Here is a 55,754-nt window from a genome sequence, read left to right as displayed (position 1 = left end):
ACAAGCGCGTACCAATATAGCTAAGGTAGGCTTTACCCTCCAGAGGCAAGTGCCAACGGACGACATTCAGGAGTTGAAGCTTTAGTTGCTAGAGGTTTTATAGTAACGGGGATGAAAAAACTTAACGAGGTTAATATATGGGACATCATCATGATCATCCCCACATTGATCCTGCCTCGGGCGACCGGCGTGTCAGTATTTCCATTTGGGCAAATGGCTTATTAACCATCGCCCAAATCGTCGGCGGTATTATGGCGGGAAGCCTCTCGCTGATCGCTGATGCGCTGCATAATTTTTCTGATATGGCGGCGCTTGTTATTGCCTTTGCGGCGCGCAAGATCACAAGACGGCCCGCCGATGCGCAAATGACCTTCGGCTATGGCCGAATCGAGATAGTGGCAGCACTGATTAACTACACCACGCTCATTCTCGTTGGCCTCTACCTTATTTATGAAGGCGCCATGCGCATGATTGACCCGCCGGAGATCCAGGGTTGGTTGGTCGTCATCATTGGTGGCGTCGCTCTTGTTATCGATGCCCTCACCGCCATGCTTACTTGGTCAATGCAAAAAGGTAGCGTCAATATTCGCGCCCTTTTTCTGCATAACCTGTCTGATGCGTTCGCCTCCATCGCCGTGATTATCGGCGGCTCATTAATCTTGCTCTACGACATGCGCTGGGTAGACCCTGCGATTACGATAGGTATTGCGCTGTATATCCTTTACCTCGCCTTTTCGGAGATTGGGGGGCCTATCCGCACACTGATGCTGGGCTCTCCCCCAGATATTAACGGTCAACTCGTCATTGAAGCCGTGCGTGGTGTCGAAAGTGTCCACGATATTCATCATGTGCACCTATGGCAGATGCAGGAAAACATGGCCGCCCTTGACTGCCACGTGGTCATTACGGAAGCAGGCTGGCAGCAACTTGAGTCGATTAAGACAGAGATCAAAGAGCAGTTAAAAACGCGCTTCAACATTGTCCATTCCAGCTTAGAGTTTGAGCATATTGATCACGCACATCAGGATGCCAACCTCTATGGGCATGAGTAATACACGCTCACGCTGGTCTACACAGGCAGTCATTTAGCTTGGTTTGTGCAATAAAATCTTGGCCTAAATTGCCAAATAATCACTGAAATCGAGAGAGAAAAATGTTCAAAAAAGCGACTTTTATGCTTGCGGGTACGTTGATGCTTACGGCTGCCATCGTGGTGGTTTCGAAACCTGCACTATTGGGCATGCAAGCTGAGGCGGCTGCACAGGCCGAGAGCTCCTTGGTGCGTTCACACTCTCCGATCCTGGGGCCGGAAGAGGCACCTGTCACCATTGTGGAATTTTTCGACCCGGCCTGCGAAGCCTGCCGTGCTTTCTATCCTCTCACCAAAAGTCTTCTGGAGACCTATCCTGAGCAAGTGCAGCTAATCGTGCGCTACACCCCTTTCCACGGTGAGGTTTCTGATACGGCCATACGCGTGCTGGAAGTTGCTCGACACCAGGACGTATTCGAACCGGTACTCGAAGCTCTGCTCTCTCGCCAGGAACAGTGGGCATCTCATGGCCGTTTCGATGAATCAGCTATCTTGGAGATTGCCAGCCAAGCCGGGCTTGACCGAGCTGCCGCTGAGGAGCAACTCAACTCAGATGAGGTGCAAGCAGTGATTGATCAAGACATGGCCGACGTCAAAACGAATCAGATTCGCCAGACGCCCACCTTTTTTGTCAACGGTGAGCTGCTAGAACCCTTTGGTATGCAGGCGTTGATTGATGTCGTAAAGCGTGAAGTAGAGGAGGTATCTGAAGAGGAAGAAGCCCAATGAATCAGCGCTGGTTGCTGATAGGGCTTATGAGTTTAAGCCCCGCGTTGGTCAAGGCCAGTTGGCAAGAGCATCTCTTGCTCTCGCCGTCAGAGCCGACATTAAACGGGTTGCAAACAGCTACCGAACAAGGGCGCTCAACGACTCAGCCTCGTCTTGATACCTTGACCTTTGGGCGTGATGTGATGGTTGAAACCTCGCTTTATGATGCCTTGTCGGCGGAGGGGATTCCCGCACGTTTCGCCACTAAGCTGGAAACGCTGTTGGGCGAGTTCATGGCGGCGTCTTTTGAGTTTTCAGGCCAGCTATTGTGGGAAGAAGATCGACGTCAGGATGGCTCCCGCGTGGGGCCTCCACGTCTAAGTTATGCGGGATTGTTTGATCAGGCAGAACGACTAGAGGTGGTATGGCCGGTAGCTAAAAAAGGCAGCGTACTGCTCTTCCAGAATGAAACGCTTTTAGACACTTTGCAGCTGCCGGTTCTTGGCGCTCGGCTGACTTCTCGCTTTGGAAATCGACGGCATCCGGTGTACGGAGGCGTTCGTTCTCATAATGGCATTGACCTTGCTGCACCTTATGGCACGCCGGTAATAACCACCGCGCTGGAATATCAAACATCGCTATACGAGCTAAGGCGACGTTTTGAGCAAGTGATTGGAACGTCCTTTGTTTACGACGTGATTGCACTTAACGAGCAATGAAACTCAGTGCTTCATTGCTTTGTATCAGTCCTTGGGATCCATCTGCTAGGGAAAAACAACATCATTAGTGAAATGCAAAAAGAGGGCCCATTATGCCGCTGGCCATGGTTTATGGTGGCTGCTTTGTTAACGCCTCTCGATTTACGACTGAACGTGTCTCAAGCAAAAGGCAACACATTAGACAAAAGGGAACATAGCCATGCGCTTATCGATAGGTAACTCAGCGGTACCCAAGAGGGATCATCAATGGCCGCGACGTGTGGGCGTATTGTTGAGTGTGTTGGTAACTTGGCTGTCGATATCCAGCTTCGCCTTAGCTGAGCAAAACTTGCCTGAGCAGAATGAGGAGTGGCCCAAAGGGCATTATCCGTTACCTGAGGAAGGCAATGTAATAGGCAATGCTTATACCGTCACCGTGAAGGATTACGACGATACCCTGATTGATATTGCCAGACGTCACAACCTTGGTTACCTGGAAATTGTACGTGCCAACCCAGAGGTCAGCATTTGGATTCCCGGAGTGGGTACTGAAGTGACCATTCCAGGACGCTTCATTTTGCCTGATGTCGAGCGTACCGGGGTGGTAATTAACATCGCCGAACTGCGGCTCTACTACTATCCAGATGTCAATAACGATGAGGTACCCCGCGTTGAGACCTACCCTATCGGTATTGGGCGCGAAGGGTTTGATACACCGCTTGGTGTGACCGAGACCACCATGAACATTAAAAATCCCGCGTGGTACCCGCCTGAATCAGTGCAACGCGAAGCTGAGGCGCGCGGTGAAACAGCACCTAGCGTGGTGCCTCCGGGCCCCGATAATCCGCTTGGGGATCACGCCATTATTTTAGGCTTCGATGGCTATTTGATTCATGGTACCAACCAGCCAGATGGCATTGGCATGCGCGCAAGCCGTGGCTGTATTCGCATGTTGCCTAACGATATCGAATCAATTTTTGGCCGTTTACCCGCAGGTACCCAGGTTAATATCATCAACCAACCTATTAAGGTAGGTTGGGACAACCGTCAGCCGTTGGTTCAGGTATTCCCTCCCTTAGGGGAAGAAGAGCACAGCATGACCACGCTTTCGGACACTATTACTCGCCTTAACCAACGCAATGCTGAAGGTGTTACTTTCGATTATGAGCAGCTTGGCGACCTGCTGGCATTATCCAGCGGGCTTATCGAACCCTTAAGCCCCAAGCCGGTACCGAGTAACAAAAAAGAAGAAGATGATGATATCAAAGGTGTTTATGAAGAACTGGCACTTAATTAGCCATGAACGCTGATAAGGACTACACATTACTGACGCCCTTCTAAGCGTCAAGTGGCCATATTTGCGTCTGATTGATCTCTCGGTGGCGATGGCGAGCACATAGTATACTTCTCGGGCGATATAGCGCTTCAGGCAGCGCAGCGCTTCCAGCTTGGACTGCCCCTCCGCCACTTGACGGGAGACATAAGTTTGGGTTGTCACATCCAGACGGAGTCGCCCGATGGCGATGATATGTAGATCACTATTGGCGGCTCGGTCGCCGCCCCGATTGAGTCGGTGGCGCTGAGCCTTGCCTGAGGAGGCTGGTGGCGGGCTAGCAGTCCTGCACGTTAGAGCAGCAGCTGGCTGCCTTGCGCTGAAAATCGCATGAGAGAGCTGAGCCAGGTGCGGTTGATTGTTGTTGTTTAGTCGAAGTTGCCCGCATTCGTTGCTGTGGAAGTGATGACCATAGCCAGCCGTAAAAGGTGACACCATGGGCAACGTATTGACTTGGCGTATTCCTTCAGAGAGCAGGAATTACAGGCAAACGCCACCTTATCGGCCGTGGTTGTGCTCTTGGATGTATGTCTTTAGCGCCTGATCGATGCGCCGCTGCCAGCCTTCGCCTTGTGCCTTGAAGTGCTCTATTACTTCCGGCGATAAGCGGATAGAAGTCTTTACCTTGGTGGGTGCCTGCTGGCGCCCACGCTGACCAATGGCACGCTGTAGGTTAGCGGGCAACACCTCAGACATAGGACGCATCTGTTTAACGTCTTGGTCTGTGAGCTCTCTTACTTCGCCGTCTTTATTCGTGAGCCGCTTTTTCATAGCGCCTTACCTCCCGTGTGTTGGCTTTCCTCAGGCTGATAACCCGTATGCCGCCTTCAATGGGCGTAAAGCACACCACGTGCACCCGTTGCCCGATCTTGCCTAACCCGATGAAGCGCCTTTCTGGATAGTCGTAGCGGTCATCTTCATGGAATAGCGCACCTTCCCAATCAAAGCGTTCAACGGAAGTGAAAGGTAGGCCTCGCTCCTCCTCATTGCGAGCGCTCTTGTTCGGGTCAAAGTCGATTATCATACATTTAATTGTATAGACAAAAAGACAAGAAGGGAAGTTCTATTTGTTTGGCGCTGAGGCTAGACACCGCAACGGTGTTTGCTGGGTTAAAGATATATCGTTATTGGTTTTGGAGGTCTAGCCACCGCCTGCAAGTGGGCGCGCTGGGAAGACACAACGCCCATCCACCTTAGTGTGTTACGGGGGTTGGGCGTATGGGGTGTGCTGGGGGCTAGCACCATAGCGGCTAAAAGTGACCCACTATCTGTAACCTCACACCCGCGAGAATGTCATTTTGTCGAATGCTGATATATTGCTGACACACGAAAAGCCAACAAAAGCGGCCACCTGCTTTAAAAGCTAAGTGGCCGTTTTAATAGTATTCTTGGTCGGAATAGCAGGATTCGAACCTACGACCTCTGCCTCCCGAAGGCAGCGCTCTACCAAGCTGAGCTATATTCCGAGGCGTCGTCGGCAGTGCTCGACAACGGAGGGAAATAATACGTAGCTAGGCGGCTCTTTTCAAGCCTTGGCCACTGTAAAGCGGCAATTTATGTTTGCCGGTCGACCGCAAGGCGGGCGAGCTGGGCCATGGTGTCGCGGTAGGGGCTGGGCGGCAAAACGTCTAGCTGCTTCAGAGCTTTGTCGGACATTTCGTCGGCCCGCGCGCGGGTATAGTCAAGCGCGCCGGTGGCGTGAACAATTTCCAGTACGGCGTCGAGCTGCTCAAGCCCACCTTTACGGATCACCTGACGAATCAACTTGGCCTGCTCAGGCGTGCCTTGCTCCATGGCGTGGATCAGCGGCAGCGTCGGCTTGCCCTCGGCCAGGTCGTCGCCGACGTTTTTGCCCATGGCGTCGGCGTCGCCCTGGTAGTCCAGCAGGTCATCAATTAATTGGAATGCCAAACCCAAATAGCGGCCGTAGTATTGCAGCGCGCGTTCTTGCTCGGGAGTGGCTTCCGCAAGCACCGCGCCGCTGTGGGAGGCGGCTTCGAACAGCATGGCGGTTTTGCCCAGAATCGTCTCGAAGTAGTCGTCTTCGGAAATGCTGGGGTTGCCGATATTGGTCAGCTGCATAACTTCGCCTTCGGCGATGACGCAGGTGGCTCCGGAAAGAATCGCCATGATGCGCATCGAGCCCACGTCGACCATCATCTGAAACGAACGCGCGTAGAGAAAGTCGCCGACCAGCACGGAGGGCGCGTTGCCCCAGGCATCGTTGGCGGTTTTCTTGCCCCGGCGCATATGCGACTCGTCGACCACGTCATCGTGCAGCAACGTGGAGGTGTGCATAAACTCGATCAGCGTGGCGAGCGGAATATGTTTGTCGCCGGTGTAGTTCAGCGAGCGTGCCGCCAGCAGCGCGAGTAACGGGCGCAAGCGTTTGCCGCCGCTTTCGGTAATGTATTGGCCGATCGTTTCGACTAACGGCACTTTGGAATTGAGCTGGGCGACGATGGTTCGGTTAACGGCCTCGAAGTCATTCGCTACCACGGCGTGCAGCGGGGAGGGCGTGGAGCTGGCAGGCTGGGCTGATGAGACGTTAGCGGTCATGGAGTGTTCGTCGCGGCAGATGAAGGCGGCAAGTGCCGCGCTAGGTTGAAGTCATGCTATGGGGCTGTCCGTTAGGCGTCAAGACGCTGGCGCGTGGGTTGTCCGTTTGGGCCGTTGATTGGCGCAATAGGTCTTGTGGGATAACGCAATCATCGTTATAATCCGCGACCCACTCATCATGCTCCCTGTCAGATGGCTGCCAAAAGGGGCGCCACTCGCCGCAGGTCGACAAGAGCGATTCCCGATGAGCGCCGTTTCAGGTAACCAAAACGGCAATAGACGTCCGGAGAGAGACATGTACGCAGTTATCAAAAGCGGTGGTAAACAGTACCGCGTTCAGGAAGGCCAGACCCTCAAGCTTGAGAAGATCGAAGTCGCTACCGGCGAAACGATCGAGTTTGACGAAGTGCTGCTGGTGGCTGACGGCGACGACGTTAACGTCGGCGCGCCGATGGTAAGCGGTGCTAAGGTGTCTGCTGAGGTGGTTTCCCATGGCCGCGGCGATAAGGTGACGATTATCAAATTCCGTCGCCGTAAGCACAGCATGAAGCGCCAAGGTCATCGTCAGTGGTTTACTGAAGTCAAAATTACCGGAATTTCCGCTTAAGCGGCCAATTCCCTTCTAGGAGGATTTTGCAATGGCACATAAAAAGGCAGCCGGCTCCACGCGTAACGGTCGCGATTCCGAGTCCAAACGCTTAGGTGTGAAACTCTTTGGCGGCCAGGCAGCGAGCGCAGGTAGCATCATCGTTCGTCAGCGCGGCACGCGTTTCCACGCAGGCGCTGGCGTAGGCCTAGGTCGTGATCACACGCTGTTCGCACTCAGCGACGGCTTTGTGAAGTTTGAGACCAAAGGTCCGCATAATCGCAAGTTCGTTAGCATCGTTTCTGAATAAGCGACTAGCGTTGCGCTCGTGACTGCGAGAAAAAGTCGCGAGAAAAAAAGCCCCGCTATGGCGGGGCTTTTTTGTCGGTTAAATCTATTTTCCAATACGCTTACCATCATACTGGTGGGAATAAAGGATTGGGAAAAAGCAGTGCATATTAGGGCGGCGAAAGCGGCCGGGAGAAACCAATGCAGTTCGTCGATGAAGCCTCGATCATTGTTGAGGCGGGAAAAGGCGGCAATGGCTGTCTGAGCTTTCGCCGCGAAAAGTACGTGCCCAAAGGCGGTCCTGATGGGGGCGACGGGGGGCACGGCGGTAGCGTTTACCTGATTGGTGACGATGCGCTCAATACACTGATCGACTTTAAATATCAGCGCTTCTATAAAGCGGAAAACGGCCAGGGTGGCATGGGTCGTCAGATGAGCGGCAAGGCCGGGGACGACCTGCACGTGAAAGTGCCGGTGGGTACCACGGTGATCGATGAGGACACCCTTGAGGTCATCGCCGATGTGACCGAGATTGGTCAGGTGGTGCTGGTTGCCCAAGGAGGTCGTCGTGGTTTGGGCAATATCCACTTTAAGTCGTCTACCAATCGCGCGCCGCGGCGTACAACGCCGGGTACCGAAGGCGACCGCCGTAACCTACGCTTTGAGATGAAAGTCATGGCCGACGTTGGGTTGCTGGGCATGCCCAACGCGGGTAAGTCGACGTTGATTCGTTCGGTCTCGGCCGCCAAGCCCAAGGTGGCCAACTACCCGTTTACCACCTTGGTGCCCAACCTGGGCGTGGTGAAGCTCGGTATGCACGAGCACTTCGTGATGGCCGACGTGCCGGGGCTGATCGAAGGCGCCTCCGATGGCGCTGGCCTGGGGCTGCGCTTTTTGAAACACCTGACCCGCACGCGGCTGCTGTTTCACGTCGTCGATGTGGCGCCGTTTGACGAGTCGGATCCCGTCCAGGCGGCGAAGGCGATTGTCCACGAGCTGGGCCAATTCTCGCCCGCGCTTTCCGAGCGCCCGCGCTGGCTGGTGCTCAACAAGTTTGACTTGTTGCCCGAAGATGAGCGCGAGGCGCGCGCTCAGGCCATTATCGACGCGCTCAACTGGGAAGGCCCGGTATTTCGTATTTCGGCGATCAGTAATGACGGCACCGATAAGTTGGTACAAGCCGCTTACCGTTGGCTCACCGAACGTCAGCGCCTGGAGCACGAAGACGAAGAAGCCCATGCCCGCGAACAAGAAATGCGTAGGCGCATGGAAGAAGAGTCCGTGGCGCGTACCGAAGCGCGGCTGGGTCGCAAGCGCAAACCCGCCGATGACGATGATGACGACTTCGATGATGATGATTACGACGTGGACGTGGAATACGCGCCTTAAGGTTTAAAGGCAGCGGAAGCGGTAACATTCAAGGGAGAAGGGCGACGTGGTGAGTAATGAGTCGGGGTTGGATAGAACGGCGTTGTGCAACGCTCGCCGCGTGGTCGTCAAACTGGGCAGTGCGCTGCTGACCAACGACGGCCGTGGCCTGGATGACGCGGCGATCGGCGGCTGGGTCGATCAGATTGCCGCCCTGCACCAACGCGGCATTGAGGTGGTGCTGGTCTCGTCAGGGGCCGTGGCGGCGGGCATGGTACGCCTTGGCTGGCAGGTGCGCCCCAGCGCCGTGCATGAACTTCAGGCTGCCGCGGCGGTTGGTCAAAATGGCCTTACCCAGTGCTACGAGCAACACTTTGCCCGCCACGACATGCTCACCGCACAGGTTCTGCTGACCCACGACGACCTCTCCAACCGCAAGCGTTACCTGAATGCGCTTTCCGCGCTACGCACCCTGGTGGAAATGCGCGTGGTGCCGGTAATCAATGAAAACGATACCGTGGTCACCGATGAGATCCGCTTTGGCGACAACGACACCCTGGGCGCGCTGGTCGCCAATCTGCTGGAAGCCGATGCGCTGCTGCTGTTGACCGATCAGGAAGGCCTGTTTGATGCCGACCCACGCCACAACTTGAACGCGCAGTTGATTAGCGAAAGCCGGGCCGATGACCCGCGTTTGGCGGCGATGGCGGGTAGCGGCGGCGCGCTCGGTCGGGGCGGGATGAGCACCAAGGTACGCGCCGCGCAGTTGGCTGCTCGCTCGGGGGCGGTAACGGTGATTGCCAGTGGCCGTCAGCCCGATGTCATCAACCGGGTGATGAAAGGGGAAGCTCTGGGTACGTTGCTGCGCCCCGAACAAGCGCCTATTGCGGCGCGTAAGCGCTGGCTGGCGGGGCAGCTACAGGTACGCGGTACCCTGGTGCTTGACCCTGGGGCGGTGAAGGTTCTGCGCGATAAAGGCTCCAGCCTGCTGGCCGTTGGCGTACGAACCGTACAGGGCAGCTTTAAGCGTGGCGATATGGTGGTGTGTGTCGATGACCTAGGCAACACCGTCGCCAAAGGCTTGGTTAACTACGGTGATGACGAGGCGCGTCAGTTAGCCGGCCAACCCAGCCATCAGATTGAAGCCATCCTCGGCTATGTGGAAGCCCATGAGCTGATTCACCGCGATAATCTTGTGGTGGTGTAACGCACTACGGGGGTAACGGCACTTGTCGTGGCCAGCTATCAGGCACAATGAACAGTCGCTCGGTGCGCATTTCCAGCGGATTATAGAGCATTATTTGCTGCGGTTGCTGGTGAGCCATTGCCAGTAGCGCCGTCAATGATCCAGACGCTGGCACGAAGGCTTCAAGCGGCGGCGGCGCTAACCAGTGCGGTTTTGCCAGCCAGGCAAGCTGGACGATGTCGGGTAGCGTCGCGGCAAGGGCGGGCCAGTCGCCCACATGGCACCAGCGCCCACGCCGGTGCGTGGCCGTGGCTCCTTCTGGCGGCGGCATAGCAACGTGCCAGGGATAAAACAACACGCCCGGCATGGCCAGCCGTTGGGTTAATTGCGCCGCCAAGGGCCTCGCCAAAGGCCCAATATCACGCGGCGCTAACCAATGGGTAAGCACGTCGAGGGCTTCCGGCGTGGTCGAAAGTGGTAGCTGATGGCGCTGTAAATGACGGCATTTGAGCGCCAGACTATCCAGCCCGCCAGGGCCTATCCAGCGGCTGTGGCTGGTCTCCTCTCCCGGCCCGTCGGGCAACCCCAAATAAAATTTGATGGCTACCTCTAAATGCACCGGTGCTGGGTAATCGCACCGGCGATAGAGCATGTCCAGCTCGCCCAAGGTGCTGCGCTTGCGCGTAATACGCACGTTATGCGCCAGTAAGCGCGTGTTGGGCGCGCTATCCAGTAGCCAGTGCCATAGCTGTTCGTGATAGTGGCCCATGCGGCTCGCCCGGCGCCCATTGCGTGCCAGGTCAGGAACCGACAAGCCATCCAGCCAAGCATCCAACCCCTCGTTTAGACCCAATTCGGCAAGGCTGAGGCGGCCTGCTTGGGGAAATGGGGGTGGTAACTCCACCACATCCGGGGTAATCGCCAGCCACGCGAGGTCTCGGGTGATCGCGTTTTTCCGAGACGAGTCCACGCCTTCCAGCCGCTGCGGTGTGATGGCTTGCATGGCATCTCCTGGTTAAAGAGGAACGGCTCGCGCCGCTTGGAAATACGGTATCGTGTTATTACGCTAACCGGTAGCGGTCAACCTGAAATGAGAGGGGGTAGCGCTTGATGAACACAGGCGGTGAGCAAACAAGGCACAATCAATGAGTGATCATGCAGCAGACCTTCCGGATATGCTGGTAGGCCCTTTGCTACGTCGAGTGACGACCACCCACTGGGTGATGTGGTGCGTGACGTCGCGGCCGCTAACCATGACACTGGTGCTGCACCCCGGCAAGCCGGAAGCGCAAACCTATCCGCTGGCAGAGCATCAGCAGTGTCTGCCGGTCGGCCAGCATGCTTTTATGTATTTTATTGATGTGCCGCTGGCGAATCCCTTGCCCTGCGACGAGCGGATTGCGTATGACCTGCAAATTCAGCAGCGCAGCGGTGATTATCGGTCGCTTCCCGAATGGGCGCCATGGCTGTGTTACGACGGTCAAGCGTATCCGAGCTGTGTCATTGCCTCGCGGCATCATCGCTTGATGCACGGCTCCTGCCGCAAGCCCCATCATGATAGCGCGGATGGCCTGGTGCGGGCAGATCAGTGGCTAGCCGAGCACCAGTCGACGCCCAGCGAGTGGCCTGCGTGGCTGTTGATGACGGGCGACCAGGTGTATGTGGATGACGTGGCCGGCCCGATGCTGCGGGCGATTCATGCGTTAACGACGCGTTTGGGGCTGTTTGACGAGCACCTTGAAGGCGCCACGGTCAGCGACAGCCAAGCCCTCTATACCTCTCCCGATAGCTATTACCAGCGTAGCCAACTGCTGCCGGATATCACCAGCAATGCTGCGTTGCGCGAGCGTTTCTTCGGCGGTGTCAAAAAGCCGGTCTTTACGTCGGCCAACGCGCAAAACCATTTAATGACGTTGAGCGAAATGCTGGCGATGTACTGTTTGGTATGGTCGCCCGTGGTGTGGCGGATCATCACACCGAGCCAGCCGTCCTTGGGCGAGCAAGAGGCTGCGCTATATCAACAAGAGCAGGCCGTGATCGATGACTTCGTGGCGGGTTTGCCGCAATGTGCGCGTGTCATGGCGCACTTGCCCAGCCTGATGATTTTTGACGATCACGATGTTACCGACGACTGGAACCTGACCGCCGAGTGGGAGCGCAGTGCCTACGGCCATCCGTTCTCCAAACGAATTATCGGCAATGCGTTAATCGCGTATCTACTTTGCCAGGGGTGGGGGAATGCGCCGGACAAGCTTAATCCGTTGATTGATGAGGCAACGGCCATGCTGCCCTCCACGGGTAGCGCAGGGTATCTCGATGCCGCTGCCCAAGACGCCTTGATTGAACGGTTGCTGCACTTTAAAGGCTGGGCGTTTCAAGTGCCCGGCCCGCCGCCGCTGATGGTGCTCGATACCCGCACGCGGCGCTGGCAAAACGAACGTCGTCCGCAGCGACCGTCTGGGCTAATGGATTGGGAGGCGCTGATTGAAATGCAGCAGGCGCTGATCGGCGCGCCGAGTGCGGTAATCATTTCCCCGGCCCCGATGTTTGGCGTCAAACTGATCGAAGGCATTCAGAAACTCTTCACCTGGATAGGTAAACCCTTGATGGTGGATGCAGAAAACTGGATGGCCCACCGTGGTGCGGCCAACGTGCTGCTGCAAATCTGGCGACATTCCAAAACGCCGGGGAATTACGTGATTCTATCCGGCGATGTGCACTATTCGTTTGCTTACGACATTGTGGTGCGCCATCGACAGCACGCCCCCCGGCTTTGGCAGATTACCTCCAGTGGGGTGAAGAATACTTTTCCGACAAATCTGCTGAACACCTTTGACCGTCTCAATCGCTGGCTCTATGCGCCATGGTCGCCGCTGAACTGGTTTACGAAACGGCGTAAGTTGAGCATTTACCCCCGTGACCCCGACCGCGCCAGCGCTGGCGAGCGGCTATGGAATGCCAGCGGTATGGGGCTAGTGACCCTCGACGAGCAGGGTTGCCCGGTGGATATTCGTCAGCTGGACGCCGCTGGTGGTGAGGCCTGCTTTCCGCCGCCCAACATACCCAAATAGTGGCATTAATAAGTGGTTCCTTAAGTTTGTCATCATCTCGTCACGTTATTGACTCACGCTCGCAGCATTAGGAAGTTGAAAACACTAGGGATATCCGATTGGTATTTAACGTGACGAGCAGGCTATGACCGCACAAGAAGCCCAATGGCTAGACCGTATTATTCGTGCTGAAGATCTACATGTGCTGTTCCAACCGATTGTGGATACCAGCCAGCAAGCGATTTACGGCTACGAGGCGCTGATTCGCGGCCCTAGCTCTTCACCGTTGCATTCGCCGCTGCGTTTATTTGAGGTGGCAACCCAGGCCGGCCAGTTGGTTGAACTGGATCTGCTCTGTCGGCGTTTAGCGATTCGTCGCTTTGCCGAGCTGGCGCTGCCCGGCCTTTTGTTTCTCAACGTGATGCCGCTTACTATCGTTGAACGTGACTTCAAAGAAGGGCTGACGCTAGGCTTTATTCGCGAGAGTGGCTTGCCTGCCGAGCGCGTGGTGATCGAATTGACCGAGCACGTGCCGATTCACGACTACGACCTTATGCGCCAAGCCGTGGCCCACTACCGTGACATGGGCTTTCAGGTCGCGCTTGACGATTTAGGTGCGGGCCATTCCAGCTTGCGACATTGGTCAGAACTGCGCCCGGATTTCGTCAAACTGGATCGCCACTTCATTTCCGGAATTGATCAGGAACCTGCCAAGCGCGAGTTTCTCAGCTCAATTCTGGATGTGGCACGCAGTCTGGACTGCCAATTGATCGCTGAAGGCGTTGAAACCGCCGCTGAGCACCTGTGCCTGTGGGAGTTGGATCGCGGGCTGGCATTGCTTCAGGGATTTTACTTTGCCAGACCCAGCGCTGAACCACCGCTGACGTTGCACTCGCGGCTGCCCGCCGCTAAGCAGGCGGCTAGTCCAGCGGGGCGAACGGCGCGTTTGATTTGCCAGGAGATCGAGACAGTCACCCCCGACTGTGCGATTCCCGCGCTGGCCAAACGCTTTCGCCAACAGACGACGCTGCGCTGCGTGGCCGTTGTGGATAATGGCAAGCCCGTGGCAGTGGTTCGGCGCAGTACCTTCCTTACCTTGTTTACCAATCCTTACAGCCATGCGCTGTACGCCAAACGCCGCGTGTTAGATGTAGCCGATACCAAGCTGCTGATTGCTAACGCCAGTACCCCGCTTGAGATACTGAGCCAGCAGTTGACGAATAGTCACGATATCGAGCAGGAAGACTTCGTCATCGTCGGAGAAGACGGTGAGTATCTGGGCATGGGGAATATTGTCGATCTGCTACGCGAAATTACCGCTATCCAGGTTCGACAAGCGCGCCACGCCAACCCGCTGACGGGGCTTCCAGGCAATATCTTGATCAACGAGACCTTAAGCCGCTATCTAAATGCCGGTGACGGCGTGGCAGCGGCCTATGTGGATTTGGATAACTTTAAAGCCTTTAACGATGCCTACGGCTATGCCCGTGGCGATCATATGATTATTGCGTTTTCGCGTTTGTTACAGGCCCAGGTGGATAGCGTGGGTGGTTTTATCGGCCATATTGGGGGCGACGATTTTATGCTGCTGCTGCCGCTGGCGCACTGGGAGAAAGTCTGCCAGCAGATATTGCGTCATCTGGAGGTCATGGCCCCAGACTTCTATGCCGAGCGCGATCGTCAGCAGGGCGGTATCCGCCTCATGAACCGTCAGGGGGCAGCGAGTTTTTTTCCGTTTGTCAGCGTCTCGATTGCGGTCAAGCCGATCCCTCCGGCCAGCAACTGCAAAGCGCTGGACGTTGCCGCCGAACTTTCGAAACTGAAGCAGCAAGCGAAGAAAATCCCTGGCAATAGCTTATTTGTTGAGCGTCGCAGTCACTCAAGCGTCTGACTGTAAAACAAATGACATTTTAGGTTCGTTAAAACGTCACCAATAGGTCATCTAAGTGCCTCGCCGTTGTCATCTGACGTCGTCAGGATTGACGCTGTCTTTTAACAACACGATAGGTGATTCATGCAGACGTTATCTCTTCCCCGAACTCTCATTAGCGCCGCGGTTGCTAGCGCCTTTGCGCTGGTAGCAGTCAATGCCTCTGCGGATCTGTCAGATCGCTATGTGGATAACGACGGTGATTTGATGGCGGATGTACCCAGCGATGAATCTGAATGGGTCGACCCCGACACGCTGGTGTTTGCCTATACACCGGTAGAAGACCCCGCCGTTTATGCTGACGTATGGTCTGACTTTCTTGATCACCTAAGCGACGCTACCGGCAAAGAGGTACAGTTCTTCCCGGTTCAGTCCAACGCAGCCCAGCAGGAGGCATTGCGCGCAGGTCGCCTTCACGTCGCCGGGTTTAACACCGGTGGCGTACCGGTGGCGGTCAACTGTGGTGGCTTCCGCCCGTTTGCCATGATGGCCGCCGAAGACGGCAGCTTTGGTTATGAAATGGAGATCATTACCTATCCAGGCAGCGGCATTGAGTCCGTTGAAGACCTGGAAGGCAGTCAGTTGGCGTTTACCTCCGAGACCTCTAATTCGGGCTTCCGCGCGCCCTCTGCATTGTTGCGTTCAGAGTATGGCATGGAAGCAGGCGAAGACTTTGAAACAGCCTTTTCTGGTTCTCACGACAACTCCGTTTTAGGGGTGGTCAACGAAGACTACGAGGCGGCTGCCATCGCTAACTCAGTGGCCCGCCGTATGCTGGCGCGTGGCGTCGTGGAAGAGGGCGACTACGAGGTGGTTTACACCTCACAAACGTTCCCGACAACCGCTTATGGGTTAGCGCACAACCTTGACCCGGAACTGGCAGAAGACATCCAGGATGCGTTCTTCAGCTACGACTGGGAGGGCACGGCGCTAGAGGAAGAGTTCGCCAACTCTGGTGAAGCGCAGTTTATTCCGATTACCTACCAGGAAAACTGGGAAGTGATTCGCACTATCGCCGATGCCAACGGCGTGACCTACGACTGCGATTGATCGTTTAGTCAGCAGGCTTTGCACGGCCAGGAAGGCTACCCTTTCTGGCCGTTTCGTTATGTATACGAGGTAGGAAAATGTTGACACTAAGCGGTGTAGGCAAGCGCTACTCCACCGGGGATCGGGCGCTGACGGATATTGAACTCACGCTGCCCAAGGGCCAGGTAATGGCGCTGATTGGTCCCTCCGGGGCTGGCAAAAGCACGCTGATTCGCTGTGTAAACCGGTTGGTAGAGCCGACGCAGGGCAGCATCCGTCTGGAAGACACCGAACTCACCAAGCTATCCGGCCATAAACTGCGTCACGCCCGCCGCTCTATGGGCATGATTTTCCAAGAGTATGCGCTGGTTGACCGTCTGACCGTGATGGAAAACGTACTCTCCGGCCAGCTCGGTTACGTGGGCTTTTGGCGTAGTTTTCTGCGCCGTTACCCCCAGGAGGCGGTTGTTGAAGCGTTCCGGCTGCTGGAGCGGGTCGGGCTTACCCATGCCATCGATAAACGTGCCGATGCCTTGTCTGGCGGACAGCGTCAACGGGTCGGTATTGCTAGGGCATTATTGCAAAGCCCCAAATTGCTGCTGGTAGATGAGCCGACCGCTAGCCTGGATCCGAAGACTTCCCGGCAAATCATGCGCTTGATTCGCGAGCTATGCGCCGAGCGCGAGCTTGGTGCGATCATTAACATTCACGATGTCGCGCTGGCGCAACAGTTTGCCGATCGTATTGTCGGCCTGCGCGCGGGTGAAATCGTGTTTGACGGCCACCCCGGCGAGCTCACCGGGGAGATGCTCACAACGATTTATGGTGAAGAGGACTGGGACACCACGCCCGAGCCAATGGACGACGAAGCGTCCGACGATACGCCCAGTAACGCTTCTTACTTGCGTGAAACAGCCACCATGGCCGCAGGGAGCGCACGATGAGTGAACAGGTTGAGGCCCAAACAGCGCGCCAGCAAGCGGCGCTTCGCGGCCAGTGGCGGCGGCTACCGCTAATTGAAAGTCCACGCTTGCGTTGGGGGCTGGCCATCGGCGCGGTGGTGTATCTAATCTTGGCGTTAGCCTCTGTTGAGGTTGATTGGCAGCGGGTGACCGAAGGTGCAGGCCGGGCGGTGAATTTTCTGGGCGCGTTTATGAGGCCCGATTTTGTTAGCCGTTATGACGATATCGTCGCGGGGTTGCTGGAAAGCTTAACCATGACGCTCACCTCTACGGTGATCGGTGTGTTACTGGCGATTCCCGTGGGGTTAGGCGCGGCGCGCAATATTTCACCCCTGCCGATTTATTTTTTCTGCCGTGCCATTATCGCTGTGTCACGCACCTTCCAAGAAATCATTATCGCGATCCTGTTTGTGGTGATGTTCGGCTTTGGACCGTTTGCGGGCATGATCACCCTGGCGTTTGCCACGATAGGCTTTATGGCCAAGCTGCTAGCCGAGGATGTAGAAGACTTGGATTGGCGTCAGGTGGAAGCCGTGCGTGCAACCGGCGCGAGCTGGTGGCAGATCATGAATTACTCGATTCAACCCCAAGTCATGCCGCGCTTGATCGGGCTTTCTATGTACCGCCTGGATATCAACTTCCGTGAGTCATCGGTGATTGGCATTGTCGGGGCAGGGGGTATCGGGGCCACGCTCAATACCTCGCTGAGCCGCTACGAATACGATACGTCAGCGGCGATCCTGCTGATCATCATCGCCATCGTGCTGCTATGTGAATACAGCTCTAGCCACGTCCGTCGCTGGACTCAGTAACCCCTGGAGAACTTACATGCCTGTTTCAACTACCCCCCAGGGCCAGCCGATTTGGCGTCAACGCACCACGCGCGCTCAGTGGTTACAGTTTTTGGCTTGGCTAGCCGGTGTCAGTTTATTTCTCGTCTGTTGGAAAGTGATTTCCGACAACACCATGTGGGTGTTTGTCGAAGATGCCGGTCGCCAGGGCGCCGACCTGATCAGCCGCATGACCCCGCCTGAGTGGGGTTACGCCAATGTGCTGTGGAAGCCCATGTGGGACACCATCAATATCGCCACCTTGGGCACCGCGTTAGGCATAATGATGGCGTTTCCGGTGGCCTTTTTAGCCGCCCGTAATACCACACCGCATCCGCTGATTCGCAGTGCCGCCCTGGTGGTGATTGTCTCGTCGCGTTCCATCAACTCGCTGATTTGGGCAATGCTGCTGGTGACGATCCTCGGCCCTGGTGTGCTGGCGGGGATTATTGCCATCGCCCTGCGCTCGATTGGCTTTGTGGGCAAGCTGCTTTATGAGGCCATTGAAGAAATTCACCCGACGCCGGTAGAGGCAATCAGCGCCACCGGCGCGAGCCGCCTACAAGTGATGAACTATGGCGTGTTGCCCCAGGTGATGCCTGCGTTTGCCGGGATTAGCGTGTATCGCTGGGACATTAATATTCGCGAGTCGACGGTATTAGGCTTGGTCGGTGCGGGCGGTATTGGTCTGCAGTTGAATGCCTCAATCAATAGCCTTGCCTGGGATCAGGTCAGCGTTATTTTCCTGATGATTTTTGCCACCGTGCTGGTCTCGGAGTGGATTTCCGCGCGCGTGCGTCACGCTATTATTTAACATCGCCGCTAGTGAGGCGTTGAGTGGATCGGTCGTTACCCATTGGCGGCAGCGCGTGCTTTACGCCATTATGGAGGCACGTACGCTTTTTGGAGCGGCTTCCCATGCCCTTGGTTCGCCTGTATTTACCCTGCTCGTTAGCCGTGCCCCGTCGCTGGTGGATGGTCAGCCTGTTAATCGTGCTACTCGCTGGCTGCGCCACCCGCGACACGGCACTGAACGAGCGCCTGGACGACACTCAGGGACTGTCGATGGAGCGTGCGCTGATTCTCTCACATGCTCAGCAGTCGCTGGGCACCCCCTACCGCTTCGGCGGTAACAGCCCTGATGGCCTTGACTGCTCTGGGCTGGTCGAGATGGTCTATCAGGCGGCGGGAATCAAGGTTCCCCGCACCGCGAATCAGCAGTTTCGCCAACTGCCAGCGGTGGATGCCCCACGCCCCGGTGACTTGCTGTTTTTTGGCTCACGCCAGAAGGCGACCCACGTGGGCATTTATCGCGGGCAAGGGCAAATGATCCACGCCCCCGGCCGTGGCCGTGAAGTGGTGAGCGTTCCCCTGGATATCGATTACTGGCAGCAGCGGTTTTTAGGCGCAGCAAGTCCGGCGCGCTAGGCGAAGACTAGCGCTCTTTTCCTATTTCCTCTCAGTTGAATTCATGATCTGGGTCAATGAACGCCTTGGCCGGCGTCCCTATACTGCGCCACGTTTTGCCATGTGAATCTCATTAAATCCCAGTCTATTTAATTACATGGCCTAATGCGGCAGACTTAATTCCATGCGTTAAACCAACGCAATTACAATAACGAGTACGCCGCTTACCTCCCTGATAACGCTATACGTTTGAGGTCAAGCAATGAAAACTATCGTTAACCGCATGCCGATGCGCTTTAAATTTGCCTGCGTGTTGCTGTTGCCACTGCTCGCCCTGGCCTGGTTCGCCACGCAGGGTATTATGGAACGCCGGGCGGCACTGCAGGAGTTTGATCGCCTTCATGCCCTGACCGAGCTTGCCCAGCGGGCGGGTGATGCCGTTCACCAAATGCAGCTTGAGCGTGGCATGACGGCGGGCTTTTTGGGCAGCAAAGGCGAAGCGTTCGGCAAGCGGTTAAGCGAGCAGCGACCCAACACAGACGCCGCCGCCGAAGCTTTTCACGCCCAGCGAGACGCTCTGGATCAAGCGTTGCTGACCCCTACCGTGAAGCAACAGCTCAACGAGCTCGACGAGCAGTGGCAGCGCCAGGGAACAGTGCGCGAGCGTGTTGAAAACCTTGACGTCGCGATGGGCGAGGCGCTGAGCCACTACACGGGGATTAACGGTCAACTAATGGCCTTTGTGGGCACTCTGTCCCACTTGACCGAAGAGGGGGAAATTGCCCGTCAGCTAAGTGCCTATTATCAGTTGCTGGAAGCTAAAGACTTGGCTGGTATCGAGCGTGCGCTGCTGTCCAATGCGTTTGCAGCAGACGGCATGCCTCCCGCCATGCTGCAGCGATTTTTATCGCTGCTCGGTGAGGAACAAGCTTTCTTGGACGGTTTTCGCGTTTTGGCCGGCGATGAGCGCCGCGAACAACTCGAGCAGACCTTAAGCGGGCCAGACATTGAACGCCTTCTGGAGCGTCGTGAACTGGTGATCAACCAAGCCGATGAAGGTGGCTACGGCGTGGATCCAGAGCAGTGGTTTGAGTGGCAGACGGTCAAAATTGGCCGCCTGAAGGCTCTGGAGAATAGTATCGCAGACGCCATCGTAAGTGAGACCGTTGCGCTGCGCGAGTCGGCCCAACGAGCACTTTGGCAGTATGTCGTCGTTGCGTTTTTGGCAAGCCTGGTGTCTATTATCATTGCCGTGCTGATGGTACGTGCGATTATTCGGCCGTTGAACCAGGCGTTGGCGAGCATCGCGACACGTGGTGACGATTTAACTCAGCGCTTGGCGGTGCCTGGTAGTGATGAGTTGTCACAGCTTTACCTGGCATTTAATGACTCGTCAGAGGTGATTGAGGCGCTGGTGGCCGATGTTAAGCGCAATGCGCAGTCGGTGGCGGTCGCCAGCAACCAGATCGCCCAAGGTAACCAAGACCTCGCTCAGCGAACCGAGGAACAGTCAGCTTCGCTGGTACAAACGGCGTCGAGCATGGAGGAGATTACCGCGACGGTACGCCAGAGTGCCGATAATGCACAGCAGGCCCAAAAGATGACGGTCGAGATGGCAGGTCAGGCCAAGGATGCCACCCAAGTGGCCTCGCAAGCTCAACAGTCCATGCAGCTTATTCAACAAGCGAATGAGCAGGTAACCAGCATCGTGGTTGCGATTGATAACATCGCCTTCCAAACTAACCTGTTGGCGCTTAACGCCTCGGTCGAAGCCGCGCGAGCGGGCGAACACGGGCGTGGGTTTGCGGTAGTTGCCGATGAGGTGCGAAAGTTGGCCAGTCGCAGTGCAGAAGAAGCCAGTCATATTCGTCAATTGATCGATAATAATGTGAGTAGAATTGCCGAAGGTGAAACCTTGGTCACGTCGACCAATGACACCCTGGGGCGAATTGCCCAGCGTGTTGAGCAAATGGCCAGCTTAATGGATGAAATGGCCTCAGCCTCTGATGAGCAGTCATCAGGGATTGAGGAAATTAATCGAGCCATGGCCCAACTGGAGGATGTCACCCAGCAGAATGGTTCTCTGGTAGAAGAAGTCGCGGCAGCGAGTCGCTCCCTGGATGAGCAGGCCGATGATATGACGAGCAGAATGAACCGCTATCAGGTACGAGACACCTATCAGTTAGCCAACGTTTAGGCTGATAGTTATTCGAAAGGGCGCTGTGAAGCGCCCTTTTTGCTTATTGGGGCGTCGTTAGTCTGTATTAGGTTTTGGTAGTACGTTGATTCGCGACGATTGTCGGGTCGCGCAGGGTTTAACAGAAAGTGATAATGTAGCGATTAAGGTGTGTTCAGTGGAGCGCATCAACTCGGCTAAACAATCTAATTAACAACATTTTAAACGAGGAGAGCAGGGACGTATGAGCCAGTCTTTTACGACGCCAAAGGCGCAGTCTTTGCCTCATTCCCACGCTTCATCGCTAACCCCTAACGGATCTGATCTGCGCCACGTCTCGTACACTTCTATGTCAACATGGGAACCTGCTCAGGCGGTTTTTTTGCATGCCAACGAGGCGATTATCATTACCGACGCGGACAACTGTGTGATCGATGTTAATCCCGCCTTTAGCGAATTGACCGGTTGTTCGCTGGCGGAGGTGAAAGGAAAAACGCCCGAGTCGTTCAGTATCTTACCGCTGGACGATAGCCGAACCACGCGGCTGATGCGCGAAGAGCTGCAGTTGCGGGATCGCAGCAAAAGCCAGGTCAGTTATTGCAGCCACGACGGTCAGTTTTATCCCGGTATGATGTCGATTAATCGCGTGCGCGATGCTCAAGGTATCGTCGACCATCATGTGATTGTGTTGGCCGATTTGTCTGCCATCCCTGCCCACGCGCGGCACCTTAACCGGGAAGTCTACTTCGATGCCTTAACGGGCTTGCCCAATCTCCACCTGCTTACCCAGCTCATTCAAGAGTCCATGCAGCACGCTGAAAGCAAGCAAATGCCGTTGGCGGTGTGTTCGCTGGATATTGATTTCTTCAAGTCGGTCAACGATCGATTGGGCACTAACGTGGGCGATATCCTACTGTCCACCTTTGCGCAGCGTATTAGCCATCTGTTATTCGGCGACGACGTGCTTGCTCGAGTAGGCGGCGACGAATTTGTGTTGCTGCTCCACCACGGCGTGGACGAGGCCTTCTTCGAAAAGCTGCTCTCCTCGATTCGGCGGCCGCTTTTCATTGAGGGGCAAACGGTTCACCTCACCGCTAGCTTGGGGGTGACGTTTTACCCCGACGACCCAGCCCAGGGCGATGGTTTGCTGCGCCACGCTAACCAAGCGATGTACCGGGCAAAGCAGCGCGGCCGTGATGCGTTCCACCTGTTTGATCCTAACCATGACCGCTTGCTGCAGGTACGCCACGAGCAGCGCCAGCGCTTTGTCGATGCGTTGACGAACAACGAACTGCGGCTTCACTACCAACCACAGGTGGATATGCGCACCGGCCAGGTGGTGGGTGTTGAAGCGTTGATTCGCTGGCAGCATCCCGATCTCGGGCTGCTGGCGCCGGGCCAATTTTTGCCGACCATCGACGCCACACCGCTAGAGGTTGACCTGGGCGAGTGGGTGTTGGAACAAGCGATGCGCCAGCTGGTGACGTGGCAAGCAGCGGGTATCGCGCTGCCTATCAACGTCAATATCAGCCCGTCGCATTTGCTGCTGGGGAACTTCAGTCAGCGGTTAGGAGAGCTACTGGCGCAATATCCCAGCGTGCCGCCGGCCATGCTCAAGCTTGAGGTATTGGAAAGCGCGGCAATGCACGATATCCAAGCGGCGCTGACCACCATGGCCGAGTGCCAAGCGTTAGGCGTTAATTTCGCGATTGATGACTTTGGTACCGGGTTTTCATCGCTAACGCATTTGCGCCAGTTGCCGGTGGACTTGATCAAAATCGACCAAAGTTTTGTGCGCGATATGCTCAGTGACGCCGATGATATGGCCATCGTCGAAAGCGTTATTTATATGGCGAACCGCTTTCAGCGACCGATGCTTGCCGAAGGCGTCGAAACGCTGGCGCACGCGCAAGCGCTGATCGAGCTGGGGTGTGAATTAGCTCAGGGGTATGGGATTGCGCGACCCATGCCCGCCGATGAACTGCCGCAATGGTTAGTGGCATGGCCGCTACGGGCTGATTGGACGGCCCTGGGAAAGCCCCACTAATTTTGCCTAGAAGAGATTATCCCAAGACACTAGAAAATCATGCAGCACTCGGCGCATTGGGGCTAAGACCTGATGCTCTGTCCGAGGTAACATCATTAGACGGTGTCGCGTTTTCAGTGCCTGCCCGAGCTTGCTCCATTTCGCTGGTTTGCATGGCGGCTTCGAGTTTGGCTTCAAGCAGGTATTGCCTGGCCTGGGCGGCGATTTGATAGTCTTTGGGCGAGGGGTCAGCGGGCGCCAGGGCGGCGGCGATCACCGTTTGCATTTTCTCGATAGTGGCTCTTGGGTCATTAGGCACGGGGCCGTAATCGATTGAAACCTCACCGGCAACGGCGTAGCGCTGCCCGTCGGGGCCCACTTCGAAATCGTAGCGGGCTCCACCCGTATAGGCGCCCCCGGCGGTCTGGTGGGCCATCTCGTGTTGCCTGACGGCGCGGTCGGTTTGTTTGAGTTGATCCAGCAGCTCAATTTCTTCAGGCTCGAGTGGCTTGCCATCGGCGCTTTTCGGGCCAACGGCGGCCTCGTCACGAGGCTTATCCCGGGCAGAGGTTTCCTGCTCGGCATTGTTGACGGCGTTAGGCGACGAGGGTGTGACCTTTGATGCCTCGGCGTTAAATATGGGCGATGACCAAGCAGAGAGAGAAGCAGCACCCACTACGGCGATTGTCATGGCAAGATATCCATGCGAGCAAAGAAAGAATCTAAAGTATCGGTGAGGTGAGCCGGTCGTGCAAGGAAACGCTGGATATGCTGGCCGCAGAGAGGCGGGAATGAAGCGATGCAAACAATTGACGTGGTGATTAACCTCTCTTACGAGGCGTGTTTAGCGCACTATGAAGGGCGTATTGCCCAAGTGTATACCTACAGCCTTGATGGACGTAGGGTGGTGTTCCCGGCGGAAGCATTGCGCCGGGTGATGACCCACGACGGTGTTTATGGATATTACCGGCTAAAGTTTTCTGAAACAGGCCGATTTATTAGTATTCATTCGCTTGCTATTTGTTGAGCCTAAATTATATGCCACATTCTGCTTCAGACGTATCGTTACATGACATTGTTCACGAGGTGATCCCCAACCTCAACACGGCTGAAAAGCTGGTTAACAATACCTTAGCGAGCATAATGGAAGAGTCTACAAATCCGTTGGAGGTGATGCGGCGCAGGGAGCAAAAAGATGCCTTCGGCCTGGAAGTCCATAGCGTGCGGATGAACCTCGAGCATTTATTAGAACGCTATCGCGAAGAGGTGGCTGCGGTGATGCGCGCTAACGGAAGCGAAAAGGGGCCCATGGTGACCCCGGATCCTCACGAGGCCCAGGCAATTCGCAACGCTATTGATATTTACCAGCACGTTCGTGCCTTCCAGCGTGGCGAGCGAAGCCACCCCTTGGCGAGCCGATAAATGCGCCAAGGTGGTACCCTGTTAGCAATATAAAATCGCAACTTAGGCTATAATGGTGTCTTCAATGCAGCGTCTCGGCTTACCCGCCGGGACGTAAGCAGCCTGCCTACCCGGCCATAGCTGCTAAGTCATCAGGAGATATACCATGTCTGCCTCACCGGTCACCTTAATGGTGGCGCGCCGCGTTGCGAAAGGTCGCTACCCGCATTTTACTCGCTGGCTCAATGAAGGTCGCCAATTGGCGGCTGACTTTCCTGGTTACCTGGGCTCCGGCGTGTTAGCGCCGCCGGCGGGTGACGACGAGTACCAAATTATCTTCCGCTTTAGCAGTGCCGATACACTGGCTACCTGGGAGCATTCGGCCTCTCGGCGTGCCTGGCTCGCCCGTGGCCAAGGCTTGTTTGATGCGCCCCATGAACATCGCGCCACGGGGCTCGACGCTTGGTTTCAAACGCACTCGCCTGCTCCGCCCCGCTGGAAGCAAGCCGTGGCGGTATGGCTGGCGTTTTTCCCTGTTTCGCTGCTGTTTAACTGGATATTTGGCAGTGCGCTGGCCGACTGGCCAATGCTGCCCCGCGTTTTGGTTAGCACACTGATGCTCACGCCGGTAATGGTGGGTGTGTTTATTCCCCTCTCGACGCGACTATTGGCCCCGTGGCTAGAGGGGCGATGGTCGCCATTGGATGGTCTCTCAAGGCGTAATTCTGAGCGCCGAACCTAAGATTAGCTTAGTGTTGGAAACGAGGTAAAACAGGGGTTTCCTCCTTTACGGTTAACGCTGCTATGCTGATCTTGCGCACAGTGAAAGGAAGTCTGGTGCCAGCGTAATGCTGGCATGCTTAATTGCCCATGGAGAGCCTATGATTCACGTCCATCATCTCGAAAAGTCCCGCTCGCACCGCATTTTATGGCTTCTCGAAACGCTTGAGTTGGACTACGAGGTAATCGTTTATCAACGTGACGCTTCCACGCAGCAAGCTCCCGCGGCGCTAAAAGATGTACATCCGTTGGGTAAGTCGCCGGTGATTACCGACGGCGAACTGACGATCGCTGAGTCCGGCGCGATTATCGACTACCTTCTGCAGCGTTATGGTCAGGGTCGCTGCCAGCCGGATAGCGATAATACCCACGACTGGGTGGATTATCGTTATTGGCTGCATTACGCCGAAGGCTCGTTAATGCCCTTGCTGGTCATGCAACTGGTGTTTGGTCAACTGCCTAAGCGCTCGCCCTGGTTCGTCAAACCGATCACCCAAGGCATAACGCGCACCGTCAACAACACCTTTTTACACCCGCAGATTAAACAGCATCTGCGCTTTATTGATGACTATTTGGCTTCGCACGGGCATTTTGCGGGTCCCTGGCCCAGTGGCGCTGATATCCAGATGAGCTTTCCGCTTCAGGCGGTGGCGGCGACGCAGTCGCTGACGCCTTACCCGGCGATTGCCCGTTTCATCGAGCGCATTGAAGCCGACTTGGCTTGGCAGCGCGTCGTTGAGCGCGCGGGGCCACTGTCCATGCCAGGTAGCTAATCAGCCTTATGCTAGCGTTGGCGGTGACCAAACCTCACGGTAGGCTATACCAGGTTGTTCGATGTCGCATTGGCAGCAGTGTTTTTGCCCTGGGCAGTCTGCTGGTGACGCCTGTTCTAATGGCGGATGAGCCCCTGCGAGTCGGTGTTTACCACAACCCCCCGAAAGTGTTTCTCAACGATCAGCAACGGCTGGACGGCATGTTTGGCGATTTGCTGTGGGCGATAGCCGAGCGCGAAGCCTGGCAAATTGAGCACGTTGTTTGCGAGTGGCAACGTTGTTTGAATCTGCTGGAAAGCGGTGAGATAGATTTGTTGCCCGATGTGGCCAGGAATGAGTCACGTGCCCAGCGCTTTGTGTTCCACGAAGAACCGGTACTGTACAGCTGGTCGCAGCTTTATCAGCGCGAAGGGATGGCCATTGAAGCGGTCGTGGATTTGGCAGGCAAACGCGTGGCGGTCGTTGAGGGTTCCATTCAGCAGCGCTACCTCATGGATATTACCCGACGTTTTGGCCTATCGGTTGACTGGATTCGCGTTGATACCTTTGAAGAGGGGTTCGCGCGGGTGGCCGGAGAAGAGGCTGACGCAGCAGCGGCAAGCCGTCAGTTCGGCGAATGGCGTGCGGAGTCAGTAGGTTTGGTGGCGACTCCGGTGGTTTTTCAGCCCGTGCAGCTTTACTACGCCGCTTCGCCATTGCTGCCTCAAGAGGTGCTCATGCGCATTGATGAGCAGCTAACGCGCTGGAAAGCAGATAGCAATTCGCACTACTTTGCCACGCTGCAAGCATGGCAAACGGGAGTCATGTCCTCGACTCCCCAATCACCATGGCTGCGTTGGGGAGTAGCCGGGCTGCTGGGTTTGTTCGCGGTGGTGCTAGCGGGGAGCTTGCTGATGAAGCGGCGTATTGCCAACCAACGGGTGCGTTTGGCAACCAACGAGGCCATGCTCGCGACCATCTTGGATAGCGTTGATGCCTACATCTACATCAAGTCTCCAGACCTGACCTACCAGTACGTAAATAGACGCATTAGCGAGCTGTTTGGCTGCCCTGAGGAGGCCATCATCGGGCAGCGTGATGAGGCGTTCTTCGATGCCACCACGGCCGCTGAAATCGCCCAGGTAGACCGCCGCGTGCTGGTGTCGGGTGAAAAAACCACCATAGAAGAGAGCAATGTCTTAAAGCACGACAAGCAGGCTAGAACCTTCTTGACGATCAAAATGCCGCTGGCCTTCACGCCTGGCGGTCCCCCTTCGCTGTGTGGTATCTCCACCGAGCTGACCGAGTATTTAGAGATGCAGTCGCGTACGCATTATCTGGCTTTCTATGATGCGCTGACGGGGCTACCCAATCGTCGCCTGCTCATGGAGTCTCTGTCGGCTATCGTCGAGGAAAATGTGCACGGTAAGCAATACGGTGCGCTACTGGTCGTTGATCTTGACCATTTTCGGCTGGTGAACGATCTGCAAGGGCATGCCAGTGGCGACCAGCTGTTGATCAATGTGGCTGAGCAGCTTACCCAAGCGTTAGACAGCGACGCGACTCTGGCGCGCTTCAGCAGTGACGAATTCGTCGTGCTGCTTAATCAGTTGGATGAACAACAAGAAAAAGCCGCCGCCAAAGCCGAACGCATCGCGCGGAAACTGATGACGACGATTCACCAATTACGCAATAGTCGCTCGCTGCCCATCAGTGCCAGCGTCGGGTTGGCACTCTTCAATGGCGAATCCAGCCCGCTGAACCGTGTTCTGCAGCAGGCGGATATGGCGCTTCAACAAGCCAAGTTAGCCGGCGGCAACACGCTGCGTTTTTTCAATGTGGATATGCAAACCAGCGTGCTGGAACGGGCCAACCTGGAAGCCGATCTCCATCATGCGTTGTCCCGCCATGAGCTTGAGCTGCATTACCAGATTCAGGTGAACCAGAAGGGCGTTACGACCGGGGTGGAGGCGCTGCTGCGTTGGTATCATCCCGAGCGCGGCTGGGTCTCGCCCGCTGAGTTCATTCCGCTGGCCGAGGAGAACGGCCTGATTATTCCGATTGGCGATTGGGTATTAACACAAGCTTGTCAGCAACTGGCCAAGTGGTCGCAGCAAACTGCTTATGAACCGCTGACCATCTCGGTTAACGTTAGCTCGGTTCAGTTCCAGCAGCCCGATTTTATTCGGCGTGTGGACAACTGCCTAAGGCAAACCCAAGCGCCCCCAAACCGTCTCGTATTAGAAGTCACCGAAAGTTTGCTTATGCGCGACCCGACCCGCGTGCGCCATACTATGCTTAAGCTGCGTGAACAGGGAATCCGCTTTGCGTTGGATGATTTTGGCACGGGCTATTCGTCGTTAAGCTATCTGAAGCGCTTGCCCCTTGATGAGCTTAAGATTGACCAGTCATTTGTCCGCGAACTGCAGGCTGATAAGGCCGATGCGGCCATCGTGGACACGATTATTCTGCTGGCGGTCAGTTTAGGATTGGTGGTGGTTGCAGAAGGTGTGGAAACCCAGGCCCAGTTGGACTGGTTAAAAGGCCATGGCTGCTATCGATATCAAGGCTATTTACTGGGACGCCCTAAACCTATCGATGACCTGTTTGACTAAAAAAGCCCCACCGCAATAAGCGGCAGGGCTCGTATCAGCGTGCGATAGCGTCGCTAACCAAACAGGGCAAAGCTCTCCGCGTTTAGCCACATGTGCACCAGGATACTGGCGATATAACCCAACAAGATCACCGGTGACCATTTCAAGTGACCCATAAAGGTATATGCGCCCCGGGCTTGGCCCATGACCGCCACGCCGGCGGCGGAACCAATCGATAGCAAGCTGCCACCGACCCCCGCCGTTAGCGTAATGAGCAACCAGTGGCCGTGCGACATATCAGGCTCCATCGTTAACACGGCAAACATGACCGGAATATTATCCACGACCGCTGAGATAACCCCTAGCGCGATGTTAGCCCAGGTTGCGTTCCAGCCGATATACAGCGCTTCCGAGAGCAGACCGAGATAGCCCATAAAGCCTAGTCCGCCCACGCACATGACGACGCCGTAGAAGAATAACAAGGTATCCCACTCGGCGCGTGCAACGCGGTTGAAAACATCGAACGGTACCACACTACCCAACTGTTCAAGCTTCTTATTATCGCCACGGCGGCTGTAGCGTTCGCGTTTGCGCTCCAGCGAACGCGGTAGGCTGCGGCGCAGGTAGTAACCAAAAAACTGCAGGTAGCCAAGACCGGTCATCATGCCGAGCACCGGTGGAAGATGCAGCAGTGTATGACACAAAACAGCGGTGGTAATGGTTAGCAAAAAGAGCACCACGATGCGGCGCGCACCACGCTTCATCCATACGTCTTCTTGAACACTTTCCGGCTTCTTGTTGGGAATAAAAAAGCTCATGATCACGGCTGGGATCAAGAAATTCACCAGTGACGGCAAGAACAGAATAAAGAAATCCTGGAATGGCACGATGCCTGCCTGCCAGACCATGAGGGTGGTAATATCGCCGAAGGGGCTAAAGGCACCGCCCGCGTTTGCAGCCACCACAATGTTAATACACGCCATGTTGATAAAGCGCTTATCACCCTCGGCGACTTTGGTCACCACTGCACACATTAGTAGTGCCGTGGTTAGGTTATCCGCAATAGGAGACAGCACAAATGCCAAACCGCCGGTTAGCCAAAATAACGAGCGGTAGTTGAAACCCATGCGCAGCATCCACGAGCGCAACGCATCGAACACCCGGCGCTCTTCCATGGCGTTGATATACGTCATGGCCACCAGCAAGAACAGCATCAGCTCGGTGAACTCCAGTAACGTCACGCGGAAGGCATGCTCTGATGCATCCGACATGCCGTTTTGGACATACACCCAGCCGATGAGGCTCCAAATGATACCGGCGGCGACGAGAACTGGCTTGGACTTGCGCATATGGATTTTTTCTTCGGCCATCACCAACGCATAGGCCAAAACAAAAATGCCTAGTGCAAAAAAGCCGACGACAGACTGGGTGAGGTCGAGCTCACCGGTGACGGCCAGCACGGCAGGACTGAAAACCAGTAGCAAGGCTGACAACAAAAAAAGCCAGCGACGATCGAATCGTGGCTGGCATGAGGGTCGAAAAAAAGGCATGACGATGCGTTTCCTTTCGTTAGGTTTATAGGATGGGATTAAAAACCGCGACATTCTACCAGTCTTTATTGCGACGCAATACGTAATAAAAGCGAATGAATGTAGCGGTTCTTAAGCACTACGGGTCTTTTTTTAGCAAATTAATCGTTTAGGTAATGGTAACTTAGTGAATCATCAGTTTTTCTTATCAAAATACGCTAAAGCTTAACGCCAAATAGCCAGCGTAACCGCCTAACAGTAGAGCGCCTTCGATACGCGATAAACGCATCCCCGTATACAGGAAAACCATCAATACGCTGGCGGCCCCGAGCATTATCCACTGATCGAAAGCACTCACTCGGTCAGCAATGGGCAGCGGTTGTAAAAATGCCGACACTCCCAGAATGCCGAGAAGGTTGAAGATATTACTGCCCAGAATATTTCCTACGGCGACATCGGCATGGCGACGCAGGGCGGCGATGACTGAAACGGCCATTTCCGGCAGTGAGGTACCTACCGCCACGATGGTTAAGCCGATGACCGCTTCTGAAATCCCCATGGCTTTGGCCAAGCCAATGGCGCCGTAAAGCAGGAGTTGGGAACCGCCAATCAGCAGGGCTAGGCCCAGAGCCAACGCGATGACAATGGTGAGGCCGGTTTTAGGCAGTGCGCTCACTTCATCTGCTTCGGAGGCGTGCATCTGTGCGGCTGGAATCGTTTGCTGACGTTCACTGAGGTAAGCCCAAATCAGATAACCGGCCAAGCAGGCGAGGAAAATAGCCGCATCAAGGCGTCCGAGAGCACCGCTATACGCTAAGCCAATAAACAGAACGCTGGCGCCTACCACCACTACACCGTCACGGCGAAGCGCCTGGGGTTGCACGGTCATCGGGCAGATAATGGCGCATAATCCAAAAATCAATAAAATATTGCCGATATTGCTGCCCACGATATTGCCTATCGCAATATCCGGCTGCTGGTTCATAGCCGCGTCTATCGATACCACTAACTCAGGGGCTGACGTGCCAAAACCCACAACGACTAACCCGGTTAAAAGTGGGGAAACGCCCGCACGTTGTGCCCCAGCCACAGCACCGCGTATTAAGGCCTCGCCGCCCAGGGTCAGAAAGCCGATTCCCGCCAATAAACTCAAGGCATACAGCATTTTATGTGTCCCTCATTGAGAGTCGCGAGCAGAAGTGCTCTAAGATTAGTTGGATTGGTGACGGCTGGAAACCACTTTATAACGCGTCTTTTATCCGCGTAGCGGAAACGTTGGGTACAAACGCAAAAGCCCCGGTAATTCATTGCATACAAAGCGCGGTTCAATCCACTGGTTGAGGTGCTCATCGACGTAGTGCAAGAAGCGCTGAGCCGACTGTGGTAGCCGCTGGTCGTTGCGCACGATAAATTGCCAGTGGCTCTCAATCGGGAGTCCTTCAATGGGCAGCACCGCAAGCTCTGGGTGCTCTTTGGGGAGCACGTGTTCAGATAATACGGCAACGCCCATCCTCGCCGCTACACCGACGCGAATTGCTTCGTTGCTTGCCATCTGTAGCGTCGTTTTCATGTTGAGCCCATGCTCCTGCAGCCAGCTTTCCAGCAGCATGCGTGTGGCGGAGCCCGGCTCGCGCAGTAACAGTCGCTCATTGAGCAGTTGTTCCATGGCAACCGACGATTGCTGGGCCATTGGGTGGCCAGCGGCCGCAATGGCGACCAGCGGGTTACGCATGAAGCGCGCTGCCACCGCATGGGAGAGCGCCGGCGGGTGGCTGAACACATAAAGATCGTCCTCATGGCGTTCGAAGCGGGCCAGTACCTGACGGCGGTTGCCAATATGCACGGTTACATCGACTTCGGGAAACGCCTGGCTAAATGGGCCAAGCAAGCGTGGCAATACGTACTGGGCGGTATTCACTAGGGCAATGCTGAAACGCCCCTTGCTGCCTTGGTGAAGCGCGCCGAGCTGGTCGGCAAAGTCATCAAAGCGGCCCAGTACATCGCGGCTGGCGTGATACAACGCTTGCCCGGTGGCGGTCATGGTTAATCCTTGAGCATGGTGCTCCAGCAGCGGGCCCCCGACCGCCTCGCTCAGCCGTTTGAGCTGCTGAGATACCGTTGGCTGGGTAAGGTGTAACTGACGTGCGGCCTCGCTCACCGAGCCGCAGCGCACCACGGTGACGTAAACCTGGAGCAGTCGGAAGGTCAGCTGACGAATGTTCATGGAAGGGCTCGTTTGTCGCTTAAGTGAATCAGCATTCTCGATAGTATAGATAATTATCTATGAATTTTTTTAAATATTTGATTAGTTAACTTGCTACCACCATCGCAAGATGCAGCCTCTTTTAATTAATGCTGAGGAGCTAACGCGATGCCGGATATTGTGGTGATGTTTTTTCTGCTGGGGCTTGTCGCCGGGGCGGTAAAGTCGGATCTGGAAGTGCCCAAGGCCACCTACGACACCCTGAGCCTGCTGTTGATGCTGACCATCGGCTTAAAGGGTGGCATGGCACTTCACGGCAACCTGCATTGGGGGTTGGTGCCCGAACTGTTAGGCGTAGCACTGCTCTCGGCACTGATACCGCTCATGCTGATGCCTGTTTTGCGGCGCCTCGTGCGCCTTTCTGCCGCCGACAGTGCCAGCATTGCCGCCCATTACGGCTCGGTTAGCGCAGGCACCTTTGCGGTGGCGCTTGCCTACGTGGAGGCCCGTGATCTGCTGGTCGGCAGTGAAGTCACGCTTTACCTGGTGGCAATGGAGCTGCCCGCGATCATGGTGGCTATCGCGCTGTTCAGGCGCTATCAGGGCGCTGCGGTCAAGGAAAGCACGCGCAAGCTTTGGCATGAAACCCTGACCAATCGCGGCGTCATTCTGCTGGCGGGCGGGGTGTTGATCGGTGCGCTCTACGGGCCTTTCCAGGGCGAGGAAGTCACCACCCTGTTTACCGGTGCGTTCAAAGGCGTGCTGGCGATGTTCCTGTTGGAAATGGGTCTGACTGCCGCGCAAACGCTTAGGCCGATGCCCTGGCACCATTGGCGCTTGGTCACCTTTGCGCTGGTGGCGCCGCCGTTGCTGTCGCTGCTTGGCATGCTGTTGGGCGTGGCATTGGGACTGCCGATCGGGTCGGTGGTGATGCTGGCCGCGCTGGCCGCCAGTGCCTCCTATATTGCCGCGCCTGCGGCGATGCGTGCCGCCATTCCTGAGGCCAATATCGGCCTGGCCATGTTGGCATCGCTGGGTATCACTTTCCCGCTCAACGTGATGCTGGGCATACCTGTTTATCATGCCATTGTGGAGCGACTGCTTGGATAGAGGGTCGACTTACCCGCGCTCAGGTCATGTCCTGCTCTAGAATGGGTTTGATAAATGGAATGTTATATTGTATCTTTTTGTGCCATAGAATGGTCTGTAAACAGCAAAAGGAGCAATTGAAAATGATGGCATTATCACCCAAACGCATGAGCGTGCTTGTACTGAGCGCTTTGATATTGACTAGCTTACAAGGCGTTAGCGCCAACGATCATGAGCATGATCACGACCATGCTCATCACGACCACGACCACGACCACGACCACGACCACGGTCATGACCATGGCGAAGACCATGACAACGATATCTATGCCGGTTATTTTGATGATGCTCAGGTTGAGGATCGCGCCCTCACCGATTGGGAAGGCGATTGGCAATCGGTTTATCCATACCTGGAAGATGGCACGCTTGACGAGGTTTTTGCGCATAAAGCAGCGAATGGCGACAAAACGGCCGAAGAGTACAAAGCGTATTACGATACGGGGTATCAAACGGATGTAGAGCGTATCGTCATTGACGGCAACAACGTCACCTTCTTTGAGAACGGCGAGGAGATGTCGGGAGACTACCAATACGATGGTTATGAAATTTTAACCTACCAGGCGGGCAACCGTGGTGTGCGGTTCATCTACGAGCTTGAAGACGCAGCTGATGACGAACTTCCCCAATACATCCAATTTAGTGATCACAGCATTTATCCTACCGATGCGCACCACTTCCATCTCTACTGGGGGGATGACCGTGAAGCGCTGCTAGAAGAGGTTACCAATTGGCCGACGTACTACCCCTCGGCGTTGGACGGCGAAGAGATCGTCGAAGAAATGATCGCCCACTAAACCGTTACGGGCGAAGCGAAAACGCCTTTTAGTGTGTTCGAGTGACGACAAAGCGCTGGCTGAGAGGCCAGCGCTTTGCTGTTTAGGCCAATCCGTACGCCAGCGCATGACTGCCTGACAGGTTGCCGCGTACCACGTTCCTCCCCACTGGCCGAAACCTGGTGTATTCTGCTCTTCATTATGCAACTAACGCCTCCCGACACCGCACCTGAACGCATTGGCTTTTTGCTACTGCCGCGTTTTGCCATGGTGGCCTTCTTCTCAGCCATCGAACCGCTGCGTATCGCCAACCGCATCGGCGGTAAGACGCTGTTCGAGTGGGACCTGATCAGCCGCGACGGCGAGCCGGTGGTGGCCTCCAATGGCATGACCCTGGCTGCCAGTTGCTCATTGCAACAGGCACCCTGGGTGCCCAGCTTGGCAGTATGCGCTAGCTTCGAGCCGCAAAGCAGCATCGATGACGAACTGATCGGCTGGTTGCAAGCCCGTGCCGCCGATGATTGCGTGCTCGGCGGTATGGACACCGGCTGCTATGCACTGGCGGCCGCTGGGCTGCTCGATGACCAGACGGTGACCCTGCACTGGGAGTGCCTACCCGATTTTCGTGCTCGCTTTCCCAGAGTCGATGCCGTGGAGTCGGTCTACGAGATTACCGCCGAGGGCTTTTCCTGCGCGGGTGGCAGCGCTGCCATCGACATGAGCCTCGACCTGATTCGGCGCCGCCACGGCGACGATCTGGCCGCTCAGGTGCGCGATCAGTTGGTTCATGAGCAGGGCCGCTTACCGGCCAGCCGCCAGCGCGACCCGGTGGTTCCCCAAGAGCCGTTGCTGCAACGTGCCATCGCCTTGATGGAGGCTAACCTGGAATGGCCGTTAGGCATCCGTGAGCTGGCCGACGAGCTGGGTATCTCTTGGCGTCGCCTGGATCGTCTCTTCGCCCGCCATCTCAACACCTCTCCCCAGCAGACCTACTTGGCTCGACGCCTGGATCATGCCCACTGGCTGCTGCGTAAGACGCCGCACAGCGTTATGCAGATCGCCCTGGCCTGTGGCTTTGCCTCCGCTTCCAGCTTTTCTCGCGCTTTCCGGCGCCGCCACGGCCTCACGCCGAGCCAGTTGCGCCTGCAAGCACTGTCGAATTATGCATAGTCGGCGTCGAATCCAGCCGCGAGTCGCGACCGCGACACTGGCACTCTAGGCAGTATTGCCAACGCCTAGGAGGCCAAGATGACCACCGAGCTTTCCCCAGCTACCGAACTTCCCCCAACTCCCGACTACGACGCCTGGCCTATCGAGGCTGATATCGAAACAGCTGACGTTACGCCGCGCTTGGTGACGGTACGCTGGAGCGACGGCCGTGTGAGCCGTTACCACAGCATTTGGCTGCGTGAGAATGCCGGCGACGAGACCACGGTGAACCCGGCGACCCGCGAGCGTATTCTTGATCTTTCCCGCTTGCCTGGTTGGCCGGAGATCGCCGCGGCCGAGATAGATGACGCTGGCGCGCTGTGCTTGACCTTCACGCCGGAGGATATCCGCCTGCGTTTTCACCCTGGTTGGCTACGTGCCCACGACTACGATAACGCCGAGGATCCTGAGGCGCCGCTGGTGCCCGTCACGCTCTGGAACGGTGGCCCCGACGCTGCCCTGGACAGTCTCGACGCCTCCGGCCTGCTCGACAGCGAAAAGGGTAGCGCCGCCGAGGAGGCGATCCTCGCCCCGGCGCTGGAAAGCGTGCTGGGTAAAGGGTTGGTGCGTCTGCGTAACCTGCCCACGCAATCTGGCTCGCTGGAGACCATCGCCCGGCGCATTGGCCCGATCCGGCCCACCAACTTCGGTCTGTTGTTCGATGTTAAGGCGAAGCCAAACCCGGACTCCAACGCCTATACCTCCATCGCCCTGCCGCCGCACACCGACCTGCCAACCCGCGAGTACCACCCGGGGCTGCAGATGCTGCATTGCCTGGAGAATAGCGTGGAAGGCGGCGAGGCTGTGATGCTCGATGGCTTTGCCGTGGCCGAGGCGCTGCGTGAGCGCGATCCCGAGGCTTTCGACACCTTGACCCGGGTGCACTGGTGCTACGCCAACACCGCCAAAACCACCGATTACGTCTGGTATTCGCCGATGATTCGGCTTGACGACCGGGGTGCGTTGCTCGAAGTGCGCATTGCCGACTTCCTGCGCGGCCCGCTTCAAGCCCCTTTCGAGGACGTGGAGCAGGCCTATGCAGCGCTGATGACGCTACAGCAGATGCTGCGCGAGCCGGGCTTTGCCATCCGTTTCACCTATGCGCCAGGCGATTTGGTGATCTTCGACAACCGCCGTCTATTGCACGCCCGGGATGCTTTCGAGGGCACCAGCGGCCACCGCTGGCTGCAGGGCTGCTATATGGAGCGCGACGAAATTCGCTCGCGCTACCGCATGGTTCAGCGCGCTGGGCGAGTAATGCGCGTGGGTGCTAGGTAGCGTCCGTTTGTGGAAGCGGGCATGGCATCTTGTCCTGTTTAGCGAATGGGCAGCCAGCGGCGTTGAGTCGGTTGCATACCGGGGAAGTTAAGCTCCACAAAGCGTAGCACCAGGGTCAGTACCACCGTGGTCGCCAGGTAGATGCCCGCGATCAATAGCAACGGCTCGTAGACCAGAAACGTCTCGTCGCGAATAATATTGGCGGCCTGAAGCAGATCCATCAGGGCAATGGTGGAGACCAGCGGGATCGATTTGAGCAGCAGGATCATCTCGCCAGTAAGCGTGGGCAGGCAGAGCTGGATGGCACGGGGTAGCCACAGCCGGGTGAGCACCTGGAAACCGGAAAGACCGAAGGCGCGGCCCGCCTCCAGCTCGCCCCGTGGCACGCTTTGCATGGCGCCGCGGATCACTTCGCCGGAGTAGGCGCCTACGCTTAAGATGAAGGTCAGGGCGGCGAAGAAGAAAGGGTCGCGCAGCAGTGGCCACATGAACGTTTCTTGGATGCCCGGCACGCCTTCCATCAGGTGCCCCACGCCGTAGTAAAAGAAGAACAGCTGCACCAGCAACGGGGTGCCACGCATCACGGTGGTAAAAGCCCAGACCAGCCATGCCAGGGGCCGCGGCCCGCGCAGTCTGGCTAGCGCCACTAACACGGCGAGGAGCAGGCCGCCGACCGCAGAGACTAATAGCAGCCACAGCGTATTGACGAAGCCCTCCCACAGGTAGCCCAGGTAGAAAGGATCGCTCAGCCAGGAAAAATCCATGTCAGGCCTCCGTGGGTTGGCCGCGGCGTACGTAACGCTCGAGGCGGGCGAAGAGTGCCGTGGAGCTTAGAGTCATCAGCAGGTAGATGACGCCGGCGGCGGCATAGAAAAGGAAATAGGCGCGGCTACTGGCAGCGGCCTGTTGGATCGTGAAGAACAGTTCGTTGAAGCCGATCACACTGATTAGCGCGGTGTCCTTGATCAGAATCAGCCACAGGTTGGACATGCCCGGTAGGGCGTTGGGTAGCATTCCTGGCAGCACGATGCGGTGGAAACGATCCCAGCGCGAGAAGCCAAAGGCGTCAGCAGCCTCCAACTGGCCGCTAGGTATGGCCAGGATGGCACCGCGGAACACCTCGGTCATATAAGCACCCTGAACAAACGCCAGCACGCCAACCGCGGTGGCGAAGCCGGTTATCTGAACCGCGCCGGCCATGCCCAGATAAGCCAGCAGGGCATCCAGCGCCTGGGCACCGGCATAGTAGAGCAAGAGAATCAGCAGCAGTTCGGGTACCGCCCGAATCAACGTGGAGTAGGCAGTGGCCAGACCGCGCAAAGGCGCCCAGGGGCTGAGTTTGGCACCGGCTCCCAACAGCCCTAGCAGCAGGCCGATGGCGTAAGCCAGCACGGCGATCTGCACCGTGGTCAGCGCCCCACTCAGGATGGGGCCCGCCCAGTCGATGAGCCCCTCTGGTGTCATCGAAGTCATGGTTGTTTCTTTCCTTGGTCACGGAACAGTTAGTCGCAGAAAAGAACCCCCAACGCCAGCGGCGCGGGGGTAGAGAACAGCAGCGAACGGGGTTCAGTCGTAGACGCAGACGTCGGTGCTCAGGTACTGCTCGGAGAGGCTGGCGCAGGTGCCATCTTCGATCACCGTGGTGATGGCGGCGTTAAGGGCTTCGCGCAGTTCGTCATCCTCCTGGCGCAGGCCGATACCGATACCCTCGCCGTAGGCTTCGTGGAGGGGCGCGGTGGCCTTGATCTCAAAGGCTTCCGCCTCGTCTCGATCAAGGAACTGCACCATAGCGATCTCGTCGGCGAGGATCACGTCCAAGCGGCCTGATAGCAGATCATTATTGACTTGCTCGGCCTGGTCGTAGAGGCGGATATCCACACCGCTGTCGCGTAGCGCGCGGCGGGCGTAGGTGGCGTTGGTAGTGGCCGACTGTACGCCCATCACTAGGCCATCAAGGCCGTCGGGGATATCAAGCGCTTGGTCGCTGGCGGCGACATAGGCGCCCGGCGTGAAGTAGTAGGGGCGAGTGAAGTCGATGACCCGCTTGCGCTTCTCGGTGATCGACATGGAGTTCATTATCATATCGATGCGCCCGGCATTGAGTGAGGGAATGATACCGCTCCAGCCGGTGGGCGCGATCTCGCACTCGCGACCCATGGCGTCGCAGAAGGCATGAGCCAGCTCCACCTCGAAACCGGTCCAGTCACCGCTGGCGGCCTTGTAGGTGAAGGGTGGATAGGGCTCGCCGGAGATGCCCACCTTGAGGGGCTCGGCGGCCTGGGCGGTATGGCCGAGGGTGAGCGCTGTCACGGCGGTAGCCATCATCATCGGGAATTTCATGGACTTCTCCTGTCATTATGGTGTGTGGAGCTATCAGGCCGCGGGCGCCATAAATTGGCGGCAGCGGGGATCCGCGAAGACTTCTTCCGGGGTGCCCGAGCAGGCAATATTCCCCTGATCGAGATAGACCAACTGGTCGGAGACCTCTCGGGCGAAATGCATTTCGTGGGTGACTAGCAGCATGGTGCGGCCCTCGTCGGCGAGGCCTCGGATCACCCCAAGTACCTCGTTGACTCGCTCTGGATCCAGCGCCGAAGTGGGCTCATCGAAGAGCAGTAGACGCGGCTCCATCGCCAGGGCTCGGGCAATGGCTACCCGCTGCTGTTGGCCGCCGGAGAGGAAGGCGGGGTAGGCGTCGCGCCGGTCGGCCATACCCACCCGCTCCAGATAGTGCTCGCCCAGGGCGGTCGCTCGCTTGCGGGAGAGCTTCTTGACCCGCATGGGCGCTTCGATGACGTTGCCGAGCACCGTCAGGTGAGGCCACAGGTTGAATTGCTGGAAAACCATGGTGACTTTGGCGCGCAGCCGTTGCAGCTGGCGACGGTCGAGACCGATGATGTCGCCCTGGGGATTGCGGTCGAAACGAATCGCCTCATCCGCAATCGCCAGTTCGCCCTGGTCGGGTCGCTCCAGCAGGTTCATGCAACGCAGCAGGGTGCTCTTGCCCGAGCCGCTGGCGCCGATGATGGAGGTGACGGTGCCTTCGGGTACGTCGAGAGAAACGCCTTTGAGGACCTCTAAATCACCAAAATGTTTGATCAATTGGTTGGCCACCACCGCTGGCGCGGTGGAGGAGCGGGGACGAAAAGCGTGTTGAAGTGATGATGTCATAGGCAATCGGCCTCCGAAGCCGGGGTCGGTGACAAGGCATGCGGAGCGCCCTCCCCCTCCCCGGCGCTGCAGCCGGGGAGTCGTGAATAGTGCATAGGGTGCCTCGCTTCAGAAATGCTGGGGCCGATGTAACGTCGGCCTGTGGCGCCACCTCAATCCAGGCTAACGCGCACCGCCGCTAGACCCGGCTCGCCGTCGTGGGTGGTCACGCCTTCCAGGAAGCTCGCTACGCGCTCAGGGTTATTTTCAAGCCATTCGCGGGCAACGACTTCAAGCTCGCGTTCTTCCAAACTGAAGGCACTGATGAACTCACTCTGCTCGTCGGCGGAGAAGCGGAACTGATCGAGTAGCCGTGTCAGATTGGGGTTCGCCTCGGCGTAACGCTTGGCGACAATGGTCTTGACGTCACTGCGGCCATTGTTGTCGCCGTAGACGCCTGCCGGATCATCCAGGATCTGCACGTCGTATTCCGGCACCATCCAGTGGGGTGTCCAGCCATAAAAGAGAATCCAGCGACCCTCGTCTACGGCGGCGGCCACCTCGCTGAGCATACCTGGCGTGGAAGAGGGCATGCCTTCCCAGTCACCCAGGCCATAGGTATTCGCCTCGATGGCACCCTCAAGCATATCGGTAACAGTCGAGCCGCTCTCGATGCTGTAGATGCGATGGTCGAAGCGCTCGGCAATCTCGGCATCGGCGAGTTGTTCGGCGCTGGTCAGGCCGGCCTCGGCCACATAACCTGGCACCGCGAAGCCCATGCGAGCACCGTCGACGTTGTTGCCCAGGTCGACGATGGCGCCAGCCTCCATGGCTGCGTCATAGCTTTCCTGCTGGGCAGGTAGCCAGCCGGCCAGGAAGGCATCGCTTTCGTCGTTCTGCAGGGTGCTGTAGCCCACGGTGGAGCTAAGTTCCTGCCGGGCGGCGGTATAGCCCAGCGGCTCAATGAGCTGGGCGAGAATCTCGCTCTTGACGGTGACGCCCGGCCAGGGGGGAACCACTAAGCGCAGTTCGTCGTTGGCGTCCTGGGCCGCCTGGGCGGTGAACGGCAGCAGGCTGGCGAGAGCGACGGTAGCTAGTAGCGCAGTTTTACGCCTATTAGGTCTATGCATGTCAGGGTCCTTAGTTTGTCGATTATCGATTTATTATTGATATTGCAAAGCGCTCATCCAGGCCGCAGCGTCCACTTTAATCAGTAGCGGTGGCTCTGCGTCGCCTGGGGCACCGGTCTGGCTCATCGCTGCGACGCTTCGGGAAGCGGCTCAGGCAGCCCGCCGTGGGGCGTGCGACTAAATACTCTCTCTACCATGGGAACGAAGTGCTCTAGAGGTAGGGTGTCGTAATCGGGGTCGAAGCTGGCCTGATCCCAGTGGTCGCAGAAGCGCACGGTGCGCTCATAGGCCGGGTGGTCACGATACTGCTCCCGAGCATGGGGATCCTGACCGAAAAAGTGCCGGTAGTGGTACCCCTGGAAGAGTTCGTGGTGGCGAATCATCCAGGCGTTTAGCGGATCGACGAAGGGCTCGAGGATGGCCGCCGCGATCTCAGCGTGGTTAGCCGGGGCCAGGTCGTCGCCGATGTCGTGGAGCAGCGCGCAGACCACCATCTCCTCGTCGGCGCCATCACGTAGTGCGCGGGTCGCGGTTTGTAGGCTGTGCTCGTAACGATCCACTGGATAGCCATGATGGTCGCCGGCTAAGTTGTTCAAGTGGGCGAGCACGCGGCGCGGGGCATCTTCGACATAGTCGCGGAAGCGGGCATCAATGAGCGCCCAGTCATCGCGCTGGGCCTCGCCGAAGTGGCGAAAGCGAGCTTGATTCATGCGGGTTCTCCTTGGGCCTGGGCAGTGGCGAGTCGCTGGTGCAGCACGCAGCGACGGCTGGCGGTAGTGTCGCGGTCGACATAGCCTTGGCGCATATGGCGCACTCCGCCAGCGAGATGGAAAGCACTGCGTCCGTGGAGTAGGCGATAGTTATCGATGATCAGCATCTGGCCTGGGTCGAGTTTGAGGTGCAGCGTCAGTTCCTCGCCAGTGATCAACTGATAGAAGGCTTTGCGGGCGGCATAGTAAGCCTCCAACTCTTCTGCGGGCAGTGCCGGGACGCGTTCGGTACGGTTGGAGTAGCGCACCCGAACGGGCTCGCCCCGGCTGTCCAGTTCGATCAGCGATCCCTCGCTTTCCAGATACGTATCGGCGTCGCAATAGCGAAAGCTGGGTGTCACCCGGGTAAGGCATGCATAGGCGTCTGGGTCACGCTCGCGTAGCAGTCGGGCTGCCATAAAACCGTCGGCTAAGGTGCTGTCGCCGCCCTCGGCGGCGTTGGCCAGACAGTGTAGCCAGATGTAGCCAGGGATGGGATCGCGGTAGGGATTGTCGGTATGTGGCTCCAGGCCGCGCTGGGTCATGGTCAGGTCGTAGGCGTTGGCCACCGATTTGACGTCGGCGATGCCGCCCCAGTTGGTGCGCCGCAGTGGGCCGATGCGATCGATCAGCGGCTGCATACCATCCAAGTCGGTGGGCACCCCGGAGACAATCACGAAGCCGTTGCGATGCAGCGATTCCAGCATCGCCAGCAGCGCTGAGTCGTCTTCAAGGGCTGTGGCGAAGTCGGCTTCAGGGTGGGGCGCTCCGGCAGCATCCCAGAGTCGCCGTGGCGATTCGCTGGCCTGCTCGTCAAACAGCGTCGCCAGTCCGAAGGTAGAGTGGTGCCCGTCACTGAAATGCAAGTTCAACTGCCCATCAGCGACCTTGGCAGTCTCGATGGCCAGATCCAGTGGTAGCTCAGCGGCCTCGATCAAGCGTTGGCCGGTATAGGGATCTCTGGTCTCATCATCGGGACTGCGTTCGCGTAGCCAGAGGGCGGTAAATTCGTGCCTCTGGCCCTGGTGGTCAAGAACCAGGCGTCGGCGATTGGCCTGGGTAATGACGTGTGTCATAGCAGCATCTCCACGGACTGTGATAAAGGGCTCGCTCCACCATAGCCCTCTACGGCACAGAAAACTTGATATAATTAGCCGTAAGGTTGACTATATTCGCCATGCACACTGACGCCGAGGCGGCGTGGCCCTATCCGCGCCCCGATTCCCCGCCACTGTTAACTCCCGAGCAGGCTGAGCACACCCTCAACGTGTGGCTGGTGCCGCGCTTCTCTATGCTGACTTTGTTCTGCTTGCTTGAGCCGCTGCGGGTAGCCAATCGCTTTGGTCGTGACCTTTTTGCCTGGCGCTTGCTCTCGACGGACGGGGAGGCGGTGCTGGCCAGCAACGGGGTGCGCATCGACGTAGACGGCTCATTGGAATCGTTGACGGATGCATCTCGGCTGATGGTGGTCTCTTCCTACGAGGCGGAGGCAACGGTGCGCCTCCAGGATCGCGCTGTGCTGCGACGCATCGCTGCCCACGGTGGCTGGTTAGGCGGTTTGGACACCGCTCCCTTTATCCTGGCCCGGGCGGGGGTGCTGACGGGGCACCGCGTGGCACTGCATTGGGAAAGCGTGCCGGCCTTTCGTCTTGAGTTTCCGGAGCTAGATATCAGCCCAGCGAGTTATGAGTTCGATGCCTCGCGGCTGACCGGCTCTGGTGGTGCGGCGAGTATCGATATGATGCTGGCGTGGATTGAGGATGCTTACGGCCCTGCCTTGGCCGACGCCGTGGGGCGGCAGTTGATCCATAAAAGGCCGGGCAGTGATGAGGGGGCGCCAAAACGGCGCTATGGAGAGCTGCCACGGCGTGTGGTGCGGGTGCTAGCCGTCATGGAGGCTAATCTGTCTCTGGCACTGCCGATACCGGAGGTGTGTCGGCTGGCAGGCCAATCACAGCGCCAACTGACACGGCTTTTCCAGCGCCACTTTGGGGAGACGCCCCAGCAATGTTATCTGGGAATGCGCCTGGATCGAGCGCGCCAGTTGTTGACGGATAGCCGCTGCCAGGTAACCGAGACGGCCCTGGCCACCGGCTTTACCCAGCCGGCACACTTCACCCGTGCCTACCGGCGTCGCTTCGGCGAAGCGCCCAGTGTCACCGCCCAGCGCCATCGAAGAGCAGGGCAGCGGTGAAAGGGGGCGTGTCGTTAGGTTCTCGGGTGCAATAGTCGAGGTATGTATCAATTGATGCTTCATCGGCGGACATAGCCCTGCCTAAATCAGCCTTTTGCAAACCACAGACACAAAAAAAGCACCCGTAGGTGCTTGATTTGTATAGTAAAGTGGTGGAGGCGGCGGGAATTGAACCCGCGTCCGCCAGCACTCACCCATTGGCTCTACATGCTTAGATTTCGTCTTTTGCTTTAGCGCGACTGACTCCGACGATCAGGATTCAGTCACGCGAGTCTTCTAAAGTTTAGCGATTGACGAGAAGACACCGCCAACCGCGATCCTATCATTTTTAGCTCGTATCCCCTCAGCGATGAATAGGCACATCGCCTTGGGGCCGGACAAGAAGCTACCAGCTTACGCTGCTAGCGCGCCCTGAGCATAGTTTTCGTCGTTTGCGACTATTTTTCGTGATGTGGTATTTACGAGATACATCACGCTCTCGGCATGCACCGCAGGGCTTGTCACCGGCGTCGAAACCATGTCGCCCCCTTAGCTACGTAAGCATTCTAACGTGCCTACTTATAATTGACCAGCTATGCCTTGTTATGTTCCCGCATGATTCGCCCTTTTTGACGATTCCAATCGCGATCTTTTTCAGTGGCGCGTTTGTCGTGAATTTTCTTACCGGTGACCAGGGCCAGTTCGCATTTGACCTTGTTGCGCTTCCAGTAAAGTTTTAGCGGCACACAGGTGTGGCCCTTGTCTTGGGTTATCGAGAAGATCTTGGCGATCTCTTTGCGATGTAGCAGCAACTTTCGCGTACGCGTAGGGTCAGCGATTTCATGGGTGCTCGCGGTGTTCAGCGGCATGATATGGCTGCCCAGCAGCCACGCTTCACCATTACGAACCAGGATGTACGTGTCCGTTAGCTGTCCTTTGCCTGCGCGAAGGCTTTTGACTTCCCATCCTGCCAGCGATAGACCTGCTTCGAAGGTTTCGTTGATATGATACTCGAAGCGTGCCTTCTTATTTTGGGCAATAACGCTGCTGGTAGGGCCTTTGCTCTTACCTTTTTTCGTGGCCATGAAACCTCATATTCGATCTGTCTGTGACACCCCCTTCGTTATGTGGGGAGGCATGATACCATTCAAGGTCTTAACTATGATTCCCATGATACGCCTTGGGCACTGTGAAGTCAGCGGAGAGGTCAATGCCAACCGTCAATCGTTCCGCCTTGGTGCGGCACACCCCCAAACAAATGTTCGATCTGGTTAACGACTTTGAACGTTATCCAGAGTTTTTGCCGGGTTGCCGGCGTGCACGTTTGCTAGAGTATGACGACGATCACTTAATCGGCGAAATGACGCTGGGGCGCGCGGGGGTAGAGCAATCGGTCACAACGCGCAATGATCTCTTTGCCCCCGAGCGAATTGAGATATCGTTTGTTAGCGGTCCTTTTAAGCGATTAACCGGGCGCTGGCAATTCATCCCGATGGGCGATGGCGCTTGCAAGGTGAGCTTGAACATGGAGTTCGAGTTTGCCAATCGGTTGTTGGGCATGGCCTTCGGCCGGTTATTTCAGCAGGTTGCCGGCCAGCTTGTTGATGCCTTCACCCGGCGCGCCGATCAACTTTATGGCCGCTGACCTATGCGCCATTGAGGTGGCGTTTGGGCTACCTCACAAGCAACGCTTGGTGGCGCTTGAGGTGCCGTCAGGGACAACCGCTCGCGAAGCCGTTGCGTTGGCAGATTTGCCCCACCTATTCCCCGAGTTGCCCCGCGAGACCTTTGACAACGCCCCGTTAGGTATTTTCGGCCAGGCAATTCGCGACCCGGCGCGACATGTCGTCGCGCCGGGTGATCGGGTTGAGGTCTACCGCCCCTTGCTGATAGACCCTAAAGTCGCCCGCCGCGAGCGTGCAAAGCGCCAGGCAGGCAGTGCTGATTAGGCTTACGTGCCCGGGGTTGTCATGGTCGCAGGGCTGGGCGTGGGGTTTTGTGTCCGCTCGTTAGGAATGGTATCGCCAGGTTCTGCGGTGTCCGTCGCAGGCCCTCTGCGGCCATCGGTGTCGAGAGGTAGATCGCCAGTTAAATCGCCTTCCCGGTCGATGTCGACTAGCCGATCTTGGTTGTCAAAGGTTAGCGTGACGCGCCGTTTTTCCACGTCGTCATAGGCTTTGTCGAGCCAAAACACGTAATCCCACTGGTTCTCATTAAACGGAGCTTCAAGCAGCGGGCGGCCCATCACGTAGGTAACCTGTTCTTGGGTCATCCCCGGTTGCAACTGGTCGACCATTTCGGCGGTGACCAAGTTACCTTGCGGAATATCGCGTTTGTACACGCCAACGTAACTACAGCCGCTGATAACGGCAATGGAGACGGAAAGCGTGATGATTCGAGTCAATTTTTGCATTTGAGCCTATTCTTCACTATCGTGGTTTCGGTCGATCATACCCGACCTAACCTGTTACTGCGAAGAGCAACCATGGCCGATAAGAACCATGAATTACGTAAAGCCGGGCTGAAAGTGACCCTGCCGCGCGTCAAAATCCTGCAGATTCTCGAAAATGCTTCGGGTCAGCACCACCTTAGCGCAGAAGAAGTGTATAAAACACTGATAGATGCGGGCGAAGATGTGGGGCTGGCAACTGTCTACCGTGTCCTGACTCAATTCGAGTCGGCGGGACTTGTGATTCGTCACAATTTCGACGGTGGTCATGCGGTATTTGAGATGACGCAAGAAGACCACCATGATCACATGGTGTGTTTAGAAAGCGGTGAAATCGTCGAATTTGTTGACGAAATCATTGAGCGACGCCAGCAAGAAATCGCTGAAGAGCACGGCTACGAATTAGTTGACCATGCCTTGGTGTTGTACGTGCGCCCTCGTGGGTCGGACGTGACGCGCCAAGACAGCGGGCCTACTAACAAAAAATAGGACACTTAGGTCTTTTGCCCTGAGGTTCTATGATTCGCCCTCAGGCTGCTTAGCTGAAAATGCTAGGCGGTCTGGGGGCGTTTTAGTTGCGCCAAACAATGCGGGGATCAGCCATCGTCAATGCGGCTGGCGTTGACTGGCATCGAGCATTTCACGGGCGTGGGCGAGGGTTTGGTCAGATAGCTTGACGCCGCCCAGCATACGGGCCAATTCGCTGACACGGCCTTGTTCGTCTAGCAGGGCCATATGGGTCAAGGTAGTATCGCGCTTGGCGTGTTTTTCGATATGTAAATGTTGATGGGCCTGGGCCGCCACTTGCGGCAGGTGGGTAACGGTCATGACTTGGCCGTTTTCGCCTAGCTTACGCAACAGCTGGCCGACAATTTCAGCGGTCGCGCCGGAAACCCCGACGTCCACCTCATCAAACACCAGGCTGGGTATGGTGGAGTGAGACGCGGCGACAACCTGGATAGCCAAGCTAATACGGGAGAGCTCGCCCCCGGAAGCCACCTTGGTCAGTGGCCTTGCAGGTTGGCCGGGGTTGGCGCTGATCAAAAAGTGAACGTGGTCGAGCCCCTCGGCGGTCGGTGTTTCGCGTGGCGTAACGTCTACCTCGAAACGGGCTTTTCCCATGGCCAGGAAAGTGAGCTGTTGCTGAACCTCTTTACCTAATCGAACGGCGGCTTTTTGGCGTGCTTCGCTTAGGCGCTTGGCATCGCGGCGGTATCGTTCACGGCAGTCGGCTACTTGGGCACTTAACGCTTCAATATCGTTATCGCTGTTGTCTAGCTCAGCCACTTCACGACTAAGGTCAGCGTGTAGCGCGCAAACGTCTTCCGGCGCTACATGGTGTTTGCGGGCAATGCGATGAACATCGGCTAAGCGCTCCTCCACCCATGCCAAACGTTCGGGATCAAGTTCGGTGGTGCTGGCGAGGCGATTGAGTTCGCTGGCGGCCTCTTCGACTTGAATGCGTGCGTCGCTAAGCATGCTGAGCGTATTGGCCAGGGTGCCTTTATCGCTCCCCGGTAGGGCGCTTAAATGCGTGCAAGCCTGGTTGAGCAGCGAGAGGGCGCCAATGTCATCGCCTGCACAGCAGTCAGCGGCAAACTGCGTTTCACGCAGCGTTTCGTCGGCGTGGGCTAAAGTGTGTTGTTCGTCTTCCAGCGTTTGCAGTTCGCCTTCCGCAAGGCCCAACTGATCGAGCTCTTCCACTTGATAGCGCAGCAGTTGCCGTTTGGCTTCTACCTCGCTGCCGGCCTCTTTGCGTTGTTTAAGGCGTCGATTGGCGCTGCGCCATTGGCGAAATGTGTCGGCGAGTTGCTGGGTGGTGTCGCGTAGCCCAGCGTAGTCGTCCAATAACGCCAGGTGGGTGTCTTCGCGCATGAGTGCCTGATGCGCGTGCTGGCCGTGAATTTGCACCAGCAGTTCGCCCAGCGACTTAAGGTCGCTGATCGTGGCTGGTTGCCCGTTGATCCAGGCTTTAGAGCGTCCGCTGGCCGTCACCACTCGCCGCAATAAACACTCGTCGCTGGGTAGCTCCCGGCTGGTAAGCCATTCGCTGGCGGCGGGCAGATGCTGAATGTCAAAACGCGCCGAAAGATCCGTGCGTTCGCAGCCGTGGCGCACGCTAGCCGCATCGGCACGCTCACCCAAGCAAAGGCCCAGCGCCCCCAGCAGAATCGATTTGCCCGCCCCGGTTTCCCCGGTAATGGCGGTCATGCCCTGGGCCAGGTCGAGCTCTAGATGCTCAACGATCGCGTAATCTCGAATAGCAAGCTGAGTCAGCATAAAGCCCTCCTGAGGCTTAATGGGGTGAGCGCAGCCAATGCGCCATAATATTGTTGTTTTATACAGTAGTCGAAAACGCGCTTCAATGCCCACTTGAGATGGCTTTTATGATCCCCATATACCGGACAGAGCCAATTTACATTGCTACTTAATATTGGGCGTTTAATCAGCCCCCCGAACGTTGCAGGAGCAAGGCATGGCAAAAGAACCGCAGACCCCACTGGACGATGAGCTGGCTCGCCAAGAGCAAGAGGCCGAAACACCGGAGCAAACGGCCGAGGATCGTTTGGCTGAAGGTGAGCTGGAAGGTTTGATCAATGACGAGGAAGCGGTCGTTGATCGTGTCGATGATGGCTCCGAGGCCGACGCCTTAGCGGCTCAGGTACAAGACCTTGAGCAGCGCTTGGCGGAAGCCAATGACCAGTCGCTACGAGCGGCCGCGGAAGCGCAGAACGTGCGTCGTCGCGCGGAGCATGAAGCCGAAAAGTCGCGCAAGTTTGCCTTGGAAAAGTTCGTTAAAGACTTGCTGCCGGTCGTCGACAGTCTGGAAAAAGCTCTTGAATCAATGCAGGAAGACGCCTCTGAGGTTCATCGCGAAGGTGTCTCCATGACGTTGAAAATGCAGCTCGACGTGCTGCATAAATTCGGCGTCGAAAGCATTGAGCCCCAGGGCGAGCCGTTCGACCCTCAAGTTCACGAAGCCATGGCGATGGTGCCGAATCCTGAGCTTGAGCCCAATACCGTCATGGAAGTGATGCAGAAAGGGTACTCGCTAAACGGACGCTTGGTGCGCCCCGCCATGGTGGTCGTTAGTCAAAAAGCGAGTGAGTCATAGCGCGATTAAGGCGAAAAAAAGCCTTGAAAAGTCACAGGTGGCCCCCAAATAAGAGGGCAACCCTGCGGTAAATCCGCAATTAGTTTTACGTATTGAAACAACCGAATTCGAGGTTCTTATTATGGGTCGCATTATTGGTATCGATTTGGGCACCACCAACTCTTGTGTGTCGGTGCTTGATGGAGACAGTGCAAAAGTAATTGAAAACGCGGAAGGCGGTCGTACGACGCCGTCTATCATCGCGTATACCGAAGACGGTGAGACGCTTGTTGGTCAAGCGGCCAAGCGCCAAGCGGTCACCAACCCGGAAAACACCCTGTACGCTATTAAGCGTCTGATTGGCCGTCGCTTTAAAGACGACGTCGTTCAAAAAGACATTAAAATGGTGCCGTACAAAATCACCGAAGCGGATAACGGTGATGCTTGGGTGGAAGTGAAAGGCCAAAAGATGGCACCGCCGCAGGTTAGCGCGGAAGTGCTCAAGAAAATGAAGAAGACGGCTGAAGACTACCTCGGCGAAACCGTCACCGAGGCTGTTATCACCGTGCCGGCTTACTTCAACGACAGCCAGCGCCAAGCGACAAAAGATGCCGGTCGCATCGCTGGTCTGGACGTTAAGCGGATTATCAACGAGCCGACTGCTGCGGCGCTCGCCTACGGGATGGATAAATCGCGTGGCGATAAAACCATCGCGGTATACGACCTGGGCGGCGGTACCTTCGATATCTCGATCATCGAAGTCGCTGACGTAGACGGTGAAACCCAGTTTGAAGTGTTGGCCACCAACGGCGACACCTTCTTGGGCGGCGAAGACTTTGACCTGGCGCTGATCAACTACTTGGTTGACCAGTTCAAGTCCGACAGCGGCATTGACCTGTCCGGCGACAATCTCGCCATGCAGCGCCTGAAAGAAGCGGCAGAGAAAGCCAAAATCGAGCTTTCCAGTGCTCAGCAAACCGACGTTAACCTGCCGTACATCACGGCGGATAACACCGGTCCCAAGCACCTTAACGTGAAGGTAACACGTGCCAAGCTGGAATCGCTGGTAGACGACTTGGTTCAGCGCTCGCTTGAGCCGTGCAAGGTAGCACTGAAAGATGCTGGCCTCTCGGCTTCAGAGATTGATGACGTGATCCTGGTCGGCGGTCAGACCCGCATGCCGATGGTTCAGCAGAAAGCCGCTGAGTTCTTCGGCAAGGAAGCGCGTAAAGATGTGAATCCGGACGAAGCCGTGGCCGTGGGTGCGGCGATCCAAGGCGGTGTATTGGGTGGCGATGTTAAAGACGTGCTGCTGCTGGACGTCACGCCGCTAACCCTGGGTATCGAAACCTTGGGTGGCGTTATGACGCCGCTGATCGACAAAAACACCACCATCCCGACGAAGAAGACGCAAACCTTCTCCACCGCGGATGACAACCAAACGGCGGTGACCATCCACGCCGTTCAGGGTGAGCGTAAGCAAGTGTCGCAGAACAAATCGCTGGGTCGCTTTGATCTTGCCGATATTCCGCCCGCGCCGCGTGGTGTGCCGCAGATCGAAGTCGCGTTTGACCTGGATGCCAACGGTATTCTGAACGTGTCGGCCAAAGACAAGGCCACCGGTAAAGAGCAGTCCATCGTCATCAAAGCATCTAGCGGCTTGTCGGAAGAAGAAATTGATCAGATGGTCAGCGATGCGGAAGCTCACGCGGAAGAGGACAAAAAGTTCGAAGCGCTGGTGCAACTGCGTAACCAAGCGGACGGCATGATTCACGCCACGCGTAAAACGCTGGAAGAAGCCGGTGATAAAGCGACCGATGACGAGAAGCAGTCCATCGAAACCGCGATCACCGAGTTGGAAGAAGCCACTAAAGGTGACGACCAAGAGCTTATCCAGCAAAAACTCGACGCGCTGACCGAAGCCTCCGGCCAGCTGGCGCAGAAAATGTACGCCGAGCAGGCAGAAGGCGCCGAGCAGCAGGGTGAAGAAGGTGCTGATCAGGCCAACAGCAAACCTGATGAAGACGTGGTTGACGCCGAGTACGAAGAAGTCAACGACGATCAGAAAAAACAGTAACCCCTCTTTCTGCCAAGGAAAGCGGTGACGCGGGAGGCAACTCCCGCGTTGCTGTTTCCGCGGCTAAGACGCACGTAGTTAAATGTGTAGTTGAATGCATAGCTAACCAGGAGGCGTAGGACCCATGTCCCAGCGCGATTATTACGAAGTCCTGGGTGTCGAGAAAGGGGCCGATCAGAAAGAGATCAAAAAGGCCTACCGTCGCCTGGCGCAAAAATATCACCCCGATCGAAACCCGGATGACGACACCGCCGCCGAGAAATTCCGCGAGGTATCGGAAGCCTACGAAGTCTTAACCGACAGCGAAAAACGTGCGGCCTACGACCAGTTTGGTCATGCCGGCGTCGACGGCCAAGGCGGCGGCTTTGGTGGCGGTGGTTTCGGCGGCGGTGGCGCTGGTGATTTCAGCGACATCTTCGGCGATGTGTTTGGTGATATTTTCGGCGGTGGTGGCCGTCGGCGTGGCCCCAACGCCCCGGCGCGCGGCTCTGACCTGCGCTACAACCTAGAGCTGGATTTGGAAAATGCGGTGGCCGGTACCACCGTCGATATTCGCGTGCCGCGGCATATTGAATGCGACCGCTGCGACGGTGGCGGTGCCGAGCCAGGCTCAAGTAAAGACACCTGCCCGACGTGTCATGGCCACGGCCAGGTGCGCATGCAGCAGGGCTTTTTTGCCGTTCAGCAAACCTGCCCGACGTGCCATGGTTCCGGCCAGCACATCAAGGTGCCGTGCCATAAGTGTAATGCTGAAGGGCGCGTGCGCGAGACCCGTACGCTATCAGTGAAGATTCCACCGGGTGTGGATACCGGCGACCGTATTCGTCTTAACGCGGAAGGCGAAAGCGGCATCAATGGTGGGCCTCCCGGCGATCTGTATGTCCAGGTGGCCATCAAGAAGCACCATATCTTCCAGCGCGACGGCAGACACTTACAGTGTGACGTGCCGATCAACTTTGTTGATGCCGCCCTCGGCGGTGAGTTGGAAGTGCCGACGCTTGACGGTCGCGTGAAGCTTAAAATTCCGCCGGAAACCCAAACGGGCAGACTGTTCCGTTTGCGTGGCAAAGGGGTTAAACCCGTGCGTGGCGGAGCGCCAGGCGACTTGCTGTGTAAAGTGGTCGTTGAAACGCCCGTCAAGCTCGACGAGAAGCAACGTGACTTGCTGCGCCAGTTCCAAGAGAGTTTGGAAGGTAGCAACAGCCACAGCCACTCGCCGAAAAAATCCGGCTTTTTCGATAGTGTGAAAAAGTTCTTTGAAGATATGAAGGCTTAACGGCGCTTCGCCTTAAGGCTTTTAAACGCCCCTGCACCCTTTGGTGTTGGGGCGTTTTTTATGCAGCTCATCGCTACTAAGGGTTTTATTATAGACGCTAATGCGTCTTAATGGCGTTTACTGAACAGATGCTCAGTTTAATGTTGGCGTATTGGCGCATAAGGATATTGACGAATGCAGGGAGATGAAGAAGCGCGTCCTGGGTTGGGGATTGGATTGCGGGTGCTGTCTGGCGTGTTATTTACCGGCATGCTGGTGTGCATCAAGGCGGTGAGCGACGAAGTGCCGGTGGGCCAGTCAGTATTTTTCCGCTCGCTGTTTGCGCTGCTACCGATTTTTGTTTTCCTTTTGCTTCGGCGGGAGTTTCCACAGGGGTTGGCCACGCGTCGTCCGCTGGGGCATGCGTTACGCTCGGGGTTAGGGGCGGCGGCAATGTTTGCCTCCTTTGCGGCGGTGGCGCTACTGCCAGTCGCCGAGGCGACACTATTAGCCCAGCTAACGCCGGTCTTTATGGCGGTAGGTGGTGTGCTGCTGCTGGGCGAGCGCTTCTCGCTTAATCGTGCGGGCGGCGTAGTGCTGGCGCTTGCCGGGGTCGCCGTGCTGATATTGCCTGGGCTCAATGCCGGTTCCAGTAGTGGCCAAGTGACCGGTTACGCGCTGGGGGCACTGAGTGCGCTATTAACCGCTGGGGCGTTACTAACCGTGAGGCGTATTTCGCGAACGGAGAGTGCCGCCTCAATCGCTTTCTACTTTATTTTGGTGGCGGCGCTGGCCGGATTGGCGACACTACCGCTGGGTTGGGCCGCGCTCAGTCGGGTGGAGTTTGCGCTTTTAGTGCTATCGGGCCTGTTTGGCGGTGCTGCGCATATTGCGATGACATTAGCCCTGCGCTACGCCGAAGCGTCACGTTTGGCACCTTTTGAATATATTGCCCTGGTGTGGCCCGTGCTCGCCGATTGGGTGCTGTTTGGCATACCGGTCTCCAGCGGCTTCCTGCTAGCGCTCCCGCTGATGTTAAGCGGGGTAGCGCTAGCGGCGATGGAAGGGCGGCGGCTTAGGTTAAGGGCTAAACGGCCTCTTCGACAATAAGCTGAAGGCGGCCCTTTGAGCATGGCTCGATGCGCGCCTCTACGCGATACACCTGACGCAGCAACGTTGGGGTAATCACGTCTGCGGTGGGGCCGCAGGCAATTAAGCGGCCATTCTCAAGCATCATGGCAGCATCAGCGAAGCGCAGCGCGTGCCCAAGGTCGTGCAGGGCGACCATAATCAGCATGTTGCGTTCGTCGGCAAGTCGCCTAAGTACGCCTAGCAGATTGATTTGGCGGTTAAGGTCGAGTGCCGAGGTAGGTTCATCCAGCATCAAAATATCCGGCTCTTGAACTAGGGCCTGAGCGGCGCTCACCAGTTGGCGCTGCCCGCCGCTCAAGTCGCCTATATCGCGTTCGCCGAGCGCGCTGATATTGAGCTCTGAAAGCGCACGGTCGACCTGAGCCAAGTCTGCCGCCTGCACTTTAAGGCTGCGCCCTTGCATGCGTGCCAAGAGCACCGACTCATACACCGTCAGCACTGCTTTAGCGCCCGTCTCCTGGGGCATGTAGGCCACCGGGCGTTCGGCGTTTGTGCCGCTGATGGCAACCTCACCTTCGCCTTTGAGCAGTCCTAATATGCGTCGAAAAAGCGTCGACTTGCCTGCGGCATTAGGGCCAAGTAGTGCCACCACTTGCCCGCCTTGAAAACAAGGGGTGGTGATATCCTGCACAATAGGATGACGCCCGTAACGGGCAGAAACGTGGTTCAGCTGTAGGGTTACCATGAAGCCTTCTTGTGGTTAAGCACGAGAAACAGAAAGAAGGGGATGCCCACCAGAGAGGTAATAATCCCAATGGGAATAATGGTGCCTGGGATAATAATTTTGGAAATCACCGAGCCAACAGACAGAATCAGTGCACCGCAAAGGGCAGAGCCGGGCAAGAAGAAGCGCTGATCTTCGCCTAGCAGAATGCGTGCAATATGCGGCCCGACTAAACCAATAAAGCCAATGGTGCCCACAAAGGCCACGGCAATGGCGGCCAGCAACGACACCAGCACCAGTACTTCTAAGCGCAGTGACCGGGGCCTTACGCCCATGCTTTCGGCTTTAGCGTCGCCCAGGCGCATGGCGGTAAGTGCCCAGCCGTGGCGTGCAAGCAAAGGCATTACGGTGGCCAGCACACCAAGCGCAATCCAAAATTTCGGCCAGGTGGCTTTGGTCAAACTGCCCATGGTCCAAAACACCACGGCGGCTACGGCCTGTTGGCTGGCAAAAAACTGAATCAGCGCCATCAGCGAATTGAAAATAAACACCATGGCAATGCCGAGCAAGACGATGGTTTCCACCGTCACGCCACGCTTAAGGCTGAGGGCGTGAATCAGAAAAGCCGTCACCATGGCCATCAAAAACGCATTGATGGGCACGACGTACTCGATGGCGGTGGGAATAATCGCAACGCCAAAAGCGAGCCCCAGGGCAGCGCCAAAGCTCGCCCCGGCGGAGATCCCTAGGGTGAACGGGCTGGCCAGTGGGTTGCTCAGAATGGTTTGCATCTGGGCACCGGCCACCGAGAGACTGGCGCCGACCACGAGCGCCATCAGCGCTACCGGCATGCGTATCTCCCAAAGGATGACACGCGCCTGCTGGCTGACGTTGTCAGGGGTGAACAAGGCAGCGATCACTTCGCCCAGGCTATAGCGCGCCGGACCAAGGGCTAGATCAACGCAAA

General features: G+C 56.9%; 54 protein-coding genes, 1 tRNA gene, 1 other RNA gene and 1 pseudogene (1 of these 57 only partly in view). 34 read left to right on the top strand and 23 right to left on the bottom strand.

The genetic code is table 11. The features are described 5' to 3' along the window. Window positions 1–137 precede the first annotated feature (137 nt). The 4 genes from BLR97_RS05750 (at window position 138) to BLR97_RS05735 (ending at window position 3,793) form a co-directional block, all read left to right on the top strand. Window positions 138–1,052 carry a cation diffusion facilitator family transporter gene (locus BLR97_RS05750; protein ID WP_089703418.1) on the top strand — a complete coding sequence of 305 codons (915 nt, stop codon included), beginning with the start codon at window positions 138–140 and terminating at the stop codon, window positions 1,050–1,052. 101 nt (window positions 1,053–1,153) lie between these two features. Continuing rightward, the gene (locus BLR97_RS05745) at window positions 1,154–1,819 is read left to right on the top strand and encodes a DsbA family protein (protein WP_089703416.1); all 666 of its coding nucleotides are present in this window, start codon (window positions 1,154–1,156) and stop codon (window positions 1,817–1,819) included. Next, complete coding sequence (locus BLR97_RS05740) at window positions 1,816–2,517, top strand: M23 family metallopeptidase (RefSeq protein ID WP_089703414.1); 702 nt, start codon at window positions 1,816–1,818, stop codon at window positions 2,515–2,517. The genes BLR97_RS05745 and BLR97_RS05740 overlap by 4 nt, the downstream gene beginning before the upstream one ends. A 199-nt stretch (window positions 2,518–2,716) precedes the next feature. After that, entirely contained in the window at window positions 2,717–3,793 is a 1,077-nt protein-coding gene (locus tag BLR97_RS05735; protein WP_089703412.1) for a L,D-transpeptidase family protein, read from the top strand. Window positions 3,794–3,833: 40 nt separating this feature from the next. Here BLR97_RS05735 and BLR97_RS05730 read toward each other — a convergent pair. From BLR97_RS05730 to ispB, 5 genes and pseudogenes are all read right to left on the bottom strand, one after another. Beyond that, window positions 3,834–4,108: pseudogene (locus BLR97_RS05730) on the bottom strand (IS110 family transposase); the annotation flags it as partial. A 219-nt stretch (window positions 4,109–4,327) separates the two neighbouring features. After that, window positions 4,328–4,600, bottom strand: coding sequence for a BrnA antitoxin family protein (locus BLR97_RS05725; protein WP_089703410.1), 273 nt, complete (start codon window positions 4,598–4,600; stop codon window positions 4,328–4,330). Beyond that, window positions 4,578–4,853: a BrnT family toxin gene (locus BLR97_RS05720; protein ID WP_089703407.1), complete on the bottom strand. Its 276-nt coding sequence runs from the start codon at window positions 4,851–4,853 to the stop codon at window positions 4,578–4,580. Before BLR97_RS05720 ends, BLR97_RS05725 begins: the two co-directional genes overlap by 23 nt. A 365-nt stretch (window positions 4,854–5,218) precedes the next feature. Further along, a tRNA-Pro gene (locus BLR97_RS05715) sits at window positions 5,219–5,295 on the bottom strand. A gap of 88 nt (window positions 5,296–5,383) precedes the next feature. Next, window positions 5,384–6,388, bottom strand: a complete 1,005-nt coding sequence (gene ispB / locus BLR97_RS05710) for an octaprenyl diphosphate synthase (RefSeq protein ID WP_089703405.1) — start codon at window positions 6,386–6,388, stop codon at window positions 5,384–5,386. Window positions 6,389–6,683: 295 nt separating this feature from the next. On the opposite strand from ispB, the gene rplU reads away from it, so the two are divergent. From rplU to proB, 4 genes are all read left to right on the top strand, one after another. After that, window positions 6,684–6,995: a 50S ribosomal protein L21 gene (gene rplU, locus BLR97_RS05705; RefSeq protein ID WP_089703404.1), complete on the top strand. Its 312-nt coding sequence runs from the start codon at window positions 6,684–6,686 to the stop codon at window positions 6,993–6,995. A 31-nt stretch (window positions 6,996–7,026) separates the two neighbouring features. Continuing rightward, window positions 7,027–7,284, top strand: coding sequence for a 50S ribosomal protein L27 (rpmA, locus tag BLR97_RS05700; RefSeq protein ID WP_089703402.1), 258 nt, complete (start codon window positions 7,027–7,029; stop codon window positions 7,282–7,284). A gap of 179 nt (window positions 7,285–7,463) precedes the next feature. After that, window positions 7,464–8,651, top strand: coding sequence for an Obg family GTPase CgtA (gene cgtA / locus BLR97_RS05695; protein ID WP_089703401.1), 1,188 nt, complete (start codon window positions 7,464–7,466; stop codon window positions 8,649–8,651). A gap of 46 nt (window positions 8,652–8,697) precedes the next feature. Continuing rightward, a complete protein-coding gene (proB, locus tag BLR97_RS05690) occupies window positions 8,698–9,837 on the top strand; it encodes a glutamate 5-kinase (protein WP_089703399.1) in 1,140 nt (379 codons plus the stop codon). A gap of 4 nt (window positions 9,838–9,841) precedes the next feature. Here the strand turns inward: proB and BLR97_RS05685 are convergent, their stop codons facing one another. Further along, entirely contained in the window at window positions 9,842–10,819 is a 978-nt protein-coding gene (locus tag BLR97_RS05685) for a DUF1853 family protein (RefSeq protein ID WP_089703397.1), read from the bottom strand. A 142-nt stretch (window positions 10,820–10,961) separates the two neighbouring features. On the opposite strand from BLR97_RS05685, the gene BLR97_RS05680 reads away from it, so the two are divergent. From BLR97_RS05680 to BLR97_RS05640, 9 genes are all read left to right on the top strand, one after another. Next, window positions 10,962–12,887: a metallophosphoesterase family protein gene (locus BLR97_RS05680; protein ID WP_089703394.1), complete on the top strand. Its 1,926-nt coding sequence runs from the start codon at window positions 10,962–10,964 to the stop codon at window positions 12,885–12,887. Between the two features lie 124 nt (window positions 12,888–13,011). Next, entirely contained in the window at window positions 13,012–14,757 is a 1,746-nt protein-coding gene (locus BLR97_RS05675) for a bifunctional diguanylate cyclase/phosphodiesterase (RefSeq protein WP_089703392.1), read from the top strand. Window positions 14,758–14,880: 123 nt separating this feature from the next. Beyond that, the gene (gene phnD / locus BLR97_RS05670; protein WP_089703391.1) at window positions 14,881–15,846 is read left to right on the top strand and encodes a phosphate/phosphite/phosphonate ABC transporter substrate-binding protein; all 966 of its coding nucleotides are present in this window, start codon (window positions 14,881–14,883) and stop codon (window positions 15,844–15,846) included. Between the two features lie 77 nt (window positions 15,847–15,923). Beyond that, a complete protein-coding gene (phnC, locus tag BLR97_RS05665) occupies window positions 15,924–16,769 on the top strand; it encodes a phosphonate ABC transporter ATP-binding protein (protein ID WP_089703390.1) in 846 nt (281 codons plus the stop codon). Then, window positions 16,766–17,599, top strand: coding sequence for a phosphonate ABC transporter, permease protein PhnE (gene phnE / locus BLR97_RS05660; RefSeq protein WP_089703389.1), 834 nt, complete (start codon window positions 16,766–16,768; stop codon window positions 17,597–17,599). The genes phnC and phnE (BLR97_RS05660) overlap by 4 nt, the downstream gene beginning before the upstream one ends. 16 nt (window positions 17,600–17,615) lie before the next feature. After that, window positions 17,616–18,431: a phosphonate ABC transporter, permease protein PhnE gene (gene phnE, locus BLR97_RS05655; protein WP_089703386.1), complete on the top strand. Its 816-nt coding sequence runs from the start codon at window positions 17,616–17,618 to the stop codon at window positions 18,429–18,431. Between the two features lie 104 nt (window positions 18,432–18,535). Continuing rightward, window positions 18,536–19,045 carry a C40 family peptidase gene (locus tag BLR97_RS05650; protein WP_089703384.1) on the top strand — a complete coding sequence of 170 codons (510 nt, stop codon included), beginning with the start codon at window positions 18,536–18,538 and terminating at the stop codon, window positions 19,043–19,045. Between the two features lie 241 nt (window positions 19,046–19,286). After that, window positions 19,287–21,221 (top strand): methyl-accepting chemotaxis protein, encoded by a 1,935-nt coding sequence (locus BLR97_RS05645; RefSeq protein ID WP_089703382.1) that lies wholly within the window; start codon window positions 19,287–19,289, stop codon window positions 21,219–21,221. 328 nt (window positions 21,222–21,549) lie between these two features. Continuing rightward, the gene (locus BLR97_RS05640; RefSeq protein WP_244511243.1) at window positions 21,550–23,247 is read left to right on the top strand and encodes a putative bifunctional diguanylate cyclase/phosphodiesterase; all 1,698 of its coding nucleotides are present in this window, start codon (window positions 21,550–21,552) and stop codon (window positions 23,245–23,247) included. Window positions 23,248–23,284: 37 nt separating this feature from the next. Here the strand turns inward: BLR97_RS05640 and BLR97_RS05635 are convergent, their stop codons facing one another. Next, entirely contained in the window at window positions 23,285–23,917 is a 633-nt protein-coding gene (locus tag BLR97_RS05635) for a putative metalloprotease CJM1_0395 family protein (RefSeq protein ID WP_089703378.1), read from the bottom strand. A 108-nt stretch (window positions 23,918–24,025) separates the two neighbouring features. Here BLR97_RS05635 and BLR97_RS05630 point away from each other — a divergent pair, with 108 nt between their 5' ends. The 5 genes from BLR97_RS05630 to BLR97_RS05610 all read left to right on the top strand — a co-directional run bounded on the left by BLR97_RS05630 (window position 24,026) and on the right by BLR97_RS05610 (window position 28,774). Continuing rightward, window positions 24,026–24,253 carry a DUF2835 family protein gene (locus tag BLR97_RS05630; RefSeq protein ID WP_089703376.1) on the top strand — a complete coding sequence of 76 codons (228 nt, stop codon included), beginning with the start codon at window positions 24,026–24,028 and terminating at the stop codon, window positions 24,251–24,253. Between the two features lie 11 nt (window positions 24,254–24,264). Then, complete coding sequence (locus BLR97_RS05625; RefSeq protein WP_089703374.1) at window positions 24,265–24,648, top strand: hypothetical protein; 384 nt, start codon at window positions 24,265–24,267, stop codon at window positions 24,646–24,648. Window positions 24,649–24,793: 145 nt separating this feature from the next. After that, window positions 24,794–25,369, top strand: a complete 576-nt coding sequence (locus tag BLR97_RS05620) for an antibiotic biosynthesis monooxygenase (protein ID WP_089703371.1) — start codon at window positions 24,794–24,796, stop codon at window positions 25,367–25,369. 139 nt (window positions 25,370–25,508) lie between these two features. Beyond that, window positions 25,509–26,180, top strand: coding sequence for a glutathione S-transferase (locus BLR97_RS05615; protein ID WP_089703369.1), 672 nt, complete (start codon window positions 25,509–25,511; stop codon window positions 26,178–26,180). A gap of 119 nt (window positions 26,181–26,299) precedes the next feature. Then, window positions 26,300–28,774 (top strand): EAL domain-containing protein, encoded by a 2,475-nt coding sequence (locus BLR97_RS05610; protein WP_089703881.1) that lies wholly within the window; start codon window positions 26,300–26,302, stop codon window positions 28,772–28,774. 53 nt (window positions 28,775–28,827) lie between these two features. Here BLR97_RS05610 and nhaD read toward each other — a convergent pair whose 3' ends face one another. From nhaD to BLR97_RS05595, 3 genes are all read right to left on the bottom strand, one after another. Then, the gene (nhaD, locus tag BLR97_RS05605; protein WP_089703366.1) at window positions 28,828–30,303 is read right to left on the bottom strand and encodes a sodium:proton antiporter NhaD; all 1,476 of its coding nucleotides are present in this window, start codon (window positions 30,301–30,303) and stop codon (window positions 28,828–28,830) included. Between the two features lie 187 nt (window positions 30,304–30,490). Continuing rightward, window positions 30,491–31,447 (bottom strand): calcium/sodium antiporter, encoded by a 957-nt coding sequence (locus BLR97_RS05600; RefSeq protein WP_089703363.1) that lies wholly within the window; start codon window positions 31,445–31,447, stop codon window positions 30,491–30,493. Between the two features lie 90 nt (window positions 31,448–31,537). Next, window positions 31,538–32,506 carry a LysR family transcriptional regulator gene (locus tag BLR97_RS05595; RefSeq protein ID WP_089703360.1) on the bottom strand — a complete coding sequence of 323 codons (969 nt, stop codon included), beginning with the start codon at window positions 32,504–32,506 and terminating at the stop codon, window positions 31,538–31,540. 147 nt (window positions 32,507–32,653) lie between these two features. Here BLR97_RS05595 and BLR97_RS05590 point away from each other — a divergent pair, with 147 nt between their 5' ends. The 4 genes from BLR97_RS05590 (at window position 32,654) to BLR97_RS05575 (ending at window position 36,894) form a co-directional block, all read left to right on the top strand. After that, the gene (locus tag BLR97_RS05590) at window positions 32,654–33,595 is read left to right on the top strand and encodes a sodium-dependent bicarbonate transport family permease (protein ID WP_089703358.1); all 942 of its coding nucleotides are present in this window, start codon (window positions 32,654–32,656) and stop codon (window positions 33,593–33,595) included. A gap of 122 nt (window positions 33,596–33,717) precedes the next feature. Further along, window positions 33,718–34,428, top strand: a complete 711-nt coding sequence (locus tag BLR97_RS05585) for a metal-binding protein ZinT (protein ID WP_089703353.1) — start codon at window positions 33,718–33,720, stop codon at window positions 34,426–34,428. A 180-nt stretch (window positions 34,429–34,608) separates the two neighbouring features. Next, window positions 34,609–35,577, top strand: coding sequence for a GlxA family transcriptional regulator (locus BLR97_RS05580; protein WP_089703350.1), 969 nt, complete (start codon window positions 34,609–34,611; stop codon window positions 35,575–35,577). A 78-nt stretch (window positions 35,578–35,655) separates the two neighbouring features. Next, window positions 35,656–36,894 (top strand): TauD/TfdA family dioxygenase, encoded by a 1,239-nt coding sequence (locus tag BLR97_RS05575; protein ID WP_089703347.1) that lies wholly within the window; start codon window positions 35,656–35,658, stop codon window positions 36,892–36,894. A gap of 38 nt (window positions 36,895–36,932) precedes the next feature. On the opposite strand, the gene BLR97_RS05570 is transcribed toward BLR97_RS05575, so the two are convergent. The 7 genes from BLR97_RS05570 to tmpA form a co-directional block, all read right to left on the bottom strand. Further along, window positions 36,933–37,658, bottom strand: coding sequence for an ABC transporter permease (locus BLR97_RS05570; protein WP_089703344.1), 726 nt, complete (start codon window positions 37,656–37,658; stop codon window positions 36,933–36,935). Window position 37,659: 1 nt separating this feature from the next. After that, window positions 37,660–38,367, bottom strand: a complete 708-nt coding sequence (locus BLR97_RS05565) for an ABC transporter permease (protein ID WP_089703341.1) — start codon at window positions 38,365–38,367, stop codon at window positions 37,660–37,662. 93 nt (window positions 38,368–38,460) lie between these two features. Then, entirely contained in the window at window positions 38,461–39,234 is a 774-nt protein-coding gene (locus BLR97_RS05560; RefSeq protein ID WP_170832985.1) for a transporter substrate-binding domain-containing protein, read from the bottom strand. A 33-nt stretch (window positions 39,235–39,267) separates the two neighbouring features. After that, window positions 39,268–40,065 (bottom strand): ABC transporter ATP-binding protein, encoded by a 798-nt coding sequence (locus BLR97_RS05555; protein WP_089703337.1) that lies wholly within the window; start codon window positions 40,063–40,065, stop codon window positions 39,268–39,270. 152 nt (window positions 40,066–40,217) lie between these two features. Then, on the bottom strand, window positions 40,218–41,174 hold the full coding sequence (locus BLR97_RS05550) for an ABC transporter substrate-binding protein (protein WP_089703334.1): 957 nt from the start codon (window positions 41,172–41,174) through the stop codon (window positions 40,218–40,220). Window positions 41,175–41,296: 122 nt separating this feature from the next. Continuing rightward, a complete protein-coding gene (locus tag BLR97_RS05545; protein ID WP_089703331.1) occupies window positions 41,297–41,884 on the bottom strand; it encodes an HD domain-containing protein in 588 nt (195 codons plus the stop codon). After that, window positions 41,881–42,999 carry a 2-trimethylaminoethylphosphonate dioxygenase gene (gene tmpA, locus BLR97_RS05540; RefSeq protein WP_089703329.1) on the bottom strand — a complete coding sequence of 373 codons (1,119 nt, stop codon included), beginning with the start codon at window positions 42,997–42,999 and terminating at the stop codon, window positions 41,881–41,883. Before tmpA ends, BLR97_RS05545 begins: the two co-directional genes overlap by 4 nt. Before the next feature lie 101 nt (window positions 43,000–43,100). On the opposite strand from tmpA, the gene BLR97_RS05535 reads away from it, so the two are divergent. After that, the gene (locus BLR97_RS05535; protein ID WP_089703327.1) at window positions 43,101–44,117 is read left to right on the top strand and encodes a GlxA family transcriptional regulator; all 1,017 of its coding nucleotides are present in this window, start codon (window positions 43,101–43,103) and stop codon (window positions 44,115–44,117) included. A gap of 150 nt (window positions 44,118–44,267) precedes the next feature. On the opposite strand, the gene ssrA is transcribed toward BLR97_RS05535, so the two are convergent. Together ssrA and smpB are read right to left on the bottom strand one after the other, a co-directional pair. Beyond that, window positions 44,268–44,645, bottom strand: a transfer-messenger RNA (tmRNA) gene (gene ssrA, locus BLR97_RS05530). Between the two features lie 44 nt (window positions 44,646–44,689). After that, the gene (gene smpB / locus BLR97_RS05525) at window positions 44,690–45,181 is read right to left on the bottom strand and encodes an SsrA-binding protein SmpB (protein WP_089703325.1); all 492 of its coding nucleotides are present in this window, start codon (window positions 45,179–45,181) and stop codon (window positions 44,690–44,692) included. Window positions 45,182–45,306: 125 nt separating this feature from the next. Here smpB and BLR97_RS05520 point away from each other — a divergent pair, with 125 nt between their 5' ends. Both BLR97_RS05520 and BLR97_RS05515 read left to right on the top strand, forming a co-directional pair. Continuing rightward, window positions 45,307–45,741 (top strand): type II toxin-antitoxin system RatA family toxin, encoded by a 435-nt coding sequence (locus BLR97_RS05520; RefSeq protein ID WP_089703323.1) that lies wholly within the window; start codon window positions 45,307–45,309, stop codon window positions 45,739–45,741. Next, window positions 45,731–46,045 carry an RnfH family protein gene (locus BLR97_RS05515; RefSeq protein ID WP_089703321.1) on the top strand — a complete coding sequence of 105 codons (315 nt, stop codon included), beginning with the start codon at window positions 45,731–45,733 and terminating at the stop codon, window positions 46,043–46,045. Before BLR97_RS05520 ends, BLR97_RS05515 begins: the two co-directional genes overlap by 11 nt. Before the next feature lie 2 nt (window positions 46,046–46,047). Here BLR97_RS05515 and BLR97_RS05510 read toward each other — a convergent pair whose 3' ends face one another. Next, entirely contained in the window at window positions 46,048–46,509 is a 462-nt protein-coding gene (locus BLR97_RS05510; protein ID WP_089703318.1) for an outer membrane protein assembly factor BamE, read from the bottom strand. A 72-nt stretch (window positions 46,510–46,581) separates the two neighbouring features. On the opposite strand from BLR97_RS05510, the gene fur reads away from it, so the two are divergent. Next, window positions 46,582–47,034, top strand: a complete 453-nt coding sequence (gene fur / locus BLR97_RS05505) for a ferric iron uptake transcriptional regulator (protein WP_089703316.1) — start codon at window positions 46,582–46,584, stop codon at window positions 47,032–47,034. Window positions 47,035–47,151: 117 nt separating this feature from the next. On the opposite strand, the gene recN is transcribed toward fur, so the two are convergent. Then, complete coding sequence (gene recN / locus BLR97_RS05500; protein ID WP_089703314.1) at window positions 47,152–48,825, bottom strand: DNA repair protein RecN; 1,674 nt, start codon at window positions 48,823–48,825, stop codon at window positions 47,152–47,154. A 196-nt stretch (window positions 48,826–49,021) separates the two neighbouring features. On the opposite strand from recN, the gene grpE reads away from it, so the two are divergent. From grpE to BLR97_RS05480, 4 genes are all read left to right on the top strand, one after another. Then, window positions 49,022–49,660, top strand: coding sequence for a nucleotide exchange factor GrpE (gene grpE, locus BLR97_RS05495; protein WP_089703312.1), 639 nt, complete (start codon window positions 49,022–49,024; stop codon window positions 49,658–49,660). Between the two features lie 121 nt (window positions 49,661–49,781). After that, window positions 49,782–51,716 carry a molecular chaperone DnaK gene (dnaK, locus tag BLR97_RS05490; RefSeq protein WP_089703310.1) on the top strand — a complete coding sequence of 645 codons (1,935 nt, stop codon included), beginning with the start codon at window positions 49,782–49,784 and terminating at the stop codon, window positions 51,714–51,716. 124 nt (window positions 51,717–51,840) lie between these two features. Continuing rightward, a complete protein-coding gene (gene dnaJ / locus BLR97_RS05485; protein WP_089703308.1) occupies window positions 51,841–52,992 on the top strand; it encodes a molecular chaperone DnaJ in 1,152 nt (383 codons plus the stop codon). 174 nt (window positions 52,993–53,166) lie between these two features. After that, entirely contained in the window at window positions 53,167–54,081 is a 915-nt protein-coding gene (locus tag BLR97_RS05480) for a DMT family transporter (RefSeq protein ID WP_089703306.1), read from the top strand. Here BLR97_RS05480 and BLR97_RS05475 read toward each other — a convergent pair. Then, entirely contained in the window at window positions 54,059–54,808 is a 750-nt protein-coding gene (locus BLR97_RS05475; protein WP_089703304.1) for an ABC transporter ATP-binding protein, read from the bottom strand. The two genes, BLR97_RS05480 and BLR97_RS05475, sit on opposite strands and share 23 nt — an antisense overlap. Continuing rightward, window positions 54,802–55,754, bottom strand: the 3' portion of a protein-coding gene (locus BLR97_RS05470; protein WP_089703302.1) for a FecCD family ABC transporter permease. The gene runs 118 nt beyond the window's last position; only the last 953 of its 1,071 coding nucleotides appear in the window; the start codon falls outside the window, past its right edge; the stop codon is at window positions 54,802–54,804. The genes BLR97_RS05475 and BLR97_RS05470 overlap by 7 nt, the downstream gene beginning before the upstream one ends.

The organism is Vreelandella arcis (assembly GCF_900103865.1).
Classification (GTDB): domain Bacteria; phylum Pseudomonadota; class Gammaproteobacteria; order Pseudomonadales; family Halomonadaceae; genus Vreelandella; species Vreelandella arcis.
This window is presented reverse-complemented; position numbering and strand designations above follow the sequence as displayed.

Excerpts from the sequence above, each read along its gene's own strand:
- BLR97_RS05585 (WP_089703353.1), top strand. The coding sequence starts at position 33,718 with ATGATGGCATTATCACCCAAACGCATGAGCGTGCTTGTACTGAGCGCT.
- BLR97_RS05640 (WP_244511243.1), top strand. The coding sequence starts at position 21,550 with ATGTCAACATGGGAACCTGCTCAGGCGGTTTTTTTGCATGCCAACGAG.
- BLR97_RS05550 (WP_089703334.1), bottom strand. The coding sequence starts at position 41,174 with ATGCATAGACCTAATAGGCGTAAAACTGCGCTACTAGCTACCGTCGCT.
- BLR97_RS05575 (WP_089703347.1), top strand. The coding sequence starts at position 35,656 with ATGACCACCGAGCTTTCCCCAGCTACCGAACTTCCCCCAACTCCCGAC.
- BLR97_RS05520 (WP_089703323.1), top strand. The coding sequence starts at position 45,307 with ATGCCAACCGTCAATCGTTCCGCCTTGGTGCGGCACACCCCCAAACAA.
- BLR97_RS05480 (WP_089703306.1), top strand. The coding sequence starts at position 53,167 with ATGCAGGGAGATGAAGAAGCGCGTCCTGGGTTGGGGATTGGATTGCGG.
- BLR97_RS05615 (WP_089703369.1), top strand. The coding sequence starts at position 25,509 with ATGATTCACGTCCATCATCTCGAAAAGTCCCGCTCGCACCGCATTTTA.
- fur (WP_089703316.1), top strand. The coding sequence starts at position 46,582 with ATGGCCGATAAGAACCATGAATTACGTAAAGCCGGGCTGAAAGTGACC.
- dnaJ (WP_089703308.1), top strand. The coding sequence starts at position 51,841 with ATGTCCCAGCGCGATTATTACGAAGTCCTGGGTGTCGAGAAAGGGGCC.
- BLR97_RS05720 (WP_089703407.1), bottom strand. The coding sequence starts at position 4,853 with ATGATAATCGACTTTGACCCGAACAAGAGCGCTCGCAATGAGGAGGAG.
- BLR97_RS05570 (WP_089703344.1), bottom strand. The coding sequence starts at position 37,658 with ATGGATTTTTCCTGGCTGAGCGATCCTTTCTACCTGGGCTACCTGTGG.
- nhaD (WP_089703366.1), bottom strand. The coding sequence starts at position 30,303 with ATGCCTTTTTTTCGACCCTCATGCCAGCCACGATTCGATCGTCGCTGG.
- BLR97_RS05595 (WP_089703360.1), bottom strand. The coding sequence starts at position 32,506 with ATGAACATTCGTCAGCTGACCTTCCGACTGCTCCAGGTTTACGTCACC.
- cgtA (WP_089703401.1), top strand. The coding sequence starts at position 7,464 with ATGCAGTTCGTCGATGAAGCCTCGATCATTGTTGAGGCGGGAAAAGGC.
- phnD (WP_089703391.1), top strand. The coding sequence starts at position 14,881 with ATGCAGACGTTATCTCTTCCCCGAACTCTCATTAGCGCCGCGGTTGCT.
- BLR97_RS05745 (WP_089703416.1), top strand. The coding sequence starts at position 1,154 with ATGTTCAAAAAAGCGACTTTTATGCTTGCGGGTACGTTGATGCTTACG.
- grpE (WP_089703312.1), top strand. The coding sequence starts at position 49,022 with ATGGCAAAAGAACCGCAGACCCCACTGGACGATGAGCTGGCTCGCCAA.
- tmpA (WP_089703329.1), bottom strand. The coding sequence starts at position 42,999 with ATGACACACGTCATTACCCAGGCCAATCGCCGACGCCTGGTTCTTGAC.
- BLR97_RS05750 (WP_089703418.1), top strand. The coding sequence starts at position 138 with ATGGGACATCATCATGATCATCCCCACATTGATCCTGCCTCGGGCGAC.
- rpmA (WP_089703402.1), top strand. The coding sequence starts at position 7,027 with ATGGCACATAAAAAGGCAGCCGGCTCCACGCGTAACGGTCGCGATTCC.
- BLR97_RS05580 (WP_089703350.1), top strand. The coding sequence starts at position 34,609 with ATGCAACTAACGCCTCCCGACACCGCACCTGAACGCATTGGCTTTTTG.
- BLR97_RS05475 (WP_089703304.1), bottom strand. The coding sequence starts at position 54,808 with ATGGTAACCCTACAGCTGAACCACGTTTCTGCCCGTTACGGGCGTCAT.
- BLR97_RS05635 (WP_089703378.1), bottom strand. The coding sequence starts at position 23,917 with ATGACAATCGCCGTAGTGGGTGCTGCTTCTCTCTCTGCTTGGTCATCG.
- phnC (WP_089703390.1), top strand. The coding sequence starts at position 15,924 with ATGTTGACACTAAGCGGTGTAGGCAAGCGCTACTCCACCGGGGATCGG.
- BLR97_RS05510 (WP_089703318.1), bottom strand. The coding sequence starts at position 46,509 with ATGCAAAAATTGACTCGAATCATCACGCTTTCCGTCTCCATTGCCGTT.
- BLR97_RS05590 (WP_089703358.1), top strand. The coding sequence starts at position 32,654 with ATGCCGGATATTGTGGTGATGTTTTTTCTGCTGGGGCTTGTCGCCGGG.
- BLR97_RS05680 (WP_089703394.1), top strand. The coding sequence starts at position 10,962 with ATGAGTGATCATGCAGCAGACCTTCCGGATATGCTGGTAGGCCCTTTG.
- BLR97_RS05515 (WP_089703321.1), top strand. The coding sequence starts at position 45,731 with ATGGCCGCTGACCTATGCGCCATTGAGGTGGCGTTTGGGCTACCTCAC.
- BLR97_RS05650 (WP_089703384.1), top strand. The coding sequence starts at position 18,536 with ATGCCCTTGGTTCGCCTGTATTTACCCTGCTCGTTAGCCGTGCCCCGT.
- BLR97_RS05740 (WP_089703414.1), top strand. The coding sequence starts at position 1,816 with ATGAATCAGCGCTGGTTGCTGATAGGGCTTATGAGTTTAAGCCCCGCG.
- BLR97_RS05565 (WP_089703341.1), bottom strand. The coding sequence starts at position 38,367 with ATGACTTCGATGACACCAGAGGGGCTCATCGACTGGGCGGGCCCCATC.
- phnE (WP_089703389.1), top strand. The coding sequence starts at position 16,766 with ATGAGTGAACAGGTTGAGGCCCAAACAGCGCGCCAGCAAGCGGCGCTT.
- BLR97_RS05600 (WP_089703363.1), bottom strand. The coding sequence starts at position 31,447 with ATGCTGTATGCCTTGAGTTTATTGGCGGGAATCGGCTTTCTGACCCTG.
- rplU (WP_089703404.1), top strand. The coding sequence starts at position 6,684 with ATGTACGCAGTTATCAAAAGCGGTGGTAAACAGTACCGCGTTCAGGAA.
- BLR97_RS05545 (WP_089703331.1), bottom strand. The coding sequence starts at position 41,884 with ATGAATCAAGCTCGCTTTCGCCACTTCGGCGAGGCCCAGCGCGATGAC.
- BLR97_RS05725 (WP_089703410.1), bottom strand. The coding sequence starts at position 4,600 with ATGAAAAAGCGGCTCACGAATAAAGACGGCGAAGTAAGAGAGCTCACA.
- BLR97_RS05675 (WP_089703392.1), top strand. The coding sequence starts at position 13,012 with ATGACCGCACAAGAAGCCCAATGGCTAGACCGTATTATTCGTGCTGAA.
- BLR97_RS05625 (WP_089703374.1), top strand. The coding sequence starts at position 24,265 with ATGCCACATTCTGCTTCAGACGTATCGTTACATGACATTGTTCACGAG.
- BLR97_RS05685 (WP_089703397.1), bottom strand. The coding sequence starts at position 10,819 with ATGCAAGCCATCACACCGCAGCGGCTGGAAGGCGTGGACTCGTCTCGG.
- dnaK (WP_089703310.1), top strand. The coding sequence starts at position 49,782 with ATGGGTCGCATTATTGGTATCGATTTGGGCACCACCAACTCTTGTGTG.
- BLR97_RS05555 (WP_089703337.1), bottom strand. The coding sequence starts at position 40,065 with ATGACATCATCACTTCAACACGCTTTTCGTCCCCGCTCCTCCACCGCG.
- BLR97_RS05610 (WP_089703881.1), top strand. The coding sequence starts at position 26,300 with ATGGCGGATGAGCCCCTGCGAGTCGGTGTTTACCACAACCCCCCGAAA.
- BLR97_RS05620 (WP_089703371.1), top strand. The coding sequence starts at position 24,794 with ATGTCTGCCTCACCGGTCACCTTAATGGTGGCGCGCCGCGTTGCGAAA.
- BLR97_RS05735 (WP_089703412.1), top strand. The coding sequence starts at position 2,717 with ATGCGCTTATCGATAGGTAACTCAGCGGTACCCAAGAGGGATCATCAA.
- smpB (WP_089703325.1), bottom strand. The coding sequence starts at position 45,181 with ATGGCCACGAAAAAAGGTAAGAGCAAAGGCCCTACCAGCAGCGTTATT.
- ispB (WP_089703405.1), bottom strand. The coding sequence starts at position 6,388 with ATGACCGCTAACGTCTCATCAGCCCAGCCTGCCAGCTCCACGCCCTCC.
- BLR97_RS05535 (WP_089703327.1), top strand. The coding sequence starts at position 43,101 with ATGCACACTGACGCCGAGGCGGCGTGGCCCTATCCGCGCCCCGATTCC.
- recN (WP_089703314.1), bottom strand. The coding sequence starts at position 48,825 with ATGCTGACTCAGCTTGCTATTCGAGATTACGCGATCGTTGAGCATCTA.
- BLR97_RS05560 (WP_170832985.1), bottom strand. The coding sequence starts at position 39,234 with ATGAAATTCCCGATGATGATGGCTACCGCCGTGACAGCGCTCACCCTC.
- phnE (WP_089703386.1), top strand. The coding sequence starts at position 17,616 with ATGCCTGTTTCAACTACCCCCCAGGGCCAGCCGATTTGGCGTCAACGC.
- BLR97_RS05645 (WP_089703382.1), top strand. The coding sequence starts at position 19,287 with ATGAAAACTATCGTTAACCGCATGCCGATGCGCTTTAAATTTGCCTGC.
- BLR97_RS05630 (WP_089703376.1), top strand. The coding sequence starts at position 24,026 with ATGCAAACAATTGACGTGGTGATTAACCTCTCTTACGAGGCGTGTTTA.